The sequence below is a fragment of the Collinsella aerofaciens ATCC 25986 genome, assembly GCF_964239575.1.
Classification (GTDB): Bacteria; Actinomycetota; Coriobacteriia; order Coriobacteriales; family Coriobacteriaceae; genus Collinsella; species Collinsella aerofaciens_BQ.
Window position 1 is genome coordinate 1 of the sequence record NZ_CAXSQQ010000005.1, and the last position, 56,250, is coordinate 56,250.

The 56,250-nt window shown below is 61.3% G+C and carries 55 protein-coding genes and 1 riboswitch (1 of these 56 only partly in view); of the genes, 44 read left to right on the forward strand and 11 right to left on the reverse strand.

What is annotated here, in order from left to right:
• The first annotated feature begins 520 nt into the window (after window positions 1-520).
• Complete coding sequence (locus tag ACESUZ_RS04060; RefSeq protein WP_117747059.1) at window positions 521-1,162, forward strand: SIMPL domain-containing protein; 642 nt, start codon at window positions 521-523, stop codon at window positions 1,160-1,162.
• A gap of 150 nt (window positions 1,163-1,312) precedes the next feature.
• Here the strand turns inward: ACESUZ_RS04060 and ACESUZ_RS04065 are convergent, their stop codons facing one another.
• Entirely contained in the window at window positions 1,313-1,438 is a 126-nt protein-coding gene (locus ACESUZ_RS04065) for a hypothetical protein (protein ID WP_255412934.1), read from the reverse strand.
• A 269-nt stretch (window positions 1,439-1,707) separates the two neighbouring features.
• Between ACESUZ_RS04065 and ACESUZ_RS04070 the strand changes: the two genes are divergently transcribed.
• A complete protein-coding gene (locus ACESUZ_RS04070) occupies window positions 1,708-3,000 on the forward strand; it encodes an IS30 family transposase (RefSeq protein ID WP_373198629.1) in 1,293 nt (430 codons plus the stop codon).
• Between the two features lie 549 nt (window positions 3,001-3,549).
• On the forward strand, window positions 3,550-4,284 hold the full coding sequence (locus ACESUZ_RS04075) for a 3'-5' exonuclease (RefSeq protein WP_217750819.1): 735 nt from the start codon (window positions 3,550-3,552) through the stop codon (window positions 4,282-4,284).
• A gap of 41 nt (window positions 4,285-4,325) precedes the next feature.
• On the opposite strand, the gene ACESUZ_RS04080 is transcribed toward ACESUZ_RS04075, so the two are convergent.
• The 5 genes from ACESUZ_RS04080 to ACESUZ_RS04100 all read right to left on the reverse strand — a co-directional run bounded on the left by ACESUZ_RS04080 (window position 4,326) and on the right by ACESUZ_RS04100 (window position 10,438).
• Window positions 4,326-5,561 carry a hypothetical protein gene (locus ACESUZ_RS04080; RefSeq protein ID WP_195445187.1) on the reverse strand — a complete coding sequence of 412 codons (1,236 nt, stop codon included), beginning with the start codon at window positions 5,559-5,561 and terminating at the stop codon, window positions 4,326-4,328.
• 182 nt (window positions 5,562-5,743) lie between these two features.
• Window positions 5,744-7,558: a hypothetical protein gene (locus ACESUZ_RS04085; protein WP_373198632.1), complete on the reverse strand. Its 1,815-nt coding sequence runs from the start codon at window positions 7,556-7,558 to the stop codon at window positions 5,744-5,746.
• 307 nt (window positions 7,559-7,865) lie between these two features.
• Entirely contained in the window at window positions 7,866-8,306 is a 441-nt protein-coding gene (locus ACESUZ_RS04090) for a nucleoside-specific channel-forming Tsx family protein (RefSeq protein WP_271759045.1), read from the reverse strand.
• Between the two features lie 8 nt (window positions 8,307-8,314).
• A riboswitch (SAM riboswitch) is annotated at window positions 8,315-8,405 on the reverse strand.
• 266 nt (window positions 8,406-8,671) lie between these two features.
• Complete coding sequence (locus ACESUZ_RS04095) at window positions 8,672-9,661, reverse strand: hypothetical protein (protein ID WP_117746606.1); 990 nt, start codon at window positions 9,659-9,661, stop codon at window positions 8,672-8,674.
• Between the two features lie 123 nt (window positions 9,662-9,784).
• Window positions 9,785-10,438 (reverse strand): helix-turn-helix transcriptional regulator, encoded by a 654-nt coding sequence (locus tag ACESUZ_RS04100; RefSeq protein ID WP_373198634.1) that lies wholly within the window; start codon window positions 10,436-10,438, stop codon window positions 9,785-9,787.
• A 277-nt stretch (window positions 10,439-10,715) separates the two neighbouring features.
• Here ACESUZ_RS04100 and dpaL point away from each other — a divergent pair, with 277 nt between their 5' ends.
• From dpaL to hydA, 5 genes are all read left to right on the forward strand, one after another.
• Complete coding sequence (gene dpaL, locus ACESUZ_RS04105; protein WP_055252227.1) at window positions 10,716-11,930, forward strand: diaminopropionate ammonia-lyase; 1,215 nt, start codon at window positions 10,716-10,718, stop codon at window positions 11,928-11,930.
• A gap of 74 nt (window positions 11,931-12,004) precedes the next feature.
• Window positions 12,005-13,390 (forward strand): YgeY family selenium metabolism-linked hydrolase, encoded by a 1,386-nt coding sequence (locus tag ACESUZ_RS04110; RefSeq protein ID WP_055252228.1) that lies wholly within the window; start codon window positions 12,005-12,007, stop codon window positions 13,388-13,390.
• Window positions 13,391-13,591: 201 nt separating this feature from the next.
• A complete protein-coding gene (ygeW, locus tag ACESUZ_RS04115) occupies window positions 13,592-14,794 on the forward strand; it encodes a knotted carbamoyltransferase YgeW (RefSeq protein ID WP_373198637.1) in 1,203 nt (400 codons plus the stop codon).
• A 150-nt stretch (window positions 14,795-14,944) separates the two neighbouring features.
• Window positions 14,945-15,559, forward strand: a complete 615-nt coding sequence (locus ACESUZ_RS04120; protein WP_195503610.1) for a nucleotidyltransferase family protein — start codon at window positions 14,945-14,947, stop codon at window positions 15,557-15,559.
• Between the two features lie 8 nt (window positions 15,560-15,567).
• A complete protein-coding gene (gene hydA / locus ACESUZ_RS04125; RefSeq protein WP_373198639.1) occupies window positions 15,568-16,935 on the forward strand; it encodes a dihydropyrimidinase in 1,368 nt (455 codons plus the stop codon).
• A gap of 109 nt (window positions 16,936-17,044) precedes the next feature.
• On the opposite strand, the gene yqeC is transcribed toward hydA, so the two are convergent.
• A complete protein-coding gene (yqeC, locus tag ACESUZ_RS04130; RefSeq protein ID WP_373198641.1) occupies window positions 17,045-17,779 on the reverse strand; it encodes a selenium cofactor biosynthesis protein YqeC in 735 nt (244 codons plus the stop codon).
• 105 nt (window positions 17,780-17,884) lie between these two features.
• On the opposite strand from yqeC, the gene yqeB reads away from it, so the two are divergent.
• The 23 genes from yqeB to ACESUZ_RS04245 all read left to right on the forward strand — a co-directional run bounded on the left by yqeB (window position 17,885) and on the right by ACESUZ_RS04245 (window position 32,585).
• Window positions 17,885-18,679, forward strand: a complete 795-nt coding sequence (gene yqeB, locus ACESUZ_RS04135; protein ID WP_373198642.1) for a selenium-dependent molybdenum cofactor biosynthesis protein YqeB — start codon at window positions 17,885-17,887, stop codon at window positions 18,677-18,679.
• Window positions 18,680-18,688: 9 nt separating this feature from the next.
• Window positions 18,689-19,732, forward strand: a complete 1,044-nt coding sequence (locus tag ACESUZ_RS04140; RefSeq protein ID WP_373198643.1) for an XdhC family protein — start codon at window positions 18,689-18,691, stop codon at window positions 19,730-19,732.
• Between the two features lie 312 nt (window positions 19,733-20,044).
• Window positions 20,045-20,602 (forward strand): 50S ribosomal protein L5, encoded by a 558-nt coding sequence (gene rplE / locus ACESUZ_RS04145; protein WP_006235260.1) that lies wholly within the window; start codon window positions 20,045-20,047, stop codon window positions 20,600-20,602.
• 79 nt (window positions 20,603-20,681) lie between these two features.
• Entirely contained in the window at window positions 20,682-20,867 is a 186-nt protein-coding gene (locus ACESUZ_RS04150) for a type Z 30S ribosomal protein S14 (RefSeq protein WP_022094280.1), read from the forward strand.
• Window positions 20,868-20,986: 119 nt separating this feature from the next.
• The gene (rpsH, locus tag ACESUZ_RS04155; RefSeq protein WP_006235262.1) at window positions 20,987-21,385 is read left to right on the forward strand and encodes a 30S ribosomal protein S8; all 399 of its coding nucleotides are present in this window, start codon (window positions 20,987-20,989) and stop codon (window positions 21,383-21,385) included.
• A 33-nt stretch (window positions 21,386-21,418) separates the two neighbouring features.
• Window positions 21,419-21,955: a 50S ribosomal protein L6 gene (gene rplF, locus ACESUZ_RS04160; protein WP_006235263.1), complete on the forward strand. Its 537-nt coding sequence runs from the start codon at window positions 21,419-21,421 to the stop codon at window positions 21,953-21,955.
• A gap of 75 nt (window positions 21,956-22,030) precedes the next feature.
• Window positions 22,031-22,399 carry a 50S ribosomal protein L18 gene (gene rplR / locus ACESUZ_RS04165; RefSeq protein ID WP_006235264.1) on the forward strand — a complete coding sequence of 123 codons (369 nt, stop codon included), beginning with the start codon at window positions 22,031-22,033 and terminating at the stop codon, window positions 22,397-22,399.
• Window positions 22,400-22,413: 14 nt separating this feature from the next.
• On the forward strand, window positions 22,414-22,938 hold the full coding sequence (gene rpsE, locus ACESUZ_RS04170) for a 30S ribosomal protein S5 (protein WP_006235265.1): 525 nt from the start codon (window positions 22,414-22,416) through the stop codon (window positions 22,936-22,938).
• Between the two features lie 2 nt (window positions 22,939-22,940).
• Complete coding sequence (rpmD, locus tag ACESUZ_RS04175; RefSeq protein ID WP_006235266.1) at window positions 22,941-23,123, forward strand: 50S ribosomal protein L30; 183 nt, start codon at window positions 22,941-22,943, stop codon at window positions 23,121-23,123.
• Window positions 23,124-23,126: 3 nt separating this feature from the next.
• Window positions 23,127-23,576, forward strand: a complete 450-nt coding sequence (rplO, locus tag ACESUZ_RS04180) for a 50S ribosomal protein L15 (protein WP_006235267.1) — start codon at window positions 23,127-23,129, stop codon at window positions 23,574-23,576.
• On the forward strand, window positions 23,570-24,856 hold the full coding sequence (secY, locus tag ACESUZ_RS04185) for a preprotein translocase subunit SecY (protein WP_022094278.1): 1,287 nt from the start codon (window positions 23,570-23,572) through the stop codon (window positions 24,854-24,856). Before rplO ends, secY begins: the two co-directional genes overlap by 7 nt.
• Window positions 24,857-24,874: 18 nt before the next feature.
• Window positions 24,875-25,501, forward strand: coding sequence for an adenylate kinase (locus ACESUZ_RS04190; RefSeq protein ID WP_373198648.1), 627 nt, complete (start codon window positions 24,875-24,877; stop codon window positions 25,499-25,501).
• Window positions 25,498-26,286 carry a type I methionyl aminopeptidase gene (gene map / locus ACESUZ_RS04195; RefSeq protein WP_373198650.1) on the forward strand — a complete coding sequence of 263 codons (789 nt, stop codon included), beginning with the start codon at window positions 25,498-25,500 and terminating at the stop codon, window positions 26,284-26,286. Before ACESUZ_RS04190 ends, map begins: the two co-directional genes overlap by 4 nt.
• Before the next feature lie 232 nt (window positions 26,287-26,518).
• Window positions 26,519-26,737 carry a translation initiation factor IF-1 gene (gene infA, locus ACESUZ_RS04200; RefSeq protein ID WP_035137443.1) on the forward strand — a complete coding sequence of 73 codons (219 nt, stop codon included), beginning with the start codon at window positions 26,519-26,521 and terminating at the stop codon, window positions 26,735-26,737.
• 150 nt (window positions 26,738-26,887) lie between these two features.
• Window positions 26,888-27,001: a 50S ribosomal protein L36 gene (gene rpmJ / locus ACESUZ_RS04205; RefSeq protein ID WP_006363204.1), complete on the forward strand. Its 114-nt coding sequence runs from the start codon at window positions 26,888-26,890 to the stop codon at window positions 26,999-27,001.
• A 14-nt stretch (window positions 27,002-27,015) separates the two neighbouring features.
• Window positions 27,016-27,390, forward strand: coding sequence for a 30S ribosomal protein S13 (rpsM, locus tag ACESUZ_RS04210; protein ID WP_022094275.1), 375 nt, complete (start codon window positions 27,016-27,018; stop codon window positions 27,388-27,390).
• A 14-nt stretch (window positions 27,391-27,404) separates the two neighbouring features.
• Entirely contained in the window at window positions 27,405-27,809 is a 405-nt protein-coding gene (rpsK, locus tag ACESUZ_RS04215) for a 30S ribosomal protein S11 (protein ID WP_006235274.1), read from the forward strand.
• A 19-nt stretch (window positions 27,810-27,828) separates the two neighbouring features.
• Complete coding sequence (rpsD, locus tag ACESUZ_RS04220; protein WP_006235275.1) at window positions 27,829-28,425, forward strand: 30S ribosomal protein S4; 597 nt, start codon at window positions 27,829-27,831, stop codon at window positions 28,423-28,425.
• Window positions 28,426-28,457: 32 nt separating this feature from the next.
• Entirely contained in the window at window positions 28,458-29,399 is a 942-nt protein-coding gene (locus ACESUZ_RS04225; protein ID WP_006235276.1) for a DNA-directed RNA polymerase subunit alpha, read from the forward strand.
• 30 nt (window positions 29,400-29,429) lie between these two features.
• The gene (gene rplQ / locus ACESUZ_RS04230) at window positions 29,430-29,897 is read left to right on the forward strand and encodes a 50S ribosomal protein L17 (protein ID WP_006235277.1); all 468 of its coding nucleotides are present in this window, start codon (window positions 29,430-29,432) and stop codon (window positions 29,895-29,897) included.
• A gap of 91 nt (window positions 29,898-29,988) precedes the next feature.
• Window positions 29,989-30,813, forward strand: coding sequence for a tRNA pseudouridine(38-40) synthase TruA (gene truA, locus ACESUZ_RS04235; protein WP_373198652.1), 825 nt, complete (start codon window positions 29,989-29,991; stop codon window positions 30,811-30,813).
• Window positions 30,814-31,016: 203 nt separating this feature from the next.
• The gene (locus ACESUZ_RS04240) at window positions 31,017-32,015 is read left to right on the forward strand and encodes a glycosyltransferase family 2 protein (RefSeq protein ID WP_373198654.1); all 999 of its coding nucleotides are present in this window, start codon (window positions 31,017-31,019) and stop codon (window positions 32,013-32,015) included.
• Between the two features lie 132 nt (window positions 32,016-32,147).
• Entirely contained in the window at window positions 32,148-32,585 is a 438-nt protein-coding gene (locus tag ACESUZ_RS04245) for an arginine repressor (protein ID WP_006235280.1), read from the forward strand.
• 189 nt (window positions 32,586-32,774) lie between these two features.
• Here ACESUZ_RS04245 and ACESUZ_RS04250 read toward each other — a convergent pair whose 3' ends face one another.
• Entirely contained in the window at window positions 32,775-34,967 is a 2,193-nt protein-coding gene (locus ACESUZ_RS04250; RefSeq protein ID WP_373198656.1) for a transglycosylase domain-containing protein, read from the reverse strand.
• Window positions 34,968-35,129: 162 nt separating this feature from the next.
• On the opposite strand from ACESUZ_RS04250, the gene ACESUZ_RS04255 reads away from it, so the two are divergent.
• The 4 genes from ACESUZ_RS04255 (at window position 35,130) to ACESUZ_RS04270 (ending at window position 41,491) form a co-directional block, all read left to right on the forward strand.
• Window positions 35,130-37,088, forward strand: coding sequence for a U32 family peptidase (locus ACESUZ_RS04255; protein ID WP_373198658.1), 1,959 nt, complete (start codon window positions 35,130-35,132; stop codon window positions 37,086-37,088).
• Window positions 37,089-37,185: 97 nt separating this feature from the next.
• Window positions 37,186-38,397, forward strand: coding sequence for a tyrosine--tRNA ligase (tyrS, locus tag ACESUZ_RS04260; RefSeq protein WP_117629202.1), 1,212 nt, complete (start codon window positions 37,186-37,188; stop codon window positions 38,395-38,397).
• 274 nt (window positions 38,398-38,671) lie between these two features.
• Window positions 38,672-40,492 (forward strand): adenine deaminase, encoded by a 1,821-nt coding sequence (locus ACESUZ_RS04265; protein WP_373198660.1) that lies wholly within the window; start codon window positions 38,672-38,674, stop codon window positions 40,490-40,492.
• A 204-nt stretch (window positions 40,493-40,696) separates the two neighbouring features.
• The gene (locus ACESUZ_RS04270; protein ID WP_342996443.1) at window positions 40,697-41,491 is read left to right on the forward strand and encodes a Cof-type HAD-IIB family hydrolase; all 795 of its coding nucleotides are present in this window, start codon (window positions 40,697-40,699) and stop codon (window positions 41,489-41,491) included.
• Window positions 41,492-41,598: 107 nt separating this feature from the next.
• Here the strand turns inward: ACESUZ_RS04270 and ACESUZ_RS04275 are convergent, their stop codons facing one another.
• The 3 genes from ACESUZ_RS04275 to ACESUZ_RS04285 all read right to left on the reverse strand — a co-directional run bounded on the left by ACESUZ_RS04275 (window position 41,599) and on the right by ACESUZ_RS04285 (window position 44,312).
• Window positions 41,599-42,441 (reverse strand): Cof-type HAD-IIB family hydrolase, encoded by an 843-nt coding sequence (locus ACESUZ_RS04275; protein WP_373198662.1) that lies wholly within the window; start codon window positions 42,439-42,441, stop codon window positions 41,599-41,601.
• A gap of 87 nt (window positions 42,442-42,528) precedes the next feature.
• On the reverse strand, window positions 42,529-43,947 hold the full coding sequence (locus ACESUZ_RS04280) for a citrate synthase (protein ID WP_373198664.1): 1,419 nt from the start codon (window positions 43,945-43,947) through the stop codon (window positions 42,529-42,531).
• A gap of 77 nt (window positions 43,948-44,024) precedes the next feature.
• Window positions 44,025-44,312, reverse strand: coding sequence for an ACT domain-containing protein (locus ACESUZ_RS04285; RefSeq protein ID WP_006235289.1), 288 nt, complete (start codon window positions 44,310-44,312; stop codon window positions 44,025-44,027).
• 306 nt (window positions 44,313-44,618) lie between these two features.
• On the opposite strand from ACESUZ_RS04285, the gene rpmE reads away from it, so the two are divergent.
• The 9 genes from rpmE to ACESUZ_RS04330 all read left to right on the forward strand — a co-directional run.
• Window positions 44,619-45,044, forward strand: a complete 426-nt coding sequence (gene rpmE / locus ACESUZ_RS04290) for a 50S ribosomal protein L31 (protein WP_373198666.1) — start codon at window positions 44,619-44,621, stop codon at window positions 45,042-45,044.
• Between the two features lie 346 nt (window positions 45,045-45,390).
• Complete coding sequence (gene secA / locus ACESUZ_RS04295) at window positions 45,391-48,198, forward strand: preprotein translocase subunit SecA (protein WP_373198668.1); 2,808 nt, start codon at window positions 45,391-45,393, stop codon at window positions 48,196-48,198.
• Window positions 48,198-49,346 (forward strand): peptide chain release factor 2, encoded by a 1,149-nt coding sequence (gene prfB, locus ACESUZ_RS04300; protein WP_195521201.1) that lies wholly within the window; start codon window positions 48,198-48,200, stop codon window positions 49,344-49,346. The genes secA and prfB overlap by 1 nt, the downstream gene beginning before the upstream one ends.
• A gap of 165 nt (window positions 49,347-49,511) precedes the next feature.
• Complete coding sequence (locus ACESUZ_RS04305; protein ID WP_195247200.1) at window positions 49,512-50,402, forward strand: YitT family protein; 891 nt, start codon at window positions 49,512-49,514, stop codon at window positions 50,400-50,402.
• A gap of 207 nt (window positions 50,403-50,609) precedes the next feature.
• Entirely contained in the window at window positions 50,610-51,440 is an 831-nt protein-coding gene (locus tag ACESUZ_RS04310) for a transketolase (RefSeq protein ID WP_006235308.1), read from the forward strand.
• 1 nt (window position 51,441) lies between these two features.
• The gene (locus tag ACESUZ_RS04315; RefSeq protein ID WP_373198670.1) at window positions 51,442-52,383 is read left to right on the forward strand and encodes a transketolase family protein; all 942 of its coding nucleotides are present in this window, start codon (window positions 51,442-51,444) and stop codon (window positions 52,381-52,383) included.
• A 449-nt stretch (window positions 52,384-52,832) separates the two neighbouring features.
• On the forward strand, window positions 52,833-54,053 hold the full coding sequence (ftsE, locus tag ACESUZ_RS04320; RefSeq protein ID WP_022094244.1) for a cell division ATP-binding protein FtsE: 1,221 nt from the start codon (window positions 52,833-52,835) through the stop codon (window positions 54,051-54,053).
• Entirely contained in the window at window positions 54,040-54,960 is a 921-nt protein-coding gene (ftsX, locus tag ACESUZ_RS04325; RefSeq protein ID WP_138340404.1) for a permease-like cell division protein FtsX, read from the forward strand. Before ftsE ends, ftsX begins: the two co-directional genes overlap by 14 nt.
• A gap of 123 nt (window positions 54,961-55,083) precedes the next feature.
• Window positions 55,084-56,250: the 5' portion of a ribonuclease R family protein gene (locus ACESUZ_RS04330; protein ID WP_373198671.1), read on the forward strand. Its footprint extends 969 nt past the window's final position; the window shows 1,167 of its 2,136 coding nt (coding positions 1-1,167); it begins with the start codon at window positions 55,084-55,086; the stop codon falls past the right edge of the window.

Genomic DNA, 56,250 nt, shown 5'->3' on the forward strand with positions numbered 1-56,250 from the left:
CGGATTCGCGCCTCAGGACTCAGCGCAACGCGTTGCGCTGAGTCCTGAGGCTGTTGCAATGAAAATGAGAATCAAGGGTAGTGGTTTTGCGGGCGTGCCGTGCTTCCTTTACCGAAAATCCATTTGGTAAACCAGATGCTCGCGGATAGAATAAAGTTGACGGCAGCCCAAGTTCTGGAGAGCTGGGAAACGCCGTTGCTTGGTCAAGAGGTCGGTGCCTTAATGGCAGCGACTTGTTATGCTTCGAATGCTGCTTGAGTGCCTCGGAAAGTTCGATAAGCGCCGTGAAGAGCGAGACCAAAGCAACCAAGAGCTCTACGAGCTCTGATGGGCCCGGGATGACCTCTGATTCAAGTCACCGGGCCTCAATCTTTTTCATCCATTTGAATAGAGCGGGCGACTCTCTTGGGGCCATCTGCATGGCGCGTGCCTGGCGCGCGTGGCACAGCATCCCATTTTTGTGTCCGCACGGGTGGCTACGCTTACCGCAACGTAGCCATTCGTGGAAAGGACGGATGTCATGGCAACGGATAAGACCGGTTATGTGAGCGTTGGCGCCGAGATAGAGGACGAGGTTATGCCCGACCGCGTGATCTTTAGCATTGGCTTTGGTGGTCGCCGCACCACCAAGGAATCGTGCCTGGAGGATTACAACACCGATCGCGCCCGCGTAGCCGCCGCGCTGGCGCCCTTTGGTTTGGATAGCGAATTAACATGCTGTCGGTACACTTGTTATGCGCAGATGACGCGCAAGAAGGCGACGATTGTGGGCTACAACTACTATGCGTACGGTACGGTTGCCGCGCCTGTCGATTCGACTGACTTTGCTGCTGTGTGGACCGCACTCAATACCTGCGAGTCACATGCCGACATGAGCATTCGATTTGAGTTGGCGGATCAGCGCGCGGCGGAAGACGCCCTGATTGCCCGTGCGGTTGAACGTGCTCGCGGCAACGCGCAGGCACTTGCCGTTGCGGCGGGGTCTATGCTGGGCGGCGTCAAGCATATCTCGTATAACAGTCGGGCGGCGGGCTATGGTCGAACATACTGTGTTGCCGCGTGTGCTCCCGATGGGGCGTCCGGAGGCTCCGAGGAGACGGTGCTGGAGCCAGAGCCTATCGAGGTCGAGTGCTCCGTGGATATGGAATGGTGGCTGGAGTAGGAAGCAGGTGCTGAGCGGCTGAGGGACCGAGGCTTCGCTACCGAAAAAACCATTTGTTAAACTCAATGTCCGTGGGTAGAATAAGGTCGACGGCAGCCCAAGTTGTGGATAGCTGGGCAGCGCCGTTACTTCGATTAAGGGGTCAATGCCTTAACGGCGTCGACCCCTCTTCTTTTGCTTCGTACGCTGCTTAAGTGCCTCGGAAAGTCCGATAAGCGCCGTGAGGAGCGAGACCAAAGCGGTCAGGAGCTTCACGAAATCAATCAGATCGGTCATGGGCATCACCTCCCGTCGCATGGAGGGCGCTGCCCGGCACATGGAACTGCCGTCAACAACTGCCATTCTATCAAAGCGCGGTCATAAATACGAATATATGTTCGATAATAACAGCAACGTGATTCCCTCGAATAGCAGCCTTTCGTAAGGGCCTTGATTATCGACTTCATCCGAACACCTCCCACATTCATCCGTACATGTACGGATGAATGTGGGAACCCGATACCCTGAGGGCCGGACCGGCCGGCCCCGGAAGATCGGAGGACGGCATGTCCGGAAAGAGGAAGAAGGGTTCCGCGAAAGCGGCCCCGAGGGCCTACGGAAGGCTCACGAGGCACGAGCGGGACACGGTCCAGAGGATGCTGGAGCGCAGGGCCTCGTGCAGGGAGATCGCGAGGGAGCTGGGCAGGTCGCCCTCGACGGTGAGCGCCGAGGTTGCGTCGCACAGGTTCGTGACGGCGCCGAAGCCCAGGCGCGGCGAGCGCGTGGGCGCCGACACCGACCTGTCGTCGGCCTGCCCGCGCCTGGCGGCGTGGCCGCGCTGCTGCAACGGGTGCGGCCGCTACCGCGCGATGGGCTGCAAGCGCCGCCCGCACGTCTTCTACGAGGCCCGCGCCGCGCAGCTGTGCGCCGACTCGGTGCTCGTCTCGTCCAGGCGCGGGATCGACGCCGACGAGCCGGCCGCGGCGGCCAGGCTGGAGGCCATCAGGGACTGCCTGCGCCGGGGGCTCTCGCCCGAGCAGATGGCCGCATGCAACGGAGGGCCGGTGGACCTGTCGCCGTCGACCATTTACCGCTGGGTCGCGGCGGGCTACGACGGCATGACCAACATGGAGCTCAGGCGCAAGGTCGGCTACAGGCCGAGGAGGCGCGCCGCCGTCCGGGCGGCCACGCGCCACTCCGCCCGCAGGTCATACGCCGCGTTCCTCGCCCTCGGGGAGGACGCGTGCGCCGCGGCCTGGGAGATGGACACCGTCGAGGGCGCCCGGGAGGACTCGGCCTGCCTGCTCACGCTGCTCCACCGCCCCAGCAGGCTCCAGCTGGCGCTCCTGCTCGGGGAGAAGGCCTCCGGGTGCGTCGCGGCCGCCCTGGAGGGCGTCCGGGCGGTCCTCGGCGCAGACGGGACGCGCCGCGTGTTCCGCGCCGTGCTCACCGACAACGGCGCCGAGTTCTCCGACGAGGGCGCGATCGCCGCGCTCCTCGGCGAGGGGCCCAGCGAGACGAGGCTGTTCTACTGCGACCCGCGCCGCAGCGACCAGAAGGGCGCCTGCGAGCGCAACCACGTCGAGATCAGGAAGCTGCTGCCCAAGGGCGCCGGGCTCAGGTTCGACCGGCTATCCCCGGCCGACATGGCGCTCGCCATGTCGCACGTGAACTCCGAGCCCCGCGGCGCGCTCGGCTTCTCGACGCCCGCGCGCGCCTTCAGGGCGATGCTCGGGGACGATGCGGCGGCGCTGCTTGACGCCTACGGCGTGGAGGATGTGCCTCTGGCCGAGCTCGACCTGACGCCGGGACTCATCGAGAGGGCGCGCGCAGAGAGGGGCGATGCCCCGCTGGCCTAGCCTGAAGGCAAAACGGAATAGACTGACCGACCGTCCGGCTGAGTCTGGGAAGAGGTGCCGGGCGGAGGGCGGAGCATGGCCACCGGACCCATCGAAACACATCTCCACCGTTCCTTCAACTGGGAAAACGGCGCCCCCGGGGCCCGGATGGGGCCTCGGGGGCGTTCGGCTAGCTGCGGGAACGGCCTGTCCGCCTAATGTGTTCGGCTGAGATCGGAAATCAACCCCTTTCGTAAGGGCGGCAGAAGACGGCGCTGGGCGATTGGGGCTAGACGCGCAGGTCTTCGTCACCGAAAGCCCGTTTGATTAACCAGCCCTCTGTAGGTACACTGCATATTGATGGGCCCGGGATGACCGCTGATTCAAGTCACCGGGCCTAAATCTTTTTATCCATTTGAATAGAGCGGGCGACTCTCTTGGGGCCGTCTGCATGGCGTGTGATTAGCGCATGGTATTGCGCCCAGCTTTCATGTCCGCGCGGCCACCTATCCTTACGGCAATGTAGCCGCTTATGTAACAAGCGGCAAGCAACGGAGAAAGGCCCTAACCGTGTCAGCTGAAAAGACGCCGTGTATCTCGGCTATCGATACGACGAACTTTGCGCGCCAGATTGTGCTGGACTTTGAGTTTGCGCCGGTGCCAAAACAGCGCCAGCGCCGTGGGCTGCGCAATGAGATTATCGAGGTCGGCGCCGTTAAGCTCGATTACCACGGCAACGTTATGGGCGAGTTCTCGCAGTTTGTGCAGACGGAATTTACCGAAGGCGTTGCGTATCCCGTCCGCGAGCTCACGGGGATATCGGCCGTGGACACCGCGATGGCCGATCCGCTCTACATGGTGATAAAAAGGCTCAGCGATTGGATCGGTCGCTACTCCGCCCAGGTGGTCTGTTGGAACGGTGCGGACCGTCGGCAGCTTTTGACCGAGTGCCAGGCAAAGCACATCGACCTTTCCACATTTCCTACGGACTGGGCCGACCTGCAGGCGTTTTACACCTCGATCATGGACGTTGGCAGCCACGGGCGCGTCTCGTTGGGCGACGCGGCAACGTGGTTCGGCATCGAGTTTGACGAGTCGACGGGCCATGCCCACAGCGCCCTAGCCGATGCGCGCGTGACCGCCAAGCTGCTCAAGCAGGTGATGGACGGGGACTATCACGTGAGTCCGCGCGCCCAAGAAGTCCGCCAACGTTGGGGGATGGGCGAGCGGGCCCAGACACGCCTCTCTAGCAAGTGCCCCGAGCTGGGCGACCTGCTGCTGAAGCTGAAGGCGGCGGGAAGGTAGGGGCGTTAGCTGTCTGCATGGCGCGTGCCTGTCGCGTATCGTTACTCTTCCTGCTGCTTGGCAGGCAAGATGTAGACGTTCTCGGCGTCCACGGCGATCTGCGCGGGGCGGTTGTAGAGGGTGTCGATCTCCTTTACGCTCTGCTTGAACGGCGTGACGTCGGGCGTCTTTGCCTGATGGAGCTTTTCGAGGAGTTTCTCGGATTGCTTGTCGTTGAACTTTCCGATGCTCTCTCCTGCGCCTTCGAGCGCCTCGTCGATGAGTGTATGGTCGCCCACGGGGGTCTTTGCGATGGCGTGACCGAGCAATTTGCCCGCGGACGCGATACCGCCCAGCAGTGCCGCATCGACGGTGTCGACAGCCCCCGCTTCGAGTGCGTTGTAGCAGTCGGTGTAGAGCTCGCGGTACGCGATCGAATCAGCCTCGATCTTCGCAGTGGCGTCCGCGAGCTTTGCGGGCTCGAAGTTCTGGGCGAGCATGGGTTCGAGGAACAGCGAGAACGCGTGGATGTAGGTGGCGAGCTGGCAGTCTTTGAGGTAGTCGAGCACCTTGTCGAGGCGTCTGCCCAGGCCGTCTCGCACCTCGATGAACCCTTTCTTTTTCAGATCCGCCTGTGCCTGCGAGCGGAAGAGTTCCATGTCCTGCGCGGACGACTGCTTGATGTCGAGCACCTTCATATGGGCGTTTGCCATGTAGGTGGCGTTGCCGTAGTTGAGGCCGTAACCGTTGAGGATGTCTGCGAGCGTCTTGAGGTTGCCACGCATGTTGGCCTTGTCGCGCTGACGCATGTACTCGAACATTTCGTCGACGGACTCCTGGATGGAGTCGAGCTTTTGGTTTATCTGCGCGATTGCGGCTGCCATGAATAGCGATGTTGGATCGTAAGGCACCTGCGTGACGCTCGTGGCGATGTCGCCCTCGACTACGTGGAAGCGCGCCTGCCCAAGGCCCTTGGCGGCGTCGCGGTAGCCCCCTGTGAGACCGCTGCCGTCCTTGAACGTGTTGAGTTTCGACGGATCGAGCGGGTTACCATATTTGTCAGTCGCCTGGAGCAGCGTGGGCACGCTCACCGTGTTGGTGACGGTGCGAAACATCGAGGGGAGCGAGGCGAACGCCACGCCGAGTTGGGGAATTCGCTCGAGCGGTAGCTTGATGGCGCCGGAGACGTCCACCCGCTTCTGAGTGAGCGCGAGGTGGATTTTGGTCGATGCGAGCTGTTTTGCCACGAGCTCCTCTCGGCCGTCGTTCGCCGAGGGTTTGGTCTCGTTGTCTGCCATAGCGCGCTCCTTGCTTACGTTGATAGTCGTGGGCATTATCTCATCGCCTGGTGGCTTGCTAGAGCGGGGTAGAGGCCGAGCGTCTGGCGAAACTCGTTAACTGATTGCATTTCAGCGGATTGGGTTGATTATAAGAGAAGGACGGCTATCCATCTGCCCTTCCCAGTTGAGTTCGCTTTGAGCTACTGTTCGTGCTTATGCTGCTTGGGCTCAAGCCTTCTCGCTGCCGTGAAGCAGGCCGTGGCCGCCATGGCCAATGCGATGCTGGCCATCCAAGTGGAGTCGCCGGTTGCAGCGAGCTTTGGTTCATCGGCTGTCGTGCGTCCCGACTTTTTTGTAGCCGCCTCGTCGGCGTCCTTTTCAGGAGTGGCAGGATCACTTTTGTTGTCGCCGGGTGAATTTACGTCGGTCTTTCCGCCCGCCTGCTCCCCTTGGGCCTTCCCCTCCACGGTGAAGGACGCATCGGTCGCCGTCCCGTCCTTCCAGACGGCCGTGACGGTGTGTCCGCCGCCGGCGAGCGTGTCCAGGTAGGACGGCCTGAGCTCGATAATCGTGCTGCCCCTGGTTGCGGAGTAGTTCTCGGCGGAGACCTCAGTTCCGTCCACGAGGAGACGCGTGAACTCATCGAGAGGACCGCTGAAGCGGAAGGTCAGACCGGCCTCGCCGTCCTTTGCATACGCCTGCCCGTCGCCCTTGGTGGCGGCATACAGCGGAGCGGTCACGTCGAAGGTGACGTCCCCCGCGTCGTCGACATCAAAGGTCTGAACGCCGGTCTTGCCGTTACGCTCGGCGTAGGCGGAGCTGTAGACGAAGGTCTCGTGGCCCGTCTTGTCGAGGACCGCGAGGGCTTGGATTTCAAACGAGCCCATCGAGAGCGACGTGGGGAACTCGATTTCGATATAGCCCCTTGCCGCATCGTAGCTGCAGCTCAACGTTTTGCGGGTCTTTAAAGAGTTCGGGTCCTCGACATAGCCGGGGTCGCCGAGGATCGGGGAGACAGACTTTACGCCGTCCGCGTCGCCTACATTGCAATAGATACGGAGGATCCCGCCGACGGGGACCCTCTTCGCGGAGATGGAAACGTTCGAGACCGTGGGCGGGTTCCGGTCGATCGCGCTGCCGGTCACCTCGAAGCACAGCTCGCTCGGGTCGCCAACCGAGAAAGTCGCGCCCGAAATGCCGTTGGCCCTGGCGTAGGAACTCTCGTACACATCGGTCTCGAACCCTAGGCCATCGGTGACCGAAAGGCCGATCAGCCTGTGCCTTCCGATCCTATTGCTGTCGAATGTGAGGTCAAACCCGTCGATAGACGAGCCTCCGTGATAATAGGCTGACGAAACAGAGCAGCCGTCGTCCGAATTCTCCCAGCCCTGCCGCAGTATGGGGGAAACGGAGCGAACGCCGTCGGCATCGGAGACGGTCCAAGAGATGTGGAGGTCGGCACCGGTTGCGACCTCCCTGCTCGAGAGCGACACGGAGGACACGGTCGGCGGGTTTTGGTCCTCGGGTCCCTCGGTCACCTCATACTCGAGGGGGTCGGTGGTGAAGGTCGGACAGTCGAGCCCCTTCTCCTCGGCATACGTCGTGTCGTAGACATCGGTAACCCATCCAAGACTATCGGTCACGCCGAGGCCGATGATCCGGTACCTGCAGGGCCGGTCGCTCGGGGAGGTGGAGATATCGAAGCCCGCGGTCGTGTTGCCGGTCGACGAGAAGGCGAGACGGGAACTGATTCCATGGTCTCCGGTATCGTTTTCGACAAGGACTTCGACTATGGGCGTGACGGACCGTACCCCGTCAGGGTCATCGACGCTATAGCCGACATGCAGCGTGGAGCCGGCCGTGACTGTCGTCGCGGATATCGTCACGTTGGAGATGCTGGGCGGGTTCGGGTCCGACGCGGCTAGGGCGGTTGAGGGCAAAGCAAGCGCTACGGTGGCGGACAGCGAGGCGAGCAGGCTAAGCGCGAAGCGCCTGGAGAATTTCAAGGAGGTCATTGGTGGTGCCGATCTTCCATAATTGTTGCAGCGATACCAGCATATCTTTGGCCCATGCTAGCCAGATGTTCTTTCCGCGAACGGCTCGTTAGTTTAGAGACGGCATATGGACGCCTGTCTCGTCCACGTTTCTCGTAAGGGCGATTATAAGGACATGAAGAGACTTTCTCGGAACAATCAATTGGGGATATCAAAGAAATGCTGGACGCCTCCTGATCGCTCAATGCCTTTGAGGTGAAATGCGGCGCATCGGCTACGTTGTTGAGATCATTTATCGAGCGATACGTCATTCCAGCTGAGGCCACCGTCATGAGGCTTCTGTTCCTACACCCCCCGCAATCCCGCGCGCGGCACCCAACAGCTCGTACTCCCTCTCGCTCCACTGGCACAGCTCGGCAGTCTCGACGGCGTCGCGACACAGGTCCAGAAACACCTCAGCTCCCTCGCAGAAGCACTCGCGGGCAAAGTCACCCGAACCGCTTGCGACGCACGTGCCGTCGGCAAACAGCTTCCAGCTAGACAGCTCGCGCGAGTCGTCTCCAAGCAGCTTGATCTGCAGTACGTGCGGGTCGCCGGCGGTGTAGAGCTCTTTCTCGAGCGCCTGCACGGTAAAGCGCATCTGGTGGGGGAGACTGCTCTTGACCATGGCCGAGGCATAGCCGTTCGGCTTGTCCAGAAGATGCATTCGTTTTGGCTTGGCTGCCAGGTTGTGGAAGTTGCGCTCACTGCGCACGGAGAAATTGTCCATACGGACTCCTTTCATCGATATTGGCAGGGCCACCGTGCCTCTTGGCCGGTTGGCGTCGGGATCGTGGAGCCAACTCTCTACCCCGACTCTGGATAAAACGCGCCCGCTCCTTGCGGGCACGATGGGGTCTATCAACGTGTACGGACAGAAATCAAGCGCCATCCGCGAAATGACGCGCGGATGGCGTTGGTTTCCCAAGTGATTATTCGGCTTCCATCCGGAAAAGTGTCGAAATCAGCCGTGTAAAAGTACGGAAAAGTGTCGAGATAGGCACCTTAAAACTTCGGAAAAGTGTGGCTGGATGACAAAACAGCACTTAGAAGTCGGTGCTGGATGCGGAATCCTGTGGTCGCCTTCAGCCCTCGCTACTCGTCGTCCTCGTCGTTGGGGTCGCCCTTGAGGGTGTTGATGTCCAGGTACTGGTTGTCGTCCTCTTTTTGCTGGGTCTCCGACTCCGCTTGGGTGGGGCCGCGGAACAGCTGGAACCCCTCAAACGCAATGACACCGAGCAGGGCAATGATAATGGCGATAAAGGCAACCTTGACTGCCTGCGGAAATTCCGAGAAACGCAGCGCCTTTTCCTCGGCGTAATAATCGGCGAAGCGCTCTTCGCCCGTGCTTTTGGTATACGCCGGCGCGGACGCGGCCTCCGGGTCATATTCCGGTGCAGGCGTGGCGGCGTACGGATCGTTGAGATAATCGCTCGATGCGGTGCCATAATCCTCGGTCTCGATGCGACCGGTGCCAGCATAGCCATCGGAATAACCGGAATATGCCGCACCGCCCTCATAGTCCGCGGCGCTCGTGTTGGCGGCAAAAAGCGGGTTAACTGGAACATCGAGCGCCGGCATGCCGGTAGAGGTCTCATCCAGATCGGTTGCAGCCCAGGAATCGTAGGCAACCTGATGGGCAACGGGCTCATCGAGCCTTGCGACCGGAGGCTTGCGTGCCGCGGGAACAGGCAACTGCTGGGCGCTGTACATAACGGTGCTGTCGGCCGATTTGCCCTGCGTCGCTGCTGCGAGAAATGCCGCCGTCTCGGACGGGTCGCTTGCGGGGCGGGGAGCGGGCGTGGGCGCCGAAGTGGGTGCGGGCGTAGGCGCGGGCGTCGAAACAGGCGACTGCGCAGGAGTCGGCGCAGATACGGGCTCAGGCGCAAGTGCGGGATTGGGGCTTGACGGGCGAGCCCCGCCGCCGCCCATGAGTTCGTCGGCGGTCCACGGGCGATCATCCATCACGTCGTCAAGGCTCAGCGAAAACAGGTCGTCTTCACCCTCATCGAACATGCGGTGCACATGTCCACCAATTGCCGGAATCAATCCGCGACCGGTGCATGATGCCTTGCTCAACGCCATTCTGTCCCATCCTTTCGAAATACTAATGACATCGATTATATGGAACTTCCCAAGCGGCTCGGTCTCGGATTCGTGCTTTCCAGAACTCGCGCCCAAAAAGGGAGGGGCAATCCAGGCGAGTGCCTACTTGTTGCCGGCCGCCGCCTTGGCCTCATTGAGGTAGCTATAGAAGCTGTACTTGGAGATGCCAAAGAACTCGCAGGCGCGCTCACTCGACTTGGAAATGAGGAAGGCACCGCGACGGTCGAGGTAGCCAATGGCACGAATGCGCTCGTCTTTGGTCATGAGCGCCGCGGGCTTGCCCACAAACTGCTCGCACTCGTGCAGCAGGTCCTCGAGCAGGTCGCCGATGTTCTTGGTAATGGGCTCGGGCTCGGTATAGCCCGTGCCGCCGGTGCCGGTAAAAGCGTCGAGCGAGCGCTCAAATGCCTTCATAAGCGTAATGTCAAAGTTGATGCCCAAAATGCCGACGGGCTTGCCCTCGTCGTTGCGGATAAAGATCGTCGACGATTTGAGCAGCTTACCGTCGGTGGTTTTAGTGAGGTACGGCTCGCGGTCGTGTACGTCGGTGGCGCCCTCGTGCATGGACTCAAACACGATATGGCTGGGGCCGTCACCCAGTTTGCGCCCGCTGACGTGGCCGTTTTCGATCACTACGATGGAGTGGTCCACGTCTTCGGTCTCCAGATCGTGGACGACGATTTCGCAGTTGGGGCCAAATTGGAGCGCCAGGCCGTGTGCAAGGCGCTTGTAGAACTCAATCTGTGCGGGGGTCATGGGTGCCTTCCTAAAAATTAGTTTGGGCACACTTTGCCATAAACCATACCTGTTCGCAAATAACGAAAGCGTCGCTGCGTTATGTAACCGTTCGGCGGCGAAAAAGTACCGATTACGGCAACAAACAATTTGTTAGGTTTGCCAATCAAAAAGTGTGATAGAACAGTGCTAACAAACTTTTTGTTTGGCATCCACATAAAAGTTCAGTCGCATGAATGGGAATGGGCTGAAACGCGTATGCGGGGGCCGGCAAGAGAGGACTTAAGGAGTTCACCGTATGGCCGATAAGATCCAGTGGGCGGGCAACACGATGCCCAAGAGCGATGACAAGCACTTGGGAATCATGAGCCTCGACCACGTGAAGAAGGCCCGCGCCTTCCACCAGTCGTTCCCCCAGTACACCGTCACTCCGCTTGCCCGCCTGGATGGTCAGGCTGCGCGCCTGGGCCTTTCCAACCTGTGCGTTAAGGACGAGAGCTATCGTTTTGGCCTCAACGCCTTTAAGGTTCTGGGCGGCTCGTTTGCCATGGCCAACTACATTGCCGACGAGACCGGCAAGGACGTTGCCGAGTGCACCTTCGATTACCTGACCTCCGATCAGCTTGCCAAGGACTTTGGCCAGGCCACCTTCTTTACCGCCACCGACGGCAACCATGGCCGCGGCGTGGCATGGGCTGCCAACAAGCTGGGCCAGAAGGCCGTCGTGCACATGCCCAAGGGTTCCACCAAGCCCCGCTTCGATAACATCGCCGCCGAGGGCGCCACGGTGACCATCGAAGAGGTCAACTACGACGAGTGCGTGCGCATGGCCGCCGCCGAGGCCGACGCCTGCGAGCGCGGCGTTATCGTTCAGGACACCGCTTGGGAGGGCTACGAGAAGATCCCGTCCTGGATCATGGAGGGTTACGGCACCATGGCTTCCGAGGCTGCCGAGCAGCTGCGTGAGATGGCCATCAACCGCCCGACGCACGTGTTTGTCCAGGCTGGCGTGGGTTCGCTCGCCGGCGCCGTGGTGGGCTACTTCACCAACCTGTATCCCGATAACCCGCCCACCTTCGTCGTGGTTGAGTGCGCGCCTGCCGCCTGCCTGTACAAGGGCGCTGCCGCCGGCGACGGAGATCCGCGCATCGTGGACGGCGACATGCCCTCCATCATGGCCGGCCTGTGCTGCGGCGAACCCAACATCCTGGGCTGGGATATCCTGCGCAACCACACCACCGCCTTCGTGTCCTGCCCCGACTGGGTCACCGCTCGCGGCATGCGCACCCTGGGCGCTCCCGAGAAGGGCGACCCGCGCGTCATCTCCGGCGAGTCCGGCGCTGTGACCACCGGCCTGGTCGAGACCCTCATGCTCGATCCCGAGTACGCCGAGCTCAAGGAACTCATCGGCCTGGACAAGACGAGCTCTGTGCTCTGCTTCTCCACCGAGGGCGATACGGATCCCGACCAGTATCGCCGCATTGTTTGGGAAGGCGAATATCCCACTTGCTAATCGTTAGGGCGGAGTAAATAGGTATCGCTCCGCCACCTCACAGGTAGATTCCTTCGTTTGAAAGGTTATGAACAATGGCTAAAGAACTCGATTTCGACGCAATCAAGGCTGCTGCTGAGTCTCATCGTGCTGATATGACTCGCTTCCTGCGCGCCATGATCTCCCACCCCTCTGAGTCCTGCGAGGAGGGCGAGGTTGTCGCCTGCATCAAGGCCGAGATGGAGAGCCTTGGCTATGACGAGGTCAAGGTCGACGGCCTGGGCAACGTCATGGGCTTTATGGGCGAGGGCGACAAGATCATCGCCATCGACTCCCACATCGACACCGTCGGCATCGGCAACATCGAGAACTGGGATGCCGATCCCTACGAGGGCTACGAGACCGACGAGATCATCTACGGCCGCGGCGGCTCCGACCAGGAGGGCGGCATGGCTTCCGCTACCTACGCTGCCAAGATGATGAAGGACATGGGCCTCATCCCCGAGGGCTATAAGATCATGGTCGTCGGCACTGTCCAGGAAGAGGACTGCGACGGCATGTGCTGGCAGTACATCTACAACAAGGACGGCATTAAGCCCGAGTTTGTCATTTCCACCGAGCCCACCGACGGCGGCATCTACCGCGGTCACCGCGGCCGCATGGAAATCCGCGTTGACGTTCACGGTACCTCCTGCCACGGCTCCGCTCCCGACCGCGGCGACAACGCCATCTACAAGATGGCCGACATCATCGCCGACGTCCGCGCCCTCAACAACAACGGTTGCGACGAGTCGACCGACATCAAGGGTCTCGTCAAGATGCTCGACCCCAAGTACAATCCCGAGCACTTCGAGGATGCCCGCTTCCTGGGCCGTGGCACCTGCACCGTTAGCCAGATCTTCTACACCAGCCCCAGCCGCTGCGCTGTCGCTGACTCCTGCGCCATCTCCATCGACCGTCGCATGACCGCCGGCGAGACCTGGGAGTCCTGCCTGGACGAGATCCGTAACCTGCCGGCCGCCAAGAAGTACGGCGACGACGTGAAGGTCTCCATGTACATGTACGACCGTCCGTCCTGGACCGGCGAGGTCTACGAGACCGAGGCTTACTTCCCCACGTGGATCAACAAGGAGACCGCTCCGCACGTCAAGGCCCTCGTCGACGCCCACAAGGCCATGTTCGGTGACGAGCGCATCGGCTGCGAGCCCAGCATGGACAAGCGCACCGGTCGCCCGCTGTGCGACAAGTGGACCTTCTCCACGAACTGCGTTTCCATCCAGGGCCGCTACGGCATCCCCTGCGTGGGCTTTGGTCCGGGTGCCGAGTCTCAGGCTCATGCTCCCAACGAGGTCACCTACAAGGACGACCTGGTCACCGCTGCCGCCATGTACGTGGCTGCCCTGAACCTCTACGATCCGAGCCAGGCCGATGGCGACGCCACCGTGTTCCGCGCCGGTCTGACCAACAACAAGATCGATTAGTCCCATTCCTCGATTATGTTGAGCCGGGGGCCGCTCGTGTCCCCGGCACCCCCTGTTGACTTGGGGCCCGCGGTCGTTATCTCCCATGCTTCCTCAACGGTGGCGGGTCCTCGTCATGGTGTTCTGCATGTTCTGGCCACACGCGCATGCCGGAGCACATCTACTCATTGCGATCGTTTCATCTTTAGAAAGGACATTTCCATGGACGCTAAGTTTACCGAGCTCGTCGAGCAGCTGAACGGCCTCGATTTTAAGGGTATGTACGGCAGCGACTTCCTGCACACTTGGGACAAGACCACCGATGAGCTCAAGGCTCTCTACATCGTCGCCGACGCCCTGCGCGAGCTGCGCGAGAACAACGTCTCGTCCAAGATCTTCGACTCGGGCCTGGCCGTCTCCCTGTTCCGCGACAACTCCACCCGTACGCGCTTCTCCTTCTCTAAGGCTGCCAACCTGCTCGGCCTTGAGCTGCAGGACCTGGACGAGAAGAAGTCCCAGATCGCTCACGGCGAGACCGTCCGCGAGACCGCTACCATGATCTCCTTCATGGCCGACGTCATCGGCATCCGCGATGACATGTACATCGGCAAGGGCGACGCCTACATGGCCGAGGTCTCCGAGTCTGTCCAGCAGGCCTACGAGGATGGCGTCCTTGATCACCGTCCCACGCTCATCTCCCTGCAGTCCGATTCCGACCACCCCACGCAGTCCTCTGCAGACATGCTCTACCTCATCAACGAGTTTGGCGGCCTTGAGAACCTCAAGGGCAAGAAGGTTGCCGTCACCTGGGCCTATTCGCCCTCTTACGGCAAGCCGCTGTCCTGCCCGCAGTCGCTGATCAGCCTGCTGCCCCGCTTTGGCATGGACGTCACCCTGGCTCACCCCGAGGGCTATGACCTCATGCCCGAGGTCGTCGAGCGCGCCCGCGGCTACGCCGCCGAGTCCGGCACCACCTTTAAGCAGGTCAACACCATGGCCGAGGCCTTCGAGGGCGCCGACATCGTGATCCCCAAGAGCTGGGCTCCGTTTGCCGCCATGGAGAAGCGTACCAACCTGTACGCCAAGGGCGATGACGCCGGCATCGCAGCGCTCGAGAAGGAGCTGCTCGCCCAGAACGCCACCCATCAGGACTGGTGCTCCACGACCGAACTCATGGAGAAGACCGCCAACGGCCAGGACACCATCTTTATGCACCCGCTGCCCGCCGACATCTCCGGTGTCTCCTGCGAGCACGGCGAGGTTAACGCCGACGTCTTCGACATGCACCGCGTGGGCATGTACAAGGAGGCCAGCTACAAGCCGTACGCCATCGCTGCCATGATGTTCCTGCAGAAGGTTGCCGATCCCGCCGCTACCCTCAAGGCCCTCGACGAGCGTAACACCGCCCGTTGGCTCCAGGCCTAAAGCCGGGTTGAGGTAAGCCATGTAAAGGGGGCGCTCTGCCAACCGGCGGGGTGCCCCTTTTTTGCATCGCGGGCGTGCGGGATAAGCGCTTTCGATGTGGATGCCCGCGGCGCGAGTTATGGGTACGATGGTTTCAGGGGAGGTATCGCCATGAAACTTGGATGCGTCATTATGGCTTCGGGCGAGGGCAAGCGGTTTGGCTCCAACAAGATGCTCGCCGATATCTATGGCGAGCCGCTGATTGCCCGGACCATCGATTCGGTTCCCCGGGGCTTTGACGTTGTGGTTTCGACGCGTTGGCCCGAGGTCGCCCAGATTTGCGAGGACAAGCATTGCCCGTGCGTGCTGCACGATGGCGAGCTGCGCAGCGAAAGCGTCCGTGCGGGCCTTTCGTGGGGAGTCGAACGCAACTGGAAAGGTTGCCTCTTTTTACCGGGCGACCAGCCGCTCGTGAGTTCGGATTCTTTTGAGGCTATGGTTCGTGCATTTGACGAGCGTGGCCGCAAACATCCGGTGCGTCTTGCGTGTAACGGTGAGCCTTCGAGCCCGGTGCTCTTTCCGGCGGAACTGTTCGATGCACTTATGTGTCTTGAGGGCAAGGACGGCGGGGGCTCGATTCTCAAAGGTCGCACCGACGTGGTGCTGGTCGAGGCGCGTGCCTACGAGCTGTGGGACGTCGATACCGTCAAGGGACAGCGACGCATAACGGAGCATATTGCCGCCTGCTCGTATTTTGATCGCGTGGCCAACTGTATTAATCAATAAGGAGCAACATGATCATCATCAAAAACGGCGCGCTCGTGACGCCCCAGGGGCTTCGCCGCGCCGATCTTGCCATGGAGGGCGACAAGATTGTGCGGATTGCCGCGGCGATTGAGCCGGCCGAGGGCGATACCGTCGAGGATGCCGTGGGCTGTTGGGTGTTCCCCGGCTTTATCGACGGCCACACGCATATGCAGTGCTGGACTGGCATGGATTGGACAGCCGATAGCTTTGAAACCGGCACGCGTGCGGCTGCCTGCGGCGGTACGACGACCATCGTGGACTACGCGACGGCCGATCGCGGCGTGACCATGCCCGACGCCCTTGCCGAGTGGCATCGCCGTGCCGACGGAACCTGCACGGCCAACTACGCCTTTCATATGGCACTCGCCGAGTGGAATGAGCGCAACCGCGCCGATCTTTCGGCTATGCGCGAGGCGGGCGTATCGTCGTTTAAGACCTACTTTGCCTATGACCACCTGCGCTTGGACGATGCCGAGACACTCGAGGTGCTGGAGGAGCTCAAGCGCGTGGGCGGTATCCTGTGCGTGCATTGCGAGAACGGTACGCTGGTGAATGAGCTGCAGAAGCGCGTGTTTGAGCGGGGCATCCACGGGCCCGAGGGGCATGCGCTCAGCCGTCCGGACGTGTGCGAGGGTGAGGCCGTGAGCCGCCTGCTGTATCTGGCGCACTTGGCCGGGGACGCTCCGGTCAACGTGGTGCACCTTTCGACCAAGCTGGGGCTCGAGGCCATTCGTGCCGCCAAGGCGCGCGGGCAGAAGAATATCTATGTCGAGACCTGCCCTCAGTATCTGATGCTCGACGATATGTGCTATTTGGAGCAGGGCGAGGACGGCTTTGCGGGCGCCAAATATGTGATGAGCCCGCCGCTGCGCCATGCGGGCGACCGTGCGGCACTGCGCGAGGCGCTTGTGGCCGGCGAGATCGATACGATCGCGACCGACCACTGCAGCTTTAACCTGCACGGGCAAAAGGACCGCGGGCGCGACGACTTCCGCGCGATTCCCAACGGCGGACCCGGTGTGGAGCATCGTCCCGTCGCGATCGCTACGAGCTTTGAGGGACAGCTGGGCCCCGAGGACCTCTGCCGCCTGATGAGCGAGAACCCGGCGCGCGTCTTTGGCATGTATCCGCGCAAGGGCTGTCTTGCCGAGGGTGCCGATGCCGACGTGTGCGTGTGGGATCCTTGCGCGCGTTGGACGATCAGCGCCGCGACGCAGCATCAGGCCGTGGACTACACGCCGCTCGAGGGCTTTGAGGCACATGGCCGCGCCAAGGCCGTGTTTGTGAACGGCGTGCTGGTGGCGCGCGATGGCGAGCCCACCGGAGCCCAGCCCGGTCGCTACGTGCCCCGCTAGCAGCAAAGATGCCGTGTCCCCTCCTCAGTTGCGGTGAAATACGGACTGTTTGCGGCCGTCGGGCGGCCAAACAGTCCGTATTTCACCGCAACTGAGGAGATGGGGCCGGCTACTTGAGGCTGCTGGCGACGACGGGGCGGTCGAGAGCTGCCTCGAAGCGGTCGGCCATCGTGGGGTCGCTGAGCGTGCCGACTTGGTTGAGCATGATGCGTGCGGTGCTGAGTCCCAGCGCCTGCATCTCGGCATTGAGCACCTGGGCGACGCGCTCGGGTGTGGCGATGTCGGTGGGCTCGCAGCCGCAACGCTCGCAAAAGAGCTCGGGGCGGTGGACGGCTTCGTTGATGGGCTTGCCGAGCCCTGAGGCGCCGACGATCCAGACGATGTTGGCCGTGCCAGAGGGAATCACCGGCTCCCAGGCGGCGTGGGCCTTGAGCGGGAGCCGCTTGCTGCCGTCCGCCTCGGCCAGGACGTAGTCAAAGCGTTGCGCCAGCTGGTCGAGCGGCTCGGCAGGGGAGGAGAGTTTGCCCGTCTCCGGGTCCAAAACACCCGCCTGGCAGATACTTCCGCGGCTCATGCCCGCGCATGCCTCGCAGGTGCAACCGGGGACATGCGAGGCGCCCGGCTTCCAAGGCGCGGCGTCCAGGCGACGGCTCGACCCGTCCCACGGCACGCCGGCGACGGGGAACATATGCGTGGTGGTGCAGAGGAGCGCGCGGCCGCCAGCGCGCATAAGCTCAAGACCCAGCGTCTTTAGCAAGGTCGACTTGCCGCCGCTGCCGATAATCGCGGTAATGCCCGGCTCGATCCTGAGCGCCGAGGCAAGATTGCCGCTAACCGTTTCCATCTGTTCACCGCCGTATAATACTGTGATAATAAATAATCATCAGAGGAGTAGCGGTCGAACCGCATTTGCTCTGCTCAAACCGTAGCACAGGGAGGTGTCCCGGGAATGCTCGTTTATGTTCGCGGCGCCGGCGATATCGCCACGGGCGTCGCCGCTCGCTTGGTGCGCGCCGGCGTGTCGGTCGTTATGGCCGATATCGCGGTTCCCACGTGCATCCGCCGCACAATCAGTTTTTGCGAGGCCATTCGCCTGGGCGAGGTCGAGGTCGAAGGCATTCGCGCCCGCTTGGCGCAGACGCCGGCAGAGGCGCTTGCAATTACCGAGGCGGGGGATGTCGCCGTGGTGGTGGACCCCCAGGCCAAGATGCTCGATGAGCTTAAACCCGCGGCTGTGGTCGACGCGATTCTGGCCAAGCGTAACTTGGGCACCACGCGCGACATGGCGCCTGCTGTTATCGCCGTGGGGCCGGGCTTTACCGCGCCGGTTGACTGCGACGCTGTGGTCGAGACCATGCGCGGGCATTTTCTCGGCCGTGTCATTACCCAAGGTTCGCCCCAGCCCAACACGGGCGTGCCGGGCATTATCGCCGGCTATGGCAAGGAGCGCGTTATCCACAGCCCCGCCGCCGGCGTGTTTCGGTCCGACCGCGCAATTGGCGACATCGTGAGCGCCGGAGACGTGATTGGCTACGTGGACGATACGCCCATGTGCACGCAGATCGATGGCTGCCTGCGTGGGCTTTTGGCGAACGGCGTTCAGGTGACCGAGGGCTTTAAATGTGCTGACGTCGACCCGCGCGGCGATGCCAGCTATATCAACTATATTTCGGACAAGGCGACGTCGGTCGGCGGCGGCGTGCTCGAGGCACTCGCCATGCTCATCGATGTCTTTAGAGGATAGAAGGCGGCAATGGAAAAGCTCGATGTTGTGAATGCGGCGCTTGCCGCCCTGCGTGCTGGCGAGACGTGCGAGCTGGTGGTCGTGGCCGGGACGGCGGGGTCGTCGCCGCGCGGCGTGGGCGCCTGGATGGCCGTCTTTGCCGACGGTAGCCAGGCGGGCACCATCGGCGGCGGCAAGATTGAGCTCTTTGCGCTGGACGAGGCGCGCGAGCTCCTGAGCGCGGGACAGTCGCGTCTGGTCCGCTACACCATGGGCGGCGAGAACTCCGATACCGGCATGATCTGCGGCGGAGCCATCTGCCTGTGCTATTTGCATCTGGATGCGACTCAGGCACCGTTGTTCCAGGAAATTGCCGACGTCTTGGCCTATCGGCGCACCGGCGACTTCGTCATCGACTTTGAGCCGTTTATCGCGAGCGCGCTCGAGGGCGATGTGGCCGAGTACCATGGCGAGGAATCGCGTCGCACCATTGCGGGCTGCCCCGGGCTTTCGCTGGTGGAGGAGGGGAGTAAGGTTACCTACACCAACGCGGCCTCCGAGATCCCCGCGGCGCACATCGAGACGCTCTGCCCCGAGGGCCTGACCTACATCTTTGGCTGCGGACACGTGGGCGCTGCGACGGCGCGCGTGCTCACGGCGGCGGGCTTTGCCGTCGTGGCTTGCGATGACCGCCCCGGCACGTTGACGTCCGAATGGGTGCCCGGTGTCTACGACCGTCGTCTGGTCGACTACAAGAACCTGAGCGAGCTGTGCCCCATCGGCCCGCGCGACCTGGTGGTCGTCGCCACGGCGGGTCACAAGTCCGATATCGACGTGGTGATTCAGGCCATGCGTGCCAAACCTGCCTATCTGGGCTGCTTGGGCTCGCGTCGCAAGACGGCCTTTGTGCGGGCTCGCTTGGAGCAGGAGGGCTTTACGCAGGACCAGATCGACGGGCTGCACCTGCCGATCGGCGTTGCCATCGAGGCGGAGGATCCCGAGGAGATCGCTATCTCCATTGCCGCCGAGATGATCCACCTGCGCCGCACCAAACTCGTCCCCCGCAAGCGCTAATCGCATCCCCACCAATTAAGTTGCGGTGAAATACGGATTGTTTAAGCCTGTTAGGCCGCCCAACAGTCCCTATTTCACCGCAACTGCTTTTTGGGACCCATTTGTGCAGGGGAGTTGTGGAGTTGTGCAGGCAGACGAGGTTTTTCTGGAAATACGCACCCAATGCGCGTATAGTACCGATTGTTTTGTCGGCTCCTGCTGTGTCGAGTCCAAACCGCAAAATGCCATGAGCGGCGCGGATGCAGCCAGGAGGCACGAGGACAACCCATCGTGGCCACGCCCCGTGCTTAAAACCCCAAGAAGGAGTGAACAATGGCAGAAGAGAAGTATGTGCCGCGTCTGAAGACCAAGTACAACAACGAGGTCAAGCAGCAGCTTCAGGACAAGTTCCAGTACGAGAACGTCATGATGATCCCCAAGTTTGAGAAGATCGTCGTGAACATGGGTGTCGGCGAGGCCGCTACCGATTCCAAGGCCATCGACGGTGCCGTGCGCGACCTGCGCGCCATCACCGGCCAGCAGCCGATGATCACCCGTGCCCGCAAGTCCATCGCTACCTTCCGCCTGCGCGCTGGTATGCCGATCGGCTGCAAGGTTACCCTGCGTGGCGACCGTATGTGGGAGTTCTTCGATCGTCTGACCTCCGTCGCGATCCCCCGTATCCGCGACTTCCGCGGCATTTCCGCCAAGAGCTTCGACGGCCGTGGTAACTTCTCCATGGGCGTCACCGAGCAGCTCATCTTCCCCGAGATCGACTTCGACTCCGTCGATCACCAGCGCGGTATGGACATCACTTTCGTGACCACCGCCAATACCGATGAGGAGGCCAAGGCCCTTCTGGACGCCTTCGGTTTCCCGTTCAAGAAATAGGTTCACCTGCCCTATAAGCGCCGTTCCCACAAGGGGGCGGCGCTTGGGGCGAACAATACTCTATGTGAGGAGGATATAAGTGGCTAAGACATCGATGATCGTCAAGTGCAATCGCAAGCAGAAGTTCTCTACTCGTGAGTACACGCGCTGCCAGCGCTGCGGCCGTCCGCACTCTGTGTACCGCAAGTTCGGCCTGTGCCGTGTCTGCTTCCGCGAGCTTGCACTCAAGGGCGAGCTTCCCGGCGTTAAGAAGGCCAGCTGGTAAGTCACTACCAGCGTTTCAAGCATCAGTTTGGAACAGGGAAAACGCGCTAAAAAGGCTTTGCCGTTAAGGGCGGCGAAGAACCAAGAGCACGTGTTCATCAAGAACGAAGGAGAATCTGTATGAACCTTACAGACCCGATCGCAGATATGCTTACGCGCATCCGTAACGCTAACTCTGTGAACAAGGCCACGGTCTCCATGCCGAGCAGCAAGAAGCTCGTCGAGATCGCTCGTGTTCTGCACGAGGAGGGCTACATCGAGGGCTACGATGTCGAGGACACCGTTCCCCAGAAGACTCTGCACATCACGCTTAAGTATGGTCCCAAGAAGGCTAAGGTCATCAACGGCATCCGCCGCATTTCCAAGCCGGGCCTGCGTAAGTACACCGGCGTTGCCGACATGCCCCGCGTCCGCGGTGGCCTTGGTACCGCCATTATTTCCACCAGCCATGGCGTCATGACCGACCGCGATGCTCGCAAGCACAACGTCGGCGGCGAGATCATCGCTTACGTCTGGTAATTCGCTCGGTAGGTAGAAGGAAAGGAGATCACCGTGTCTCGTATCGGTAATAAGCCTGTCCAGATTCCCGCCGGAGTCGAAGTGGCAGTCAACGGCAACAACGTTGTCGTCAAGGGCCCCAAGGGCCAGCTCGAGCTCGATGTCTTTGAGAAGCTCGCTATCAACGTCGAGGACAACGTCCTCACCGTTTCCCGTCCCGACGACGAGCGTGAGACCCGTGCCCGCCACGGCCTCACCCGCGCCCTCATCCACAACATGGTTGTTGGCGTTTCCGAGGGCTTCGAGAAGAAGCTCGAGCTCGCCGGCGTCGGTTACCGCGTGCAGCAGAAGGGCAAGAACCTCGAGTTCTCCCTGGGCTTCTCGCACCCCGTGATCGTCGAGGCTCCCGAGGGCATCACCTTCGAGGTTCCCGACAACACCCACGTGAACGTCAAGGGTATCAACAAGCAGCAGGTCGGTCAGATCGCCGCTGAGATCCGCGGCCATCGTCCTCCCGAGCCTTACAAGGGCAAGGGTATCCACTACGTTGGCGAGCACATCCGCCGCAAGCTGGGTAAGGCCGCCAAGTAGTCGTAACCGACTCACTCGCATAAGACCAGCACCCCGTCAGGTGCTGGCAAGATCAACCTTTTTAGGAGTTTACGTATGAACAAGCATAAGGCGAAGCTGGAAGGCCTCAAGCGTCGTCAGCGTCGTGTTCGCGGCAAGGTCTCGGGTACCTCCGAGCGTCCGCGTCTTCGCGTGACCCGTACTAACGCCAACATCTATGCCCAGATCATCGACGACAGCAAGGGCTCCAGCCTGACGCTCGTCTCTGCCTCGACCCTCGAGGCCGAGTTCAAGGGCACCCACACCTCGAACAAGGAGGCTGCGGAGAAGGTCGGTCAGCTCGTTGGCAAGCGCGCCATCGAGGCCGGCATCACCAAGGTCGCCTTCGATCGCGGTGGCCGTATCTACCATGGCCGCGTCAAGGCCCTCGCCGACGGTGCTCGTGCCGCCGGTCTCGAGTTCTAGGAGGTATGTAGCACATGGCTCGTAATCAGAAGCAGCAGCGCGAGGCCTCCGAGTTCGAGGAGCGCGTCGTTTACATCAACCGCGTGTCGAAGACCGTCAAGGGTGGTCGTCGCATGAGCCTCGTCGCTCTCGTCGTCGTTGGCGACGGCAAGGGCAACGTCGGCGTTGGCATGGGCAAGTCCGCTGAGGTGCCCATGGCCATCTCCAAGGCATCTCTCGATGCCAAGAAGAACATGTTCCACGTGCCGGTGACCGAGCAGGGCACCATCCCGCACGAGGTTCTCGGCCACTTTGGTGCCGGCCGCATCATCATCAAGCCCGCTGTCGAGGGTACCGGCGTTATCGCCGGCGGCGCTGTGCGTCCCCTCTTTGAGCTTGCTGGCATCAAGAACGTCCTGTCCAAGTCCCTCGGTACCGACAACGGCCTCAACATCATCAAGGCTGCCGTCGAGGGCCTCAAGGAGCTCTCCAGCCCTGAGGACGTCGCGGCTCGCCGTGGCCTGACGGTCTCCGAGATGTTCGTCGGTAAGGAGAACTAAGCATGGCTGACACCATCAAGATCAAGCAGGTCCGCAGCACCAACGGTTGCAAGCAGGACCAGGTCCGTACTGTCCGTGCCCTCGGTCTCCACAGGATCCGCGAGGTTCGCGAGATTGCTGACAACGAGTCCGTCCGCGGCATGATCTTCAAGGTCAAGCACCTTGTCGAGATTGTAGAGGAGTAGCAAATGCAGCTTCACGATCTTACTCCCGCGCCCGGTTCCACCAAGAACCGCAAGCGCGTCGGCCGTGGCAATTCTTCGGGTCACGGCACCACTTCTGGCCGCGGTCAGAAGGGCCAGGGTTCCCGCTCTGGCGGCACCAAGGGTGCCGGCTTCGAGGGTGGCCAGACTCCGCTGGCTATGCGCCTGCCCAAGCTTCCGGGCTTCCGTAACCCCCGTCGTATCGAGTACACCGCTGTTAACGTTGAGCGTCTCGAGCGTAAGTTCGAGGACGGCGCTGTGATCGACGGTGCCGCTCTTAAGGCCGCTCGCATCACCAAGAGCGAGTTCGAGCCCGTCAAGGTGCTCGGCAATGGTGAGCTCACCAAGAAGTTCACGGTCAAGGTCGACAAGGTCAGCGCTTCTGCGCAGGCCAAGATCGAGGCCGCCGGCGGAAAGGTCGAGCTGCCGTGCTAAATGGTCTTAAGAATGCTTTCCGCATCAAAGAATTGCGCGAAAAGATTCTTTTTACCATAGCTATGCTCGTCGTGTACCGCATTGGTGCGCACGTTCCTGTGCCCGGCATTCCCTTCCAGGGGATGCTGGGCCTTTTCTCGACCGATAACAATTCGGTCGCCGCAGGTGCTATGGCCCTCCTGAATCTTTTCTCTGGCGGCGCGTTGAGCTATGTGTCGGTGTTTTCGCTGGGCATCATGCCTTACATCACCAGCTCGATCATCCTCCAGATGCTCCAGGCCGTCGTGCCTTCCCTGCATGAGCTTGCCCGCGAGGGCGAGGTCGGTCAGACCAAGATTACGCAGTATTCGCGTTACCTCACCCTGGCTCTGGCAATCCTCAACTCCGTGGGTTACCTCTTCCTCTTTAAGAGCTTCGGCATCAGCTTTAATGGTGCCGGCGCTCCCGAGATCATCTTCGACCTCATGATCGTCGGCACGCTCACTGCGGGCGCCATGCTGATCATGTGGATTGGTGAGCTCATCACCCAGCGCGGTATCGGCAATGGCATGTCGCTGATCATCTTCGCGAACATCATGGCCGGTCTGCCGCAGGCTATCTTCTCCAGCACTGAGGGCAATGCCGGTGGCATCATCACCATGGTGATCATCTGCGCCATCATCCTGCTGGTTATCCCGCTGATTGTTTTCCTTGAGCGCGGCCAGCGCCGCATCCCGGTCTCCTACGCTAAGCGCGTCGTGGGCCGTCGCATGATGGGTGGCCAGACCACCTACCTGCCCATCAAGGTCAACACCGCGGGTGTCGTGCCGATCATCTTCGCTTCGGCGCTGCTGTACTTCCCGGCTCAGATTGCCGTGTTCTTCCCCGGCATCGGCTGGATCCAGGCAGTTGCCTCTGCGCTTTCGCGCGGCTGGCTCAACTGGGTGCTTAACGTTGTCCTCATCGTGTTCTTCGCGTACTTCTACACCTCCATGGTGTTCAACCCCGATGACACGGCCGACAACCTTAAGAAGCAGGGCGGCTTTATTCCGGGCGTCCGTCCGGGTAGGGCTACCGCGGCCTACATCAAGAACGCGCTCAACAAGATCACGCTTCCCAGCGCTGTCTTTTTGGCGCTCATCGCCATCGTGCCTTCGATCATCTTCTCCTTCACGGGTAACCAGCTGATCCAGGCATTTGGCGGCACGTCCATCCTCATCATGGTCGGCGTCGTGCTCGACACGGTCGATAAGCTCGAAGGCCAGATCAAGATGTATGATTACGATGGATTCTTTAAATAGGCTAGAGGAGGATTGCTCATGAACCTCGTATTGCTCGGAGCTCCGGGTGCCGGCAAGGGCACCGTCGCACAGGAGCTCGTCGCCGAGTTTGGCGTCGCCCACATTTCCACGGGTGACCTGCTGCGTGCTGCCGTCAAGGGTGGCACCGAGCTTGGTATTCAGGCTAAGAAGTACATGGACGCTGGCGAGCTCGTTCCCGACCAGCTCGTAATCGACCTTGTTAAGGAGCGCCTTGCCGCCGATGATGCCCAGCAGGGCTTCATCCTCGACGGCTTCCCGCGCAACACCGCTCAAGCTGTGACGCTCGATTCCGAGCTCTCCGCCATGGGTCGCGAGATCGACTGTGCCCTTCTGGTCGATGTGGCCCCCGAGGTCATCATCGATCGTCTGTCTTCGCGTCGCACCTGCCGCGCCTGCGGTTACACCGGCACCGCTGCCGATGCTACCTGCCCCAAGTGCTCCGGCGAGATGTATCAGCGCGACGACGACAAGCCCGAGACCATCAAGAACCGTCTCGACGTCTACGAGAAGTCCACGAGCCCGCTCGTCGACTACTATCGTGGCCAGGGTCTGCTCAAGTCGGTCAACGGTGACCAGGCTCGCGAGACCGTGTACGGGGATGTCAAAGAGGCTCTCGGTTTATGATCAAGATTAAGTCTGCAACGCAAATCGAGCAGATGAAGAAGGCAGGAGCGCTATCTAAGATGGCGCTCCGCCACGTTGGAGCCATGGTGTGCCCCGGCGTTTCGACTTTTGAGCTCGATCAGCTCGCGGAGCAGATTATCCGCATGCATGGCGGCACCCCGGCCTTTAAGGGTTACGGCGGGTTCCCGGGGACCATTTGCGCATCGATCAACGATGCCGTGGTCCACGGTATTCCCAACCCCGACATGATCCTGCGCGATGGCGATATCATCTCCATCGATACGGGAGCCGTTGTCGACGGTTGGGTCGGCGATAACGCTTGGACGTTTTTCGTCGGCACCCCCACGCCCGAAGCCAAGGCTTTGTGCGAGGTCACGCGCGATTGCCTTAAGGCTGCCATCGAGCAGGCTGTTCCCGGTAACCATATCGGGGACGTCGGTTATGCCGTTCAGTCCCTCGCCGAGTCTCACGGTTACGGTGTGCTTCGTGATTATGTAGGCCATGGCATTGGCCGCGTGATGCACGAGGACCCCAACGTTCCTAACTATGGAAAGAAGGGGAGGGGCGTTCGCCTCCAGGCCGGCATGGTCATTGCCATCGAGCCGATGGTTACGATGGGTTCCAACCATGTGAGCACGGGCTCCGACGGTTGGATTGTTACGACCAACGATCACCTGCCCGCCGCGCACTACGAGAACACCGTCGCCATTACCAATGACGGTCCGGTGATTCTCACCACGGATGCCCAAGGTGCTTGGTGTTCGCTCCAAGGCGGAGAAATGTAAAAGTCGCCGCCCCCTGATGCCCAACCTCGCCTTTCAATTTCGAAGGCATGACCCCAAGGTCTATGCCTTCTCATTTCAAGGCGATCTTGGGCATCAGGGAACGGCTTTGTTTTACATTTCAAATGTAACAAGTTCTACTTAGTTGTGGAGCCATTACGAAGTTATTACGATGCGTATATACGTGTTGTAGAATACTCAATCGCTGTCGTTTTCTAGAGAAAGATGATTGCTTGTGAAGAAGGAAGACGCAATTGAGCTCGAGGGTACGGTAAAGGAACCGTTGCCCAACGCCATGTTTAAGGTCGAGCTCGAGAACGGTCATTCGGTTCTGTGCAACATTTCTGGCAAGATCCGAATGAATTACATCCGTATTCTCCCCGGTGACAGGGTTGTCGTGGAGCTTTCCCCGTACGACCTGACCCGCGGCCGCATCACCTATCGCTACAAATAGCGGCACGCATACACGCACTCCATTTCCGACTGCAGGCTTAGCTCAACCTACGGTCGGATTGTGTGTGAAGACCAGCCATAGTTTTAAACGCCTGCGGCTGGGCGAGTAGATAGTAGGGAAGTAGTTTGAGCGCTACCGAAAGGAAGAACGATGAAGGTACGTCCTTCGGTCAAGAAGATGTGCGATAAGTGCAAAATCATTAGGCGCCATGGCAAGGTCCTCGTCATTTGCGAGAACCCCCGTCATAAGCAGCGTCAGGGTTAAGAGAGGAGACTACGTTGGCCCGTATTAATGGTGTCGACCTCCCGCGTGAGAAGCGCGTTGAGATCGGTCTGACCTACATTTACGGCATCGGCCGCACCACTGCGACGAAGATTTGCGTCGAGTGCAACGTTAACGTGGATACGCGCGTTAAGGACCTCACCGAGGATGAGGTTAACGCCATCCGCGATTATATCGATAAGAACCAGATCATGGTTGAGGGCGACCTCCGCCGTGAGCGCAACCAGAACGTCAAGCGCCTTATGGACATCGGCTGCAACCGCGGCCTTCGTCACCGCAAGGGCCTCCCGGTCCGCGGCCAGCGCACCCACACTAACGCTCGTACCCGCAAGGGCCCGAAGCGTCAGATCGGTGCTAAGAAGAAGAAATAAGGAGCGCTAGATAGATGGCTACTGCTAAGAAGAACGTTCGCGCTGCCCGTCTGAAGCGCGCGGACCGTAAGAACATTTCCGTGGGCCAGGCTCACATTCGTTCTACGTTCAACAACACGATCGTTTCGATCACCGATCCCCAGGGCAACGTCATTTCCTGGAAGTCGGCTGGCCAGGTGGGCTTCAAGGGCTCCCGTAAGTCCACGCCGTTCGCTGCCCAGATGGCTGCCGAGGCCGCTGCCAAGCAGGCCATGGAGCACGGTATGAAGAAGGTTTCCGTCTTCGTCAAGGGCCCCGGCTCCGGTCGTGAGACCGCCATCCGCTCCCTCCAGGCTGCTGGCCTCGAGGTCTCGAGCATCCAGGACAAGACCCCCATTCCGCACAACGGCTGCCGCCCCAAGAAGCGTCGCCGCGTGTAACTGAAAGGATCGTATCAATATGGCAATCGACAGGACTCCTGTTCTTAAGCGCTGCCGTCAGCTCGGGATCGATCCCGCTGAGCTCGGTTACAGCAGCAAGAAGGAATCTATCCGTCAGCCCAAGCGCCGTCGCAAGGAATCTGAGTACGGCATGCAGCTGCGCGAGAAGCAGAAGGTCAAGTTCATCTATGGCGTTCTGGAGAAGCAGTTCCACGGCTACTTCAACAAGGCCCGCAAGATGAACGGCGTCACCGGTGAGAACCTCATGATCATCCTTGAGTCTCGCCTCGACAACGTCGTCTTCCGTCTTGGCTTCGCCCGCACCCGCAAAGAGGCTCGTCAGTCCGTCCGTCACGGTCACTTCACCGTGAACGGCAAGCGCGTGGACATCCCGTCCTACCGCGTCAAGGCCGGCGACGTCGTCGCTGTCGGCGAGAAGTTCCGTGACCTCCTCCCCATCAAGGAGGCCCTGATTTCCTCCGAGCGCTTTGAGGTCCCTGGCTGGCTCGAGGTCGATATCGAGAAGCTGTCTGGTAACGTGCTCGCTCTGCCGACGCGTGAGCAGATCAGCGGTGATATCAACGAGCAGCTCATCGTCGAGCTCTACTCTAAGTAGTCCATCCGGGCTGCTGAGGCTGGAGGTAATACATGTCAGAATTCATTAGGCCTCAGGTTCAGGTCGAAGAGATCAACGAGACGTCTGCTCGTGTCTCCGTCGAGCCGCTCGAGCGTGGTTACGGCGATACGCTGGGTAACTCCCTTCGTCGCGTTCTTCTGTCCTCGCTCGAGGGTGCCGCCGTCGAGGCTATTCAGATCGATGGTGCGCAGCACGAGTTCATGACCATCCCTAACATGGTCGAGGATGTCACCGACATCGTCCTGAATGTCAAGGGTCTTGTCTTCAGGGCTCTCGGCACGACCGACGAGGCGACCGCCACCATCTCGGTTGACGGCCCCTGCGAGGTCACCGGTGCTGACTTCTTTATTCCGTCCGAGTTTGAGCTGGTCAACCCCGAGCAGCACATCGCTACGCTCACCGAGGGTGGCCATCTCACCATGAGCATGCGCATCGGCTATGGCCGCGGCTATGTTTCTGGCGAGGCCAACAAGCGCGACAACGATCCCATCGGTGTGATCCACGTCGACTCGCTGTACTCGCCGGTTTCCCGTTGCGCCAAGCTCGTTGAGGCTTGCCGTGTCGGTCAGCACACCGACTACGACCGCCTTGTCCTCGAGATCGAGACCAACGGCTCCATCGCCCCGCGCGACGCCGTGGTCCAGGCTGCCAATATCATCAACCAGCATATGGCCGCCTTTATGAACCTTGCCGAGACCCCCGAGGTCGAGGAGGAGGCTTCGATCTTCGCTCCCGAGGTCACCAACGACAACGCCGAGCTGGACAAGCAGATCGAGGATCTGGACCTTTCCGTCCGTTCCTACAACTGCCTTAAGCGCGCCAGCATTCACTCGGTCCGTCAGCTCGTTGAGTTCTCGGAGAACGATCTGCTCAACATCCGTAACTTCGGTGTTAAGTCGATCGAGGAAGTGAAGGACAAGCTTGAGTCCATGGGCCTGAGCCTGAAGGCTTAATGCTTCGCATATTTGAGGAGAAACTAGACCATGCGTCACAACGTTAAGAAGGGCCTGAAGCTCGGCACCGATGCGAGCCACACCAAGGCCATGAAGAAGAGCCTTGCTAAGGCCCTCTTCGAGAACGACCGCATCAAGACCACCGAGACCCGCGCTAAGGCGCTGCGTTCGGTCGTCGACCCGATCATCACTTGGGCCAAGAAGGGCGACCTGCACTCTCGTCGTCTGGCTATCGCCAAGCTCGGCGATAAGCAGCTCGTTGCCGAGATCTTCGACAAGGCTGCCCAGGGCATGTGGCAGGACCGCAACGGCGGTTACACCCGCATCATGAAGCTCGGTAACCGTAAGGGCGACAACGCTCCCATCGTTATCATGGAGCTCGTCACCGAGCCTTGCACGCCTAAGGCCAAGAAGGCTGCTCCGGCCCCCAAGAAGGCCGCTGCTCCCAAGAAGGTCGAGGCCGTCGAGGAGGCTCCTGCTGAGGAGACCGCTGAGTAGACTTTCCGTCTGCATAGGCTATATTCGAGGGGTACGTTCGCGTGCCCCTCTTTTTTGTCGCGATACCTTTACTTGTTTGTTGGGAGCGCCCATGACTGCGCCGTCTGATTTCAATTCGATTTCCGAGCTTGACGCCACGCTCGTATTTCGCGTGGCCTACGATGGCTCGTCCTATAGCGGCTTTGCGGAGCAGCCTGGGCAGACGACGGTTGCGGGCGAGCTGCGCCGTGCCATCGAGACGCTGCTTCGCCGTCCGATCGATCTGACGTGCGCGGGTCGTACCGATGCCGGCGTGCATGCCGTGGCCCAGTACATCAGCGTGCCCGTAACGGACGCTGAGCTCGCGTGTACGCGCCGTAGGTGGCTGCGGGCTATGGATGCCCTGCTGCCCAAAGATATCGCCATAAACGAGGTCTACAGGGCCCGTAAGGGCTTTTCTGCACGCTTTGACGCGCGTTCCCGTACGTATACATACCGTATTGCCGATCGCGATGCGCGCCTCGTGTTGTCCCGCGGCGCCGTGTGGTGGCATCGCTATCCCTTGGATGTTGAGGCTATGTCTGCTGCCTGCCCCGCGCTGCTGGGCGAGCAGGACTTTAAAAGCTTTTGCAAGGTTGCCTCGGCCGTTGGCAAGCCCACGCATCGCTGCGTGATGCGTGCCGAGTTTGGCCATGAGGTTGCGTTTGGCGAGGACATCCTGACGTTTACCATCGAGGGCAATGCGTTTCTGCATTCGATGGTCCGTACAATCGTGGGCACGCTTGTCGAGATTGGCATGCATCGCCGTGAACCCGAGTGGATGCGCGAGGTTATCGATGCCTGCGAGCGTACCGCTGCGGGCCCCACGGCTCCTGCCTGCGGCCTTACGTTTATGGGCGTGGATTACGATCCCGCCGAGCTTGTCGTGCTCGACTAGGGGAGGGCTCGACGCGCCGTTCGTCGGCACCTGTCATCTGTGGGCTGCGCGTGTGCAACATCTGTTCTTGGCGTGCAGTGCAACCGGTGTCTCATTGCTTTTATTGCCGGGGTGTACCATGAACGACAGTTTGATTCATTGCTGTCGAGAGGACGGATAACTTGGTTCGACGTGGCTCGCATCCGCGACTTTCGGTGATCCTTGTGGTAGAAGGTTCGCCCAGCTATGCGATGCGTGCGCTCGAGAGTATCCAGAACCAAGACCTCTATGATTTGCAGATTGTCGTTGTCTGCCGCGATGCTGCGCCCGGTGTGCGCCATTCGCTTCAAGTTGCTGCCGACAGGGACATCCATATTGATTTGATTGACGTCGAGGACGCGAAGCGCGGCGCTTGTCTTCGTGCCGGTTTTGCTGCCTCGCGCGGCTCTCACATCATCGCCATGAACGCCGATGAGTGGTTTGCTCCGCAGGCCCTTTCCAAGTTGGTCGATATCGCGTGCGATACTGCGGCAGACATTGTGCTCCCCTCGGTGTCGCTCGATCGATACGATGCGCATCGCGAGCGTCATTCGCGCGTCTTGGATGCTACTCATATTTCCATTGATGGCAAATCTTCGATGGTGGCCGGGCTGCCTCAGTTGATTTTGGGCGGCCTAGTCGCTCAGACCTCTGGCGTGATGTATAGCCGTCCGCTGTTTGAAGCATGCCTGTCGCGTGGCAAGGCGTACCGTACGGTTGAGTTTATGGCTTATGCGCTCTCGCAGGCACGATTCGTGTCCGGCTGCGGCGACGCTTGTTTCCACGCGGTGGCACCTAAGCTTACAGATGCCTTTGATCCCACCATGTATGCCAGGATATCCGATGACACTCGAGCGCTCGACGAGCTTGCGGACTCACTCTCGGAAGCAGATAGCGGTGGTCGGCTCAAGCTGGCAAGCCAAAAGTTCTACTTCGCCGGACTGGTCGCCTGCATCGAGAATTTGTGTCTGAGCCCGCATGGAGTGTCGTCAATCGAGCGTTCCGCCCGTATGCGTGATATGCTCGAGGCGCCTCGAACCCGTCAGATGGTCGCCGCGCTCAAGGACAACCATCGGGGACTCGGTCTGTTGTTTGGGCCGATTGCCAGCGCCAAGCCCGCGCGCTGCGTGATGTGTACGCATCTGGCAGCTTTTCTTAACCGGACGGGCGCAAAAACCGCCTAAACGGCTCATTACGAAACAAATTTGCATAGAATTGTTTCGAAATGCGTTCTTATACACAAAAGCCTTCAAATAGCGTTAAACTATTCAATCACTGATTGATTGTCTCCGCCATCTTTTGGAGAGAGGGTTTGTATGGCTAAAAAACGCAATGGGCGCCAGGATGCCATTAGAGATATTGTGCGCAATAAGGACGTCCGTACGCAGCGCGTGCTGGTCGATGAGCTCCGCGCTATGGGCTTTGATTGCACGCAGGCGACTGTCTCTCGCGATATTGCCGATATGGGGCTGCGTAAGCTCCCTGAGGGCATCTATGTTCTGGCAGAGGACCTGCACCTGCAGCGTATGGTTTCCGAGCTCGTAACGGGCGTTCTGCGCACCGATAATCTGGTCATGATCAAGGCTCAGCCTGGCACGGCTTCCGGCATCGCCGCCGCCGTTGATGCGGCAGAGCTGCCCGATGTGCTTGGCTCGCTTGCCGGCAACGATACGATTTTGGTTATTGCCCAGACGGCCGAGGACGGCGAGCGTCTTGAGGCGCTGATCAATAAGCTGAGCAATTCTCGCAAGTAGGCGTGCGGGTCGTGCGCTCGGCACTGTGCGCGCTGACATAGTGGCTTGTAAGGGGTATCGACGTTGGTCGGTACCCCCTTTTTTGTCTGCCGGTATAAAGACCGCCCATCAGGTCGCTTTAAACTAAAAAGGCCCCCGAGCAGTTCAATAAGCTGCTCGGGGGCCTTGTTGCTTATGGCCGGATGATTTCTAGCCGACCGTATCGTCAGGCGTGGGCGAGGGGTCGGGAGTGGGCGTGGGCGTAGGCGTGCCGCCATCGCCGCCGGTCGAACCACCAGTGGATCCGCCCGTCGAGCCACCTGTGGTACCGGTGCCGCCGGTGGTGTCGCCGCCCGTGATCTCGGTGGTCGTGGTCGTCGTGGTAGTCGTCGTGGTGGTTTCCTCTTCGTCCTCGTTCTCGTCCTTGTCGTCGTTCTCCGTCTTCTTGGTGTTGTTGGTGCCGTAGAACTTCCAGACGCTGTTGTTCTTGTAGGTGGGAGCCGTTCCGGTCGCAAACTCCTCGCGCTCGGTACCGGTCAGAACGGTGTTCATAAACCGCTTAAAGACGGGCAGGTTGGTGCTGTCGCCCAGCAGGTCCGTGCCGTATTTTTGGATGGGGATCTCGCCCGCGGAATAGCCGGTCCACAGGGCGCACGCCAGCTGCGGGGTATAGCCGCAGAACCACAGGTTGGTGGTGTTGTCGGTGGTGCCCGTCTTGCCGGCATAGGGCTGGTTGACGCTCAGGGCACCGGCAGCACCCGTACCGCCGCCCTGCATGACGCCGGACAGAACATCGGTGACCGCGGCGGCCTCGCCCTCGGTAAGCACCTGTGAGGGATTGTCGGTGTGCTGGTACAGCACCGAGCCGGTGCGAGAGTCAATCTCGGTGATGGCGATCGGCTGGCGATAGTAGCCGCCGTTGGCAAACGTCGCGTAGGCGGCGGCCATCTCGAGCGGCGAGATCGAGCCGGTGCCGAGCGTCATGACGGGAACGTCCTCGATGTTGTCCTTGGCGGGATCGATGCCGAGCTTTTTGACGAGCGAGATGATCTTGCTGTTGCCGACGGCTTCCGCCACCTGGATGTAGCCGGTGTTGGAGGAGTATGCCGTCGCCTGCTTGAGCGAGATGTTGCCATAGCTATGGTTGGCGTAGTTTTGGACCTCGGTCGTGGTGCCCTTGGCCTTGAGCGGCGAGTTGCAGTTGAGGGTGACGTTGGGGTTCATGCCGTTTTGGATGGCAGTTGCCAGCGTAAAGGCCTTAAAGGTGGAGCCGACGGGACGCTTGGCCGTGGCATGGTTTACGTGGTTCTCGTCGGCGTTGTAGTCGTAGCCACCCACCATGCACTTGATGTAGCCGGTCTTGGGGTCGACGACGACCATGCCCATGTCCAGGCCGTCGAGCGAGAGCGTGTCGAGCTGCTCGCGGACGGCATTCTCTGCCACCTGCTGCATCGTGGGGTCGATGGTGGTCTTGACGGTCAGACCGCCCTTAAAGAGCACGTCGGTCGAGAACTCCTGCTCCAGCAGCTGCTTAACATAGGCGACAAAGTAGGGCTGCGAGTATACGTCGACGCCGCTACCCGAAATCTCGGTCACGTTGAGGGTGATGGGCTCGGCCTGTGCGGCATCGTGTTCCTCCTGCGTGATGTGGCCCAGGCGCAACATGTTGTCGAGGACCTTGTTGCGACGGGACAGCGCCAGGTCGGGGTTGACCGTGGGGTCGTACTGCGAGGGCGAGTTGGGAAGGCCGATGAGCAGCGCGGCCTCGCTCAGGGTGAGGTCGGCGGCGCTCTTGGACAGGTAGGTCTCGGCTGCGGCCTCGATGCCGTAGGCGCCGTGGCCGTAATAGATGGTGTTGAGGTACATCATGAGGATCTCGTCTTTGGAGTACATGTCCTCCATCTTGACGGCGATGTAGGCCTCGCGCACCTTACGCTCGATGGTCGAGTCGAACTGCTCCTCCTGCAGGATGGTGTTGCGCACCAGCTGCTGCGTGATAGTCGAGGCGCCTTCGTGCCCGCCGCCGAGGGTTGCCACCGCAGCACGCGCGATACCCCACAGGTCGATACCGCCGTGCTCGTAGAAGCGCTCGTCCTCGACGTCAACGGTGCCCTGCAGCACGTAGGGGGAGACCTCGTCCTTGGTGATGGACTTGCGGTTTTGCGTGTAGAAGCTCGCGATCTTGTTGCCGTTGCAGTCGACGATCTCGGTGGGCTCGCTCACCAGATACGCGTTGGCGTCGGTGTAGTCGGGCAGATCGGACAGCCAGCGGTTGACGTTGCCGACCATGCCGATGCCAAACGCCACGCCCGCAATCAGAAGAAAGCCCAAAAACGAGAGCAGGATTATGGGCAGAGCATGCGTCTTTGAACGGCTGCGTCCCTGTCGTTGGCGAGGACCCATATATTGACCTCCAGGTATGTCGTGCCGGACGGCGGATGTGCCGTCGGGGCAGGATGGACATAAGTTATTACACGATAAACCAAACGGGGCGCGCGAGGCCTCGTGTATGCTGGAAGACGGCATTTTTCAGAGTGAATGCATACCTTGGTAAGGAGTTTGTCGATGGCGATTCGGGCGATGGGGCCGAGCGGACAACACAAGACTGGATTGGATGCTGCCGGTGCGGCGCTGCCCGAGCTGCTGGCGCCGGCGGGCGGGCTCGACCAGATGTTTGCGGCCATCGCCGCGGGCGCCGATGCCATCTATGCGGGGTTGGGCGGCTTTAACGCCCGCGTGAGCGCGCATGGTTTTACGGATGACGAGTTTGCGCGCGGCTGCGCCGTGGCGCATGCCCATGGCGTGCGTGTGTACGTGACGCTCAACGTGTTCGTGTTTGACGATGAGTTGTCCGACGCGGTGGCGTTGGGAGCTCATGCACTGGAGCTGGGCGCCGATGCTCTGATTGTCGCCGATGCCGGGCTGGCCTGCGCGCTGCGCGCGGCGATTCCCGGGGTCGAGATTCACCTGTCCACGCAGGCGGGCGTTCATAGCGAAGGCGCCGTGCGACTTGCCGCCGATGAGCTGGGGGTCGAGCGCGTGACGACGGCACGCGAGCTGACGGTCGACGAGATTGCGGCGCTATGTGCCACGGGCGTGCCCATCGAGGTATTCTGCCACGGTGCGATTTGCATCGGCTATTCGGGGGCGTGCGAGTTCTCGGCCCTGCGGCGTGGGCGCTCGGCGATGCGCGGCGACTGCACGCAGCCGTGCCGTCTGGCGTACGACCTGGTGGACGAGGCGGGGCAGAGCGTTGTCGCCGTCGAGGGAGATCGCCTGCTGTGCCCGCGCGACTATCTGGGTATTGCACATCTGCCCGAGCTTGTAGATGCCGGCGTGGCGTCGCTCAAGATCGAGGGGCGCATGAAGAACCCCGATTACGTATTCAACGTGGTGCGGGTGTGGCGCCGGGCACTCGATATGCTGTACGACGGCGCGTGGGACCCCGGTGCCGTGGAAGAGCTTGAACGCGAGCTGGGCCGGTCGTTCAACCGTGGGTTTACCGACGCGTATCTGCGGGGGCGTTCGGGCGCCGAGCTTATGAGCTTTGAGCGTGCGATTAACCAGGGCGTGCGCGTGGGGCGCTTGGTCGCTGTGGGCCACGAAGAGGTGACCGTTGAGCTCGACGCCGCCGTGGCGGCGGGTGACACGCTCGAGATCCGGTTCTATCCGGGTGCCGACGCGCGTCCCGATGTGCCCAAGCGCTGGCCGCAGGTGCCCTGTCCGGTGGATGCCGCAGCGGGGGAGCGCGTCGTCGTGCATTGCAAGCGTAAGGTTGACACGGGCTGCGAGGTGTACCTGATTCGCAGCGCCGGCGTGTTGGATCAGACGGCGGCGGTGTTGGAGCGCATGCAGGCCGAGGCGGATGCGATTGCGCCCGTTGCGCGTGCCGTTGAGGTGCTGCCCTTGGATAGCGTTGCGGTGGATAGCGGTGCGTCGACGGAGTTGGTGGAGTGCGCGGTTCCCGCTCGCATGGTTTTTGCTTGGCAGCTGATGGATGCCGACCCGCGCGGAGAACTTGATTTGTCCGACGCCGTTGTGGTGCTTGACGAGGTGTGCCGCACGGGTGATGCTGACCGGACCCGCTCACTGATGCAGCGTGCCGGGCGCGTCGTCTGCCGTAACCTGGGACAGGTGGTGATCGCTCGCGAGCTGGGCGTGACGTTTGACGTGGCGGCACCGGTGTTCTGCGCGAATCGGGCCACGCTTACCTGGCTGCGCGGACTCGGTGCGGGGCGGGTGTACTTGTCGGCCGAGTTGCTCGGCAATGATGCGGAACGTGTTGCCGAACTGGCTGCTGAACCCGGCGTCTGGGGTCCGGTCGACGCCGATCGTCCCGAGCTTATGGTGTGCGAGCACTGCCTGCTGACCGCCGAGAGCGTCTGCGCTACCGATGCGACGGGACAGGTCCGTTGCCGTGACTGCTCGCGCCGTCAGCAGGCGCGCTTTTTGGTCGAACGTGACGGCACGCGTTTGCCGGTCGTTATCGACGCGTGCGGCAGGACGAGGATTTTCCTGTCGTAGGTGCCGCGTCGCGCTGTTTTGGTTATTATTAGTGGGTTTATGAACTTCCAGCACCGCCGTTTTCGGCGAGGGTGCTATAGCAAAAGGAGGATACCCAATGCTGTCTGTTGACGAGCAAATGCGTATCATCACCTCGGGTGCAGCGCAGATCGTCCCCGAGGCCGACCTTCGCAAGAAGCTTGAGAAGGGCGAGCCCCTCAACATCAAGCTCGGCGTCGATCCCACCAGCCCCGACCTGCACCTGGGCCATGCCGTGCCCCTGCGCAAGATGCGTCAGTTCCAGGACCTGGGCCACAACGTCACCCTCATCATCGGCAACGGCACCGCGCTGATCGGCGACCCCTCGGGCAAGAACTCCACGCGTCCGCAGCTTTCGCAGGAGCAGATCGAGGCCAACGCCGAGACCTACGTGAGCCAGGCCATGAAGATTCTGGACCCCGAGAAGACCACCATCGTGCACAACGGCGACTGGATCCTTTCGATGGACCTGGCCGGCCTGCTGCAGGTGTGCTCCAAGTTCACCGTCGCCCGCATCCTTGAGCGCGACGACTTTACCAAGCGCTACCAGTCCCAGACGCCGATTGCCCTGCACGAGTTTCTGTACCCCGTGATGCAGGCCTTCGACTCCGTTCAGATCAAGGCCGACGTGGAGATGGGCGGCACCGACCAGCTCTTCAACCTGCTCGCCGGCCGCGAGCTCATGGAGAAGATGGGCATGGAGCCGCAGATCGCGCTCACCATGCCGCTGCTCGAGGGCACCGACGGCGTGCGCAAGATGTCCAAGTCCTATGGCAACTACATCGGCCTGACCGACGCTCCCAAGGATATGTTCGGCAAGACCATGTCCATCCCCGACGAGATGATCGGCAAGTACTATCGTCTGGCCAGCTCGCTCGCCCCGGCCGAGGTCGACAAGATCGACGCCGCCCTGGCCGACGGTTCTGCCGACCCCTACGAGCTCAAGCGCGCTCTGGGCCGCGACCTGTGCGACACCTACCACGGCGCCGGCGCCGGCGACGAGGCCCAGGCCGAGTTCGACCGTGTGTTCAAGGAGGGCCAGCTTGCCGACTTCCCCGAGAAGCACGTTGAGCTGACCGTCAACGACGAGGGCCAGATTTACCTCGCCGGCCTGCTCAAGGACCTGGGCCTTTCGGCCAGCGCCGGTCAGGCCCGCCGCGACATCGACGGCGGCGGCGTCAAGATCAACGGCAAGGCTGTGGCTCCCAAGAGCTACAACATCGACCCGAGCGCCCTCAAGCTGGGCGACACCCTCTCCGTGGGCAAGCGCAAGGGCTTTAAGTTGGTCTAACGAGCGAGTTGACCTCACAAGTGCAATAAGGCCGCAGCCGGGAATCCCGACTGCGGCCTTTTTTGGCACTTGGGGACGTTCCTTTTGTGCCGGCACTTTGGGACACTCCTTGTCATTGGTGCAAAGCAACCTCTCCTCATTGCACCAAGTGGCGTGTGCCGTTAAGCGGAGAGGCGTATTGTTGACCCATCGTTTGGGCATACAATGGCTATTGGCTTGCTGCGGTGAAGGTCTGTCCGCTCCGCAGCTGTTTTCTACGGTTAAAGGAGTATGTATGTCCGTTGAGGTCATGAGGTCTGTGATCGACGCTGCCGAGGGCCGCGTGCCCGTCGACACGCTGTTTACCAATGCGCAGATCGTCGACGTGTATGGCCAGCGTGTGGCGCCCGGTAGCGTTGCCGTCAAGGACGGTGTGATCGTCGGCGTGCTCTACGATGGTCGCGACGATGCTGCTGGCACCTACGAGGCAACTGAGGTCGTCGACTGCCAGGGTCGCTATCTCGCCCCCGGTTTTATTGATGGGCATCTGCATATCGAGTCTTCGAACATCCGTCCCGCCGAGTATGCTCGCATGGCCGCGACGCGCGGTACCACCACCGCCATTGCCGACAGCCACGAGATCGCCAATGTTGCCGGTCTCGACGGCCTGCGCTTTATGATCGAGGACGGTCGTCGTACGCCCATCTCCATCAAGTACATGATGCCTTCGTGCGTGCCCGCACTGCCCGATGAGCAGGCCGGTGCCGTCATCACCGCTGCCGATATGCAGGCGTTTTTTGCCGAGCATCCGGGCGATGTCTTTGGCCTGGGCGAGATGATGAACCTGCCGGGCGTCTTTATGGCCGACCCCGAGACCTGTGCCCGCATCGATGCTGCCAACCAGACGCCGTCCAAGCAGGTTGACGGCCATGCGCCGCTCGTTGCCGGTAAGGACCTCAACGCCTATGCCGCAGCGGGCATCATCGCCGACCATGAGTCGACGATTCCCGAGGAGGCGCTCGACAAGCTGTCCCGCGGCATGTATGTGATGCTGCGTGAGGGCACGTGCAGTCACGACCTGGCCAACCTGTCCCCGATGCTGCTGGAGAACCCCGCGCGCGCCCGCCGCTGCTGCTTTGCGACCGACGACTGCGCTCCTTCCGACGCGCTTTCGACCGGTATGATCGACAACGCCTGCCGCGTGGCCATCGAGGCCGGCATCGACCCGGTGGTCGCTATCTCCATGGCTTCGCTTTCTACCGCCGAGGCGTTTGACCTGGATCATGGCTGCCGAAATCCGCACGAGCTCCGCGGTGCGATTGCCCCGGGTAAGCGCGCCGACCTGCTGGTGCTCAACGACCTGACGTTTGCCGCGGCTCCGCATCGCGTGTATGCCGCCGGTGCGCTCGTGGCGCAGGACGGCGCCTTTGTGGGCGAGGTCGCGCCCGAGACTGCCGAGGTTGCCTCTCTTGCCGACGAGCTGCGCGCCTCCGTTAAGCTGCCGAAGCTTTCGCTCGATGTGTTCGACTATGCCTTTAAGCCGGGCGAGGCCGTTATCGATGTCATCCCGGGTATGGCTATCACGGGTATGGCCCGCCCCGAGAGCGCCGAGGGCCTGCGCCGCATTATGCTGATTGAGCGCCATGGCCGCGGCGTGTCGCTGCAGGCCGAGGGCGCCGACGGCGACGGCCCCGCTGGCCTGGGCCTGATCGGCAAGCATATCGGTCGCGGCTGGGTGCGCGGTTTCACCATCACCGGCGGCGCCATTGCCTCCACGATCGGCCACGACTCGCACAACGTGTGCGTGGTGGGCGACAATGCCGCCGATATGATGGCTGCCGTTGATGCCGTGGGCCAGGGCGGCCACGTGCTGGTGCGCAACGGCGAGGTCGTGGCGCGCATTCCGCTGGCGCTTGGTGGCCTGATGAGCGAGGGCACGGCCGAGGATGTCGCCGCGCAGCACGACGACTTTATGGTCAAGGCGCGCGCCATGGGCATCGAGCCGCCGCTCGATCCCATCATGGGCATCATCTTCCTGCCCCTGCCGGTCATCCCGACGCTCCGCATCCGCCCCGAGGGCATGTTCGACGTCACCACCTTCACCTACGCCGACTAGTCATTGGACGTTCTTAAACGACTAGTCGTTGGGGACACTCTTTGGCGTGTCGCCTGACGCTGCGACCGTGGGACCTCTGGCGCGCGTGAGCTATGTGCTAGGTCCATGTAACGTTTATGACTGCGGGGTCTTATTTGAGCTCCCTTTGGGTACGTTGGAATCGGATACGCGTTCGATTCCAACAAGCCCGAAGGGAGCTTTTCTATGTTTAAACTGATTGCATCCGATATGGACGGCACACTGCTTGACGAAAACGGCCAGGTGCCTCCCGAGACCTACGAACTGATTCTGGCGCTACACGAGCATGGCGTGCATTTCGCCGCATCGTCAGGCCGTCGCTACGATCGCCTGTGCGAGTTCTTTGCACCTGTTCGCGACAAGATGGACTTTGTCGCCGCTAATGGCGCCCAGGTCTATGCCGACGGCAAGATGGTGGACCGCGAGGTGTATTCGCACCTGGCGATTCGAAGGCTCGCCCAAGCCGTCAGGACGTTTCCCAATCTGCATCTTGCGCTCTTTGACCGAACCAAGTCCTTCCTGCTCGATGACGAGTGCAAGTTCGTGCGTGAGGTCGATAAGGACCTTCCCAATGCCGAGCGCATTTGGGAGCTGCCCGATCCCAGCGTAAATATCATCAAAGCGAGCATCTTTTGCGATGACGGTGCCGTTATGGACAGTGCGTACGTGCTACAGCGCGAACTCGGTCAGCTCTTTACTTTTGCGCCTTCGGGCAACGCGTGGATCGATGCCATGCAGCCTGGTGTGTCGAAGGCCTCGGGTATCGCGCAGCTCGCGGAGCATTACGGCATTGGACGCGATGAGGTTATGGCGTTTGGCGACTCGATGAACGACTACGAGATCATTCGTTTTGTCGGCACGGGCTGCGCGATGGAAAACGCGCGCCCCGCGCTCAAGGCGGTGGCCGATCGCGTCGTAGGCTGCAACCGCGACCACGCCGTTCAGCATGAGCTCCGTCGCGTGCTGGAGAGTCTCTCCTAATCCGGCAGATGGGGATGTTCCTTTTCTGCCGACAGTGGGGGACAGTCCTTGCAGCTTTTTGCGAAGAGTGTCCCCAATGACTAGTCGTTTAAGAACGTCCCCAACGACTAGGCGAGGGCGGCCATGATGGTGCGGGCGACGCCGTCGTGGTCGTTGTCGTATTCGGTGATAGCGTCGGCGGCCTCGCGGTCCTCGGGCTCGGCGTTGATCATGGCCATGCCGTGGCCCGCTGCCTGCAGCATGGGGATGTCGTTGATGTTGTCGCCGAAGGCCCAGGCGTCGGCGAGACGCTCGCCCAGGTGCTCGCATAGCCACGTGAGGGCCGTTCCCTTGGTGGCGCCCTCGCCCATGACCTCGATATTCATGGCGTACGAACGCGTGACCTCAATGCCTCCGAGTGTGTCGAGCTCCGCCGTGATGGCGTCGCGATCGGCCGGGTCGTGCCAGTACATGGCGATGCGTTCGAGTGTCTCGACCTCGTCGATCTTGCTGTCGATATCCATGTCGATCGGTGTTCGCGTACGCTTGAGCGAAGCCGCGATGTGGGGGTCGCCGCCGCAGAATTCGTCAAGGCGCGTGTAGAGCGAGCGGGGGAGGAAGCACTGGCCGTCCGCGAAGATATCGAAGGTGACATCATGGCCGGCGGCAATGCCATGGGCGCGGTGGGCGATGGCGCGGTCGAGCGGTCGGCTCAAAATGCGTGTGGCGCGCGAGGCGTCGGTGGGCACATCGTCGTCGAGCTGCCAGACGCTGGCACCGTTGGCACAGACCGCGTAGTGTACGGCGGGGTGGGCGAGGATGGACTCAAAGATGCCCGACAGCGGGCGCCCCGTGCAGGGCACAAACTCAATACCGCGGCGCGCAAGCTCGTCGAGCATCGCCCAGGTGACATCGCTCATCTGCTTATCACTCGTCAGCAGCGTTCCATCCATATCGGAAAACACAATCATTCGATGCAGCCCTTTCTACTGGCATAAAAAGCGTGGCCGAGGGCGGTGATGCCCTGGCCACGCTCGGGTTCTATAACGGTCCGCGTCCTAGCGATCGGCGAGCGGCTTGTACTCCAGCGGCTCGATAACCGGGCGATACGCGGGACGGATGATGCGGTGCGCGCAGAAGAGCTCTTCCATGCGGTGCGCCGACCAGCCTGCCATGCGGGCGACGGCGAACAGCGGCGTAAAGAGCGTCTCGGGTACGCCGAGCATCTTGTAGATAAAGCCCGTGTATAGGTCGATGTTGGCGCAGATAGGCTTGGTCATGCCGTGATCGCGCATCACCTGCGGGGCCAGACGCTCGATGCGCTCGATGAGCGCGAACTCCTCGCCCAGGTCCTTCTTGGCGGCAAGCGTGCGCGCGTAACGGCGGCACACCTCGGCGCGCGGGTCGCTCAGCGTGTAGACGGCGTGGCCCATACCGTAGATGAGGCCCGTGCCGTCGAAGGCCTGCTTGTCGAGGATCTTGCCCAGGTAGGCTGCGACCTCGTCCTCGTCCTCCCAATTGGAAACATGCGCACGGATGTCCTCGTGCATGGACACGACCTTGGCGTTGGCGCCGCCGTGGCGCGGGCCCTTGAGCGAGCCGATGGCCGCGGCGTAGGCGGAATACGGGTCGGTGGCCGAGGAGGACAGCACACGGCAGGCGAACGTGGAGTTGTTGCCGCCGCCGTGCTCGGCATGCAGCATGAGCATCACGTCGAGCAGCATCGCCTCATCGCGGGTGAATGCCATGCCGCCGCGCAACACCTGCAGGATGGTCTCGGCGGTGGAGAGGCCGGGTGTGGGGTGCGGTACATGAACCTCGGAGCCGCGGCGCTTGGCGACCGAGGCCATATGCGCGAAGGCGGCGATACGGGGGAGACGGGCGAGCATGGAGATGGCGACGTCGATTTCGTGCTCGGGTGTAATGGCGTCGGGCTCGGCGTCGAAGGCGTAGAGCAGCAGCACGGCGCGCTGAAGCACATTCATGATGCTCGACGACACCGTGGTCATGGGGAACTCGCGGACGTACTCGTCGCTCAGGTGCCTAAAAGCGCCCAGACGTTCGCAAAAACCGTCAAGCTCTTCCTTGGTGGGCAGAGAGCCCGTGATGAGCAGGTAGGCGACTTCCTCGTAGCCGTAGCGATTCTCGGCCTGGGCATTGTTGACCAGATCCTCGATGCTGTAGCCGCGCAGCGTGAGCTTGCCCTGGTCGGGCACGACTTTGCCGTCGACCTTGTTGTAGCCGTGCACGTCCGAGATGCGGGTAAGGCCCGCGACCACGCCCGAGCCGTCGGCATTGCGCAGGCCGCGCTTGACGTTGTGCTCTACGAACAGGCCCTCGTCGTATGGGGCGGTCGGCAGGCCGTGGTAGAGGTTTTCGCTTTCGGGCGAAATCTGACGGCTCGCCTCGTAATCCAGAACCAGGCGGCTCAGGTGGTCGTCGAAGCGATAGTAGATTTTCTTGGCGTCGTAGGCCATGCGCGCTCCTCTCCGGGCCGCATCGGGGTGACTTGCATGGGCATGCGCGCGTCAGGCTATCCCCAGCGGCTTGCTCGCTACAGGCGGTACATAAAGTTAAAGACGTCCTCGCGCTGGATGGACACGTTGACGCCCGAAAGCTCGCCGGCCTCGGCCAGCGCCTTCTGCAGCTCGGCGAAGTCGAGCTTGGACTCGGCGGTGTCGGCCAGCATGGTCATGGTGAAGATGTCCTCGATAATGGACTGCGTGATGTCGCGGATGTCGACGTTGGCCTCGCCCAGGACACGGGTGACGCCGGCGACGATGCCGGGGCGGTTCTTGCCAAGGACGGTGATGACGATACGGGAGGACGAGATCTCGGCCATGGGAAACCCTTTCGCGTGATTGCGGCGCGCGCGGGGCGCTCCGCTACGGTACAGTGTTCATCATTGTACCTGTCTGGCGCCAAAAGGGGTGTGCTTACTGCGGCGTTACACGTCTGCAACATGGGTGAAGGCTCGTCGGGGTGCGTGCTCGCTGCGGTTGGCCACGCCGCCCTGCACAAAGACCGTGAACCTTTTGTGGGACGCGCGACGCCGTGGTACCATAGCCAAGTTTGTTGTCTTGGTCGGAAACCAAGACGCCTTATGCGCTGATCGGTAACCAGCGCCTGACCAATAAGGAGTCCTACCATGAAGCAGGGTATCCATCCCCAGTATGTCGAGTGCACGGTGACGTGCTCCTGCGGCAACACCTTCAAGACGCACGCTACCGTGTCTGAGATGAAGGTCGAGCTTTGCAACGAGTGCCACCCGTTCTACACCGGCCAGCAGAAGTTCGTCGACACCGGTGGACGCGTCCAGCGCTTCGCCGACAAGTTCGGTGGCGCCGCTGCCGCCCAGCTCAAGAAGGCTGAGGAGGCCAAGGCTGCCAAGGCTGCCAAGGCTGCTGAGGCCGAGGCCGCTCGCAAGGCCGCCGCTGAGGCTAAGGCTGCCGAGAAGGCCAAGCGTGCCGCTAAGTTTGCCGAGGAGGCTGCCAAGCAGGCCGCCGAGGCTCCCGCAGGGGCTCCCGTCGAGGAGGCCGCTGCCGAGGCCGAGACCACCGAGGCTGCTGAGTAAATAGCTCGCCGAGGAATCGCTCGCATTCATGGCAAAAGGGCCGTGCATCCGTTTGGGTGCGCGGCCCTTTTCTTTTTATTGGTGCAGGCTAACCCGTTCCCATTGCACCAGATTGGCGCGAAGGGGACGGGTTGGTTTGCACCAAATGGCAGAGTGACGGCGTTTTCCCAGATAAAACCTGCCAAAATAAACCAGTCCCTTTTTGGCAGGTCGGTCGGGTCGTAGTTATTACGTGGCGGTCGAGGTCGACCGTATAGGCCGCGCCTTGTTTGGCTAAAGTACAATCATCTGTGTTTAACTCGCCCGCAGCTGCACGGCGTGGGCGATGGCCAAAAAGGAAAACCACATGGGATTCATGTCAAAGCTGCTGTCCTTTGGATCCGATAAGGACCTTAAGCGCTACTACAAGATCGTCGACCAGATCAACGGTCTTGAGCCCCAGTTTGAGAAGATGACCGAGGAGGAACTCCGCGCCCAGACCGATAAGTTCCGCGAGCGTTACGCCAACGGCGAGTCGCTCGACGACATGCTTCCCGAGGCCTTTGCCACCGTGCGCGAGGCTTCCAAGCGCATCACGGGCATGCGCCACTTTGACGTACAGCTCATCGGCGCCATGGCGCTTCATGAGGGTCATATTGCCGAGATGAAGACCGGCGAGGGCAAGACGCTCGTCTCCACCTTGGCCGGCTACCTCAACGCTATCGCCGGCAAGGGCGTGCATGTCGTTACCGTCAACGATTACCTGGCAAAGCGCGACTCCGAGTGGATGGGCCGCATCTACAAGTACCTGGGCATGACCGTCGGTCTGCTCCAGAACAACATGCCGCTCGAGCTCAAGCGCCCGGCCTACCAGGCAGACGTCACCTATGGCACCAACTCCGAGTTCGGTTTCGACTACCTGCGCGACAACATGGTCACCCGTCCCGAGCAGCGCGTGCAGCGCGGTCACAACTACGCCATCGTCGACGAGGTCGACTCCATCCTGATCGATGAGGCCAGGACGCCGCTCATTATCTCGGGCGCCGGCACTAAGTCCGCCAGCACCTACAAGGACTTCGCGCGCGCCGTGCGCGGCCTGGAGCGCGGCGAGGACGTGTCGCACGACATGCTCACCGCCACCGAGGACGTTGAACCCACGGGCGACTACGTCATGGACGAGGCCAAGCACACCATCGCCGCCACCGAGCGCGGTCTTAAGAAGATCGAGCGCCGCCTGGGTATCGATGACATCTATGCCGATCTCTCCGGCCAGCTGGTCAACCACCTGCAGCAGGCGCTGAAGGCCCAGTACATGTTCCACCGTGATAAGCAGTACGTGGTCACCAACGGCGAGGTCAAGATCGTCGACGAGTTCACCGGCCGCATTATGGAAGGCCGCCGTTACTCCGAGGGCCTGCACCAGGCCATTGAGGCCAAAGAGGGCGTGCTCGTACGCGAGGAGAACCAGACCCTGGCCACCATCACCCTGCAGAACTACTTCCGTCTGTATGACAAGCTCTCCGGCATGACCGGCACGGCACTTACCGAGGATGCCGAGTTCCGCGAGATCTACAAGCTGCCCGTCGAGGTCATCCCCTCCAACAAGCCCGTGCAGCGCGTGGACCACGAGGACCTGGTGTACCGCACCATTCAGGCCAAGTACAACGCCGTTGCCGACGACGTCGAGCGTCGTCACGCCAAGGGGCAACCGGTCCTGGTGGGCACCGTCTCCATCGAGAGCTCCGAGAAGCTGTCCGCCGCCCTTACCAAGCGCGGCATCGCGCACGAGGTCCTCAACGCCAAGCATCACGAGCGCGAGGCTCATATCGTTGCCCAGGCCGGACGCTACGGCGCCGTGACCATCGCTACTAACATGGCCGGTCGTGGTACCGACATCCTGCTGGGCGGCAACCCCGACGAGCTGGTGCGCGAGCGCTTGGAGTACGAGGGCCTGACCATGGAGGACGTGACGCCCGAGCAGCTCGAGCAGTTTAACGCCGAGGCCAAGGAGACCTGCAAGGCCGAGCGCGAGCGCGTGCTTGCCGCCGGCGGCCTGACCGTTATCGGAACCGAGCGCCACGAGTCCCGTCGTATCGACAACCAGCTGCGCGGCCGCTCCGGTCGTCAGGGCGATCCGGGCGAGACCCAGTTCTACCTGTCGCTCGAGGACGACCTCATGCGCCTGTTCGGCGGCGACAAGATGGACCGCGTCTCCAAGATGATGGTCACGGCCGACATGGGCGACGACATGCCCATCCAGCACAAGATCATCTCCAAGGCCGTCGAGAGCGCCCAGCACAAGGTCGAGAGCATCAACTTCTCCATGCGTAAGAGCGTCCTTGAGTACGACGACGTCATGAACAAGCAGCGCCAGGTCATCTACGCCGAGCGCAATAAGATTCTGGACGGCAAGGACCTGACCGACCACATCACCGAGGTCATGCACGACACCGTGTACCGCTGCGTGCAGGAGTTCTGCACCAAGGACAGTCACGATGGCGAGCGCGACCTGGAGGGCCTGCGCAAGTGGGTTGTGGAGCTCACCGGCCACATCGATACGCCGAAGTTCCCCGACGAGGATTATGAGGCCCTGGCTGCCGATGTCCTGGCTTACGTAGAGAAGTGCTACAACATGAAGGCCGAGCGCTTGGGCGAGGACCTGATGCGCGAGCTCAACACCCAGGTCATGCTGCGCGTCATCGATACCCGCTGGATGAACTACCTGCAGGAGATGGACTACCTCAAGACCGGCATCGGCCTGCGCGGCTTTGGCCAGCGCGACCCGCTGGTTGAGTACAAGACCGAGGCCTACGGCGCGTTCCAGATACTCGTCGATACCATGTATGAGGATTACCTGCGCACGGTTCTGCGCATCGAGATCAAGGCTGCCCCGCGTGCCGTGGAGCACAAGGAGGAGCCCGCGCTCGAGGGTGCGCACTTCTCCGGTCCTGCCGAGGTCGATGGTGACAACGGCGGCTCGGTGCTGCGCAAGCAGGCGCAGGTGCAGGCCCGCATGGCTGTCCAGGGTGGTCCGGCTGCCGTCAACAACGGTGGCAAGGTGACCACCTATCGCAAGTCCGAGAGCGACGATCCGTACGTCAACGTGGGCCGCAACGACCCGTGCCCCTGCGGTAGCGGCAAGAAGTTTAAGTACTGCCACGGCAGGAATCGTTAATGGCTGAGGCTTTAGAGGTAACGCCCGCCGAGCTGGACGCGTTTGCGGACCGGCTCGGTGAGGTCGAGTCGTATCTCCACCTGGACGAGAAGCGTACCCGCGTGTTCGAGCTCGAGGCCAAAAGTGTTGCCCCTGGCTTTTGGGATGACGCCGACGCCGCCCGTGCCACCATGGAGGAGATCGCGCGCACCAAGGAAGATATCGCTGCCGTGGACACCGCGCGCGGCGAGCTTTCCGATGCCCGCGCCGCGCTGGAGCTTGCCGAGGAGATGGGGGATGACCCCGACGCCGCCGCCCTTCGCGAGGAGGCTGCAGCCACGGCTGAGCGCCTGGCCCGTGCCATCGATGAGCTTGAGCTTTCGAGCTGGTTTACCGGTGAGTTCGATCACGGCGATGCCATTGTGACCATCAAGCCCGGACAGGGTGGTCTGGAGGCCCAGGACTGGACCTTCATGCTCTTTAAGATGTACATGAAGTACTGCCAGCGTCGCGGCTGGAAGGTCACCATCAACGACTGTCCCGCGGCCGAGGTCATCGGCATCGACCGTGCGACCTTTACCGTCGAGGGCAAGGACGCATTTGGCATGCTGCGCGCCGAGGCCGGCGTCCACCGCTTGGTTCGCATTAGCCCCACCGACGACAAGAAGCGCCGCCAGACCACGTTTGCCGGCGTCGAGGTCATCCCCGTGCTACCCGATGATATCGACATCGAGATCAGTCCCGATGACATCCGCGTGGACGTGTACCACGCGAGCGGCCCGGGCGGTCAGGGCGTCAACACCACCGACTCCGCCGTGCGCGTGACGCATTTTCCCAGCGGCATTGTGGTCACCTGCCAAAACGAGCGCAGCCAGATTCAGAACAAGGCCGCGTGCATGCAGATCCTCAAGGCTCGCCTGTACGAGATTGAGCTCGAGAAGCGCGCCGAGGCGCTCGATGAGATCCGCGGACCCAAGACCACGATTGGTTTTGGCAACCAGATTCGCAGCTACGTGCTCTACCCGTACCAGATGGTCAAGGACTTACGCACGGGCGTGGAGACCAGCAATGTCGAGGCCGTCCTTGACGATGGCGACCTGGACCCGTTTGTGATCGGCTACCATCGCTGGGCTACCGGCAACGCCGATGCAGAAGGCTCGGAGGTCTAAAACATCGGGTGGCTTCAAGCCGATGCCAAGCCCAACGGTTGGACGGGTTTGTATCCAGAATAAACCCTGCGCAGGGGTGATTTTTGTCCGGCGAATCGGTAGAATCGAATACAAGAAGAAGTTCAAAGCGCATCCGTTTGGGTGCGCTTTTTTGAGGGAGGCAGCATGGCATATCGTCTGGACATCAAGCGCATTCTTTCGATGAACTTCTTTCACGACCTGCCCCAGATCATGTTGGGGTGTGCCTTGGCCGCCATCGCGACCGACTTGTTTTTGATTCCCAACGGTCTTGCCGCCGGTGGCGTTACGGGCCTTGCCACCATTATCCAGGCGGTCGGCGCGGCGCGCGGCCTATCGCTTCCCGTCGGTATCCAGACGATCGTGATGAACGCCTTGCTGTTGTTGGTCGTTATGCGCGAGGGCGGCATGTTCTACGTGGTGCAGACCGCGACGGGCTTTGTGCTGCTGGGCTTCTTTACCGATCTGTTCGCCCCGTTTGTAGCACCTCTGGCGGATGCGGACCTGATGCTCCCTGCCATGTGGGGCGGCATTATTACGGGCATCGGTTACGGCATGGTGTTGCGCGCCGGCGCCAACACCGGCGGCTCGGACACGATTGGCCAAATCATCTCGCGTAACACCTCGCTGCCGGTGGGCTCGACCGTCATGGCGATCGATGTTGCCGTATGCGCGCTATCGGCTCCGGTCTTTTCAATCGAAAACGCACTGTATGCAGGCCTTTCGATGGTCATTAGCGGCTACGTGATCGATGCCGTGGTCGATGGTGGCAACAAACGCCGTATGGTACTCATCATCTCGGACAAGTTCCCTGATATCGCTGCCGATATCATGTATGGCCTGGGTCGTGGTTGTACCAAGTTTAAGGCGACTGGCATGTATTCGGGTGCCGAGAAGCCAGTGATTATGGTCATCGTGAGCCGTCGAGAGCTCAATACCCTCAAGACGATCGTGCGCGAGCGCGATCCTCATGCCATCGTGACGGTCGCTGACGTTACGGAAGCCTTCGGCGAGGGATTCAAGGACATTAGCGCGTAGGGTCGATCGCGTTCCATCCAAAAGACGTTCACATTGATAAACCGTTTCATCAGCGGTTCTGCCTGCTCAATTGTTCAAATAATGATAAAAACTCTGGTAAAGCCATCAGTTTCCAGCATAATGAATGACGTACGTGCATTGCGGCTGTGTTGGGATTACCTTCGGTGCCGTGCGCATTTTGTCTAATGAGGATGAAAGGAAGGCACAATGAGCGACGAAGAGCTCAAAAAGGTTGCCAACGAGGTAAGGAAGGGCATCGTCACCGGCGTGCACGCTGCCAAGTCCGGCCATCCGGGCGGTTCGCTCGGCGCTGCCGACATCATGACCTATCTGTACTTTGAGGAAATGAACGTCGACCCGGCCGATCCCCGCAAGGCCGATCGTGACCGTTTTGTGCTCTCCAAGGGCCATTGCGCTCCGGGCCTGTACGCCGTGCTCGCCGAGCGTGGGTTCTTCCCCAAGGAGGATCTCGAGACGCTGCGCCATATCGGCAGCCACCTGCAGGGTCATCCCAACATGAACGACACCCCGGGCGTCGACATGTCCACCGGATCGCTCGGCCAGGGTATCTCCGCCGCCGTGGGTATGGCCGTTGCCGCCAAGCACTGGGGCGATACTTACCGCACGTACGCCCTGCTGGGCGATGGCGAGAGCGAGGAGGGCCAGGTCTGGGAGGCCGCCATGTTTGCCGGCAACCAGCAGCTCGATAACCTCTGCGTGATCGTCGACCACAACGGCCTGCAGATCGACGGCCCCGTCGAGGAGGTCAACGACCCCATGCCGCTCGCCGACAAGTTCCGCGCCTTCAAGTTCCATGTGGTGGAGCTTGCCGACGGCAACGACTTCGATCAGATCCGCGCCGCCTTTGCCGAGGCCCGCGCTACCAAGGGTCAGCCGACCGCCATTATCGCCGAGACCATGAAGGGCAAGGGCGTCTCCTTTATGGAGAATCAGGTGGGTTGGCACGGTAAGGCCCCCAACGATGAACAGTTTGAGCAGGCCATGGCAGAGCTCACGGCCGCCGGAGAGGAGCTCTAGGATGGCAGACGTCAAGAAAATCGCCACGCGCGTAAGCTACGGCGAGGCCCTCGTCGAGCTCGCCAACGAGCACGATGACTTTGTGGTCCTCGACGCCGACCTGGCCGCCGCCACGCAGACCGGTAAGTTTAAGGCCGCCTGCCCCGATCGCTTCTTCGATGTGGGCATTGCCGAGAGCAACCTGATGGGTGTTGCCGCCGGTATCGCAACCACCGGTCGCGTCGCCTTTGCGAGCACCTTTGCCATGTTCGCCGCCGGTCGCGCCTTTGAGCAGGTCCGTAACTCCATCGGCTACCCGCACCTCAACGTTAAGATCGGCGCCACGCACGCCGGCATCTCGGTGGGCGAGGACGGCGCTACTCACCAGTGCTGCGAGGATATCGCCCTTATGCGCGTCATCCCCGGCATGACTGTTATCGTTCCTGCCGACGATGTGGAGGCCCGCGCCGTGACGCGCGCCGCCTACGAGTGCGACGGTCCGGTGTACATGCGCTTTGCCCGTCTGGCCTCGCCGGTTATCAACGACCCCGAGACCTACAAGTTCGAGTTGGGTAAGGGCATTGTCATGCGCGAGGGCGCCGACGTCACCATCATCGCCTGCGGCCTGATGGTCGGCGAGGCTCTCGAGGCCGCCGAGCAGCTCGCTGCCGAGGGTATCGACGCCGAGGTCATCAACATGCACACCATCAAGCCCATCGATGCCGACCTGATCGTCAAGAGCGCCACCAAGACCGGCCACGTCGTGACCGTCGAGGAGCACTCCGTAATCGGCGGCCTGGGCAGCGCCGTCGCCGACGTCCTGTGCGAGCAGTGCCCGACGCCGCTTAAGAAGATCGGCATCAATGACACCTTCGGCGAGTCCGGCCCGGGTGCCGAGCTCCTGCACAAGTACGGCCTGGACGCCGCCAACATCGTGGCGACCACCAAGGAGTTCTTGGCATAAGGCAAGACGAGGCAAAGCATCGCTTCGACAACCGCAAACAAGCCAGAACAGGGGCGTCCCCAAAGAGGGCGCCCCTGTTTTTTCGGCAACAAACAAATCAGGCCCGCACCAAGCAAGGGCTTCCTCCGGGAAGCGGGCTCATATCAGCAAAGTGCAACTCAGCCCTCCCAACTTTGTATATGCAGCACCCCAAGAAAAACGCAGCGACCCCTTAGTTACCGCAGGCTGGGCACAGGGTTACTTTCCAAATCTTTCCGCAGGACGGAGGAGCCCCCGCCGCACGTAGTGCGCAGCGGGGGCTCCGACATGTCCGAGGACGATTTGGAAAGTAACCCTGTGTCCGGCCGGAGGGACCCAAACACGGCCATGCTTCTTATGTGCAGCAAAGCTAATGCTGCTAAAATACAAAGCGCTCATGTAGTTTAAACGCACGACGATAAGGAGCACCAGTGGGTAACCACTTCCGTACCTCCGGTGCGGGCGATGATGCCCCCAAGACGCAGGCAGGCGTCCAGGGCAGTCGTTTCGCCACTCCGGATTCAGAGGGCCAGCCTGTTGCTCAGGCCCCCGCTCAGCCGGCAGATCAGGCACAGCCGGCATCCGATCCCTTTGCCTACAATCCAACCAGCGATGTCGCGCTTTCCGGCACGGCGGGTTTTGAGCCCGTTCAGGCCGTGACCGCTCGCGTGGAGCAGCCTCAGGCTGGTGCCGCCACGCCGCAGCCTACCATGGCCGGCATTCCCGACCCCTTGGCCCCTGCGACGCCGGCTCCTCAGCCTGCGCAGTCCGGTCTCTTTGCGGCTATTCCCGACCCCACGCAGCCTGCTGCCCCGGTGGTCGAGAGCGATCAGGCGGCCGAGGTCGCAAGCCTCGATAACGCGCTCAACAACCCCGATTTTACGTCGGTGTTTGCGCCCATCGATCCGCAGGCCAGCCGCAAGAAGATGGCCAAGCAGGCCGGTGTCGAGCCCGTTATCCTTATGGAGCATGTCACCAAGATCTATCCGGCACAGCCCAACAAGCCTGCACTCGACGACATCAACATCGAGATCTATCCGGGCGAGTTCGTCTTCCTGGTCGGTCACTCCGGCTCGGGTAAGACCACGCTGCTGTCGACGCTCAACCGCGACGTCAAGCCGACGAGCGGCCGCATCCTGGTTGCCGGTCAGGACCTCATGAAGATCAAGAACCGTAAGGTTCCGTTCCTGCGCCGCCAGATTGGCGCCGTGTTCCAGGACTTTAAGCTTCTGCCGCAAAAGACCGCCTACGAAAACGTGGCGTTTGCCCTGCAGTGCATCGGCAAGCCCAAGGGCGTCATTCGCAGCCAGGTGCCCGAGGTGCTGCGTCTGGTCGGTCTGGCCGATCAGATGGACTCGCTGCCCGACCAGCTTTCCGGTGGCGAGCAGCAGCGCGTTGCCGTCGCCCGTGCTATGGTCAACCGTCCGCCGCTGCTGATCTGCGACGAGCCCACGGGCAACCTCGACCCGGCGATCTCGCTGGGCATCATGAAGCTGCTCGAGCGTATTAACCGCACCGGCACCACCGTGATCGTCGCCACGCACGACCGCGAGATGGTCGATAGCATGCACCGTCGCGTGATCGCCCTCGAGGGCGGCCACGTTATTCGCGACCAGGAGAGGGGAGGTTACGGCAACTATGGCACCAACTAACGTGGGCTACTCCTTCAAAGAGGCAATCAGCCACTTCTTCCGTAACTGGACTACCTCGCTCGGCGCCGTCATCACGATCTTCCTTTCGCTGTTTATCATCGGCCTGTTCATTATGGGTTCCGCGATGCTGAACTCCGTGATCGGTACCGTCGAGGATCAGGTTGTCATTAATGCCTTTATTAGCGATGACGCCGATCAGGCAGACATCCAGGCCTTTGAGGCCGAGCTCAAGACGTGGAGCAACGTCAAGTCCGTGACCTATAAGGATAAGGACGACGCGCTGGCCGAGTACACGAGCAAGATGTCGGGTAACGCCGACGCCACCATGAGCGCGCTCGACGGCCAGAACCCGCTGCCCGCCTCGTTTGCGATTGAGATGGACGATCCGTCTCAGGTCGAGAGCACGGCCAAGAAGCTCAAGAAGGATGCCGATTTCCAGAAGATCGCGGATGACGGCGACGTCAACGCGAGCGTGCTGTACGGCCAGGAGGAAGTGAGCCGCCTGTTCCAGGTGACCAACTACATCCGCATCGCCGCCGTGGTGCTCGTTGGCCTTCTGACCTTTATCGCATTCATCTTCATCAACAACACGATTCGCCTGTCCATTACGGCGCGTCGTCGTGAGATTGCGATTATGCGTCTGGTCGGCGCCAGCAACGGCTTCATTCGTGGCCCGTTTATCACCGAGGGCGTACTGCAGGCCATTTTGGGCTCGCTGCTTTCCATCGGCGTTCTGGAGCTGCTGCGCAATCTGATGATTCCGCGTTTGCAGGAGAGCATCGGCTGGATGTCGTTTGCCCTGCCGATGCAGTACTACCTGGTGACCTATGCTGCGCTGATTCTGGTCGGCGTGATTATCGGCCTCTTTGGTTCTGCCATCGCCATGCGTCGCTACCTGCGCGTGTAGGCATGCCTGGAATTCATCCCTTCCAACGGGTCGTCTCTTATGGGGCGGCCCGTTTTTTGTCCCCTAGGGATCATTTGGGTAGACTCTTGGGATGTAAACGGCAATCGATAGCAAGGAGGCGCCATGGGGCGCAATAACAAGCATAAGCGTGGGGCTCGCAATAAGCGCGGGCCGGTGCGCAGCGAACGCCGTCCGAGCCTGACCGGGCGCGTGCAGCTCCATGAGCACAGTGCCTATGTCATAACCGAGAATGGCGACTACAAGGTCATGGGCCGCGGCAAGCGCGAGATCATGGACGGCGATACCGTTGCCGTGAGCATTAAGAACAGCCCGCATGGCGAGCGTCGCGCCGTGATCGAGGGCGTGGTTGAGCGCGCAGCTATAAGCGTGGTGGGCACGTACCAGACCGCCGGTCCGCTCGGTGTGATTGAGCCGCTCGATTCGCGCCTGAAGGCCGACTTCTTCATTTTGCCCGAGGACACCTCGGCGGTTCGTCTGGGTGTCCACCCGGGTGATGCTGTTGTCGCGCGCATTTTGACCTACCCGACGCGCCTGGAATCGGGCACTGTGACGATCGAACGCCGCATTGGCGGAGATGACGCGCCCGATTTGGGCGTTCAATATGTGATGGCGCGTTACGGCTATACCGATAGCTATCCCGAGGCTGCGCTAGACGAGGCCGAGGGGCTTTCGCTCGATGTGTCCGCGGCGCTTAAGGACCCGCTCCGCCGCGATCTGCGCGACCGCTTTGTCATCACGATCGACCCGGTCGACGCGCGCGACTTTGACGATGCCATTTCGCTGGAGCGCACGCCCGAGGGCGGCTATAAGCTGGGTGTGCATATCGCCGACGTTTCACACTATGTGGCTTGGGACGGGCATATCGATCTTGAGGCTCGCCATCGCACGACATCGGTGTATCTGGCCGATCGCGTGCTTCCCATGCTGCCCGAACGCCTGTCCTGTGACCTGTGCTCGCTTCGCCCTGACGAGGACCGTCTTGCGTTTACCGTCGATATCGAGCTCGATGAGCAGGGTCGCGTGCGGCATTACGATCCGTATCCCAGCGTGATTCGCTCGCGTGTGCGTATGGACTATGACGGCGCCGAGGCGCTGCTGGTGCGTGCCGGTGCGGTTGAGTATTCGGTGCTGGAGGGCGCGGCTGAGGATGTTGAGGCTGCTGAGGCCTTGCGCGAGGAAGCGCTTGAGCGCGGTCTCGCGTGCGAGGAGGCCGCCCGCGGCTACAACGTCGACCTCGGCGATTTCCTTGTCGCCGCTAACGAACTCGCC

What these genes read in the sequence shown, in the direction of transcription:
- rplO (WP_006235267.1), top strand. Translation starts at nt 23,127, where the DNA reads ATGCAGCTTCACGATCTTACTCCCGCGCCCGGTTCCACCAAGAACCGC.
- ACESUZ_RS04120 (WP_195503610.1), top strand. Translation starts at nt 14,945, where the DNA reads ATGAAACTTGGATGCGTCATTATGGCTTCGGGCGAGGGCAAGCGGTTT.
- ACESUZ_RS04060 (WP_117747059.1), top strand. Translation starts at nt 521, where the DNA reads ATGGCAACGGATAAGACCGGTTATGTGAGCGTTGGCGCCGAGATAGAG.
- map (WP_373198650.1), top strand. Translation starts at nt 25,498, where the DNA reads ATGATCAAGATTAAGTCTGCAACGCAAATCGAGCAGATGAAGAAGGCA.
- rpsH (WP_006235262.1), top strand. Translation starts at nt 20,987, where the DNA reads ATGAACCTTACAGACCCGATCGCAGATATGCTTACGCGCATCCGTAAC.
- ACESUZ_RS04310 (WP_006235308.1), top strand. Translation starts at nt 50,610, where the DNA reads ATGAGCGACGAAGAGCTCAAAAAGGTTGCCAACGAGGTAAGGAAGGGC.
- ACESUZ_RS04070 (WP_373198629.1), top strand. Translation starts at nt 1,708, where the DNA reads ATGTCCGGAAAGAGGAAGAAGGGTTCCGCGAAAGCGGCCCCGAGGGCC.
- ACESUZ_RS04080 (WP_195445187.1), bottom strand. Translation starts at nt 5,561, where the DNA reads ATGGCAGACAACGAGACCAAACCCTCGGCGAACGACGGCCGAGAGGAG.
- ACESUZ_RS04110 (WP_055252228.1), top strand. Translation starts at nt 12,005, where the DNA reads ATGGCTAAAGAACTCGATTTCGACGCAATCAAGGCTGCTGCTGAGTCT.
- ACESUZ_RS04315 (WP_373198670.1), top strand. Translation starts at nt 51,442, where the DNA reads ATGGCAGACGTCAAGAAAATCGCCACGCGCGTAAGCTACGGCGAGGCC.
- secA (WP_373198668.1), top strand. Translation starts at nt 45,391, where the DNA reads ATGGGATTCATGTCAAAGCTGCTGTCCTTTGGATCCGATAAGGACCTT.
- yqeC (WP_373198641.1), bottom strand. Translation starts at nt 17,779, where the DNA reads ATGGAAACGGTTAGCGGCAATCTTGCCTCGGCGCTCAGGATCGAGCCG.
- ACESUZ_RS04255 (WP_373198658.1), top strand. Translation starts at nt 35,130, where the DNA reads ATGGCGATTCGGGCGATGGGGCCGAGCGGACAACACAAGACTGGATTG.
- tyrS (WP_117629202.1), top strand. Translation starts at nt 37,186, where the DNA reads ATGCTGTCTGTTGACGAGCAAATGCGTATCATCACCTCGGGTGCAGCG.
- ACESUZ_RS04270 (WP_342996443.1), top strand. Translation starts at nt 40,697, where the DNA reads ATGTTTAAACTGATTGCATCCGATATGGACGGCACACTGCTTGACGAA.
- dpaL (WP_055252227.1), top strand. Translation starts at nt 10,716, where the DNA reads ATGGCCGATAAGATCCAGTGGGCGGGCAACACGATGCCCAAGAGCGAT.
- rpmE (WP_373198666.1), top strand. Translation starts at nt 44,619, where the DNA reads ATGAAGCAGGGTATCCATCCCCAGTATGTCGAGTGCACGGTGACGTGC.
- ACESUZ_RS04250 (WP_373198656.1), bottom strand. Translation starts at nt 34,967, where the DNA reads ATGGGTCCTCGCCAACGACAGGGACGCAGCCGTTCAAAGACGCATGCT.
- rpsD (WP_006235275.1), top strand. Translation starts at nt 27,829, where the DNA reads ATGGCAATCGACAGGACTCCTGTTCTTAAGCGCTGCCGTCAGCTCGGG.
- truA (WP_373198652.1), top strand. Translation starts at nt 29,989, where the DNA reads ATGACTGCGCCGTCTGATTTCAATTCGATTTCCGAGCTTGACGCCACG.
- ACESUZ_RS04275 (WP_373198662.1), bottom strand. Translation starts at nt 42,441, where the DNA reads ATGATTGTGTTTTCCGATATGGATGGAACGCTGCTGACGAGTGATAAG.
- ACESUZ_RS04190 (WP_373198648.1), top strand. Translation starts at nt 24,875, where the DNA reads ATGAACCTCGTATTGCTCGGAGCTCCGGGTGCCGGCAAGGGCACCGTC.
- ACESUZ_RS04245 (WP_006235280.1), top strand. Translation starts at nt 32,148, where the DNA reads ATGGCTAAAAAACGCAATGGGCGCCAGGATGCCATTAGAGATATTGTG.
- hydA (WP_373198639.1), top strand. Translation starts at nt 15,568, where the DNA reads ATGATCATCATCAAAAACGGCGCGCTCGTGACGCCCCAGGGGCTTCGC.
- ACESUZ_RS04090 (WP_271759045.1), bottom strand. Translation starts at nt 8,306, where the DNA reads ATGGACAATTTCTCCGTGCGCAGTGAGCGCAACTTCCACAACCTGGCA.
- ACESUZ_RS04085 (WP_373198632.1), bottom strand. Translation starts at nt 7,558, where the DNA reads ATGACCTCCTTGAAATTCTCCAGGCGCTTCGCGCTTAGCCTGCTCGCC.
- rpsE (WP_006235265.1), top strand. Translation starts at nt 22,414, where the DNA reads ATGGCTCGTAATCAGAAGCAGCAGCGCGAGGCCTCCGAGTTCGAGGAG.
- ACESUZ_RS04265 (WP_373198660.1), top strand. Translation starts at nt 38,672, where the DNA reads ATGTCCGTTGAGGTCATGAGGTCTGTGATCGACGCTGCCGAGGGCCGC.
- rplE (WP_006235260.1), top strand. Translation starts at nt 20,045, where the DNA reads ATGGCAGAAGAGAAGTATGTGCCGCGTCTGAAGACCAAGTACAACAAC.
- rpmJ (WP_006363204.1), top strand. Translation starts at nt 26,888, where the DNA reads ATGAAGGTACGTCCTTCGGTCAAGAAGATGTGCGATAAGTGCAAAATC.
- ACESUZ_RS04285 (WP_006235289.1), bottom strand. Translation starts at nt 44,312, where the DNA reads ATGGCCGAGATCTCGTCCTCCCGTATCGTCATCACCGTCCTTGGCAAG.
- ACESUZ_RS04280 (WP_373198664.1), bottom strand. Translation starts at nt 43,947, where the DNA reads ATGGCCTACGACGCCAAGAAAATCTACTATCGCTTCGACGACCACCTG.
- ACESUZ_RS04140 (WP_373198643.1), top strand. Translation starts at nt 18,689, where the DNA reads ATGGAAAAGCTCGATGTTGTGAATGCGGCGCTTGCCGCCCTGCGTGCT.
- ACESUZ_RS04225 (WP_006235276.1), top strand. Translation starts at nt 28,458, where the DNA reads ATGTCAGAATTCATTAGGCCTCAGGTTCAGGTCGAAGAGATCAACGAG.
- yqeB (WP_373198642.1), top strand. Translation starts at nt 17,885, where the DNA reads ATGCTCGTTTATGTTCGCGGCGCCGGCGATATCGCCACGGGCGTCGCC.
- rpmD (WP_006235266.1), top strand. Translation starts at nt 22,941, where the DNA reads ATGGCTGACACCATCAAGATCAAGCAGGTCCGCAGCACCAACGGTTGC.
- ygeW (WP_373198637.1), top strand. Translation starts at nt 13,592, where the DNA reads ATGGACGCTAAGTTTACCGAGCTCGTCGAGCAGCTGAACGGCCTCGAT.
- rplR (WP_006235264.1), top strand. Translation starts at nt 22,031, where the DNA reads ATGAACAAGCATAAGGCGAAGCTGGAAGGCCTCAAGCGTCGTCAGCGT.
- rplQ (WP_006235277.1), top strand. Translation starts at nt 29,430, where the DNA reads ATGCGTCACAACGTTAAGAAGGGCCTGAAGCTCGGCACCGATGCGAGC.
- ACESUZ_RS04100 (WP_373198634.1), bottom strand. Translation starts at nt 10,438, where the DNA reads ATGACCCCCGCACAGATTGAGTTCTACAAGCGCCTTGCACACGGCCTG.
- rpsK (WP_006235274.1), top strand. Translation starts at nt 27,405, where the DNA reads ATGGCTACTGCTAAGAAGAACGTTCGCGCTGCCCGTCTGAAGCGCGCG.
- ACESUZ_RS04305 (WP_195247200.1), top strand. Translation starts at nt 49,512, where the DNA reads ATGGCATATCGTCTGGACATCAAGCGCATTCTTTCGATGAACTTCTTT.
- ftsX (WP_138340404.1), top strand. Translation starts at nt 54,040, where the DNA reads ATGGCACCAACTAACGTGGGCTACTCCTTCAAAGAGGCAATCAGCCAC.
- ACESUZ_RS04095 (WP_117746606.1), bottom strand. Translation starts at nt 9,661, where the DNA reads ATGGCGTTGAGCAAGGCATCATGCACCGGTCGCGGATTGATTCCGGCA.
- prfB (WP_195521201.1), top strand. Translation starts at nt 48,198, where the DNA reads ATGGCTGAGGCTTTAGAGGTAACGCCCGCCGAGCTGGACGCGTTTGCG.
- ACESUZ_RS04065 (WP_255412934.1), bottom strand. Translation starts at nt 1,438, where the DNA reads ATGACCGATCTGATTGATTTCGTGAAGCTCCTGACCGCTTTGGTCTCG.